Genomic DNA, 42,749 nt, shown 5'->3' with positions numbered 1-42,749 from the left:
AGAATGCGGATGTTGTCCGCTGCTTTGTTTAATAATTTGATTGGTGTCATCGGTTATATTGTATATGATTATTATAATTAATTCGGATTGAAAAAGTAACAAAAGTAACAGATATATCAGTTAGCAGTCAACAGTAAACCAACTTGTAACTCGTAACTTTCTTAAAAAGTAACAAAGGTAACACTTTTTTCAGTGAACAATAAACAGTATTAACAGTAAACAGTCATCAGTATCGTGGTCTGTCATGCTGAGAGAAACGAAGCATCTCGTCAGGGAGTAGTTAACTCCCGCTGGCGCGGACTTCCAGTCCGTGTCTTGTTGATGTTTGCTACGCAACACACAGACGAGACGTCTGCGCGAGCGGGTGAGAGAAACGAAGCATCCCGTCAGAGAGTAGTTAACAACCTGTCTCTCGTATCTTTCTCCCAAAAGGTAACAAAGGTAACAGTATTTACAGTCATCAGTCAACAACTCGTAAGATGTAGAACTTTGCGCCTTTGCGTCTTTGCGTGAAACAAAACAAAACGTCAGCCAACTTGTAACTCGTAACTACCCGAAGGGCGAAGAAATAACATTCGCCGAAGCGAAGGCGAGGCAAACTCGTAACCGCTTTAATCAGTCTTTCAAAGAACTATCAGCTAACAGCTAAAGGCTATTGGCTTATTATATAGATAAAATTATTGAAAAAGAATCTATCCCAAATTTAGTATAAATAAAAAGAATCCAAATACTATTTTCCGTCAAAGCAGAGAATATATCCGGATTCTTCCAAAATAATCTGATTGTTGATTTACAGTTTTACCTTATATACACCGAATGACTGACCCTGAGTCTGTATATTCAATATATTTCCATCTATTGAGGCTGTTGCTTTCTCAGGAATAATATTCGTTGGTGTGTCGAGTGTATTTATTGCTTTCAAGTTATTATTCTTTATGACTATACAGTCACCGACTGTGAATGCCGCATTCTTTTTAGTTCCTGTCAATGTTACTTTTACATTCTTTGCTTCGGTACCTGTATTTGCCACTTTCACAATGTAACAGTTCTGGTCTTTATCATAAACAGCAGAAGCATAAAGGTTATCCTGCCCTGTCACAGCCTTTTTATCCGGCCACAACAAAGTCATTGTATTTGTCCCTTTATTTTGCGCATAAAGTTGCTGCACATAATAGTTCGGAGTTTTCATCATCCGCAGATTATCGAACCAGATCATATCCGGACACCATTGCCATGCATCCACATGTGCAAAAAGAGGCGCATAAGTACACATATGAACAATATCGGCATTACGTTCCAATCCGGTCATAAATGCAGCTTCGGACAGAGCCGACAGAAAATTGTTCTGTTTCCCTGTAGAATGGTCGTGTGAAGCATATTCTCCGGCAAACACAGCCGGACCTTTACGGTCATAATTATCGTAACGTGCAGCGTTTTTGAAGAACCAATCCGGCTCTTTATAGTAATGTTCGTCCACTAAATCCACCTTCAGACGTTTCATTTCGGGCCACAGATAGTCGAATTGCTTTCCGTCAGCCGAAGGTCCCGAACTGCCTACTATCTTCATATCAGGATATTTTGCACGAATTTCTTTCACGAATGGAGCCAGATGTTCAGGATATTCTTCTCCCCATTGTTCGTTACCGATACCTATAAATTTGAGATTGAAAGGTTCGGGATGCCCCATATCGGCACGTACTTTTCCCCAGGTGGAAGTTACAGGGCCGTTTGCAAACTCAATCAGGTCCAGAGCATCCTGAATGTATGGCGCTAAATCGCTTACAGGCACATGCGCATGCCGGTCTTCGTTCTGAAACTGACACGCCAGCCCGCAGCTTAATACAGGAAGCGGCTCTGCCCCCATATCTTCCGACAAAAGGAAGTATTCATAAAAACCTAAGCCGTAACTCTGATAATAATCTGGAAAGAAACGGTTAGTAAATGTATAGTGCCATCGGTTTTCATTCACAGGACGGTTTTCAACCGGACCAATGGTCTTTTTCCAGTCATAACGGGTATCGAGGTCTGTGCCCTCAACGATGCATCCTCCCGGAAAGCGGAATATACCCGGAGTAATGTCTGTCAGCGCCTGAGCCAGATCTTTTCTCAATCCGTTCTCACGGCCTTTATACGTGTCGGTAGGAAATAATGAGACATGGTCTACGGCAATCGCACCCCTGGATGCAAGGAATATGCGTAAGCGTCCCTTTTCCTCTGTTGCCTTAGCTGTTATTACTACCTGATGCTTTTGCCAGTCCGGTGAGTTTATAATCAATTCCTGACTGCCTATTACTTCATCTTTGGGATTGATAAATTCGACACGGATTTTCTGGTCTTCCGTTGTATTCACTTTCTTCGCCCAAACAGAAAAACGGTAAGTCGCATCTTTCTTAAAGCCCATCCCGCGGAAGCCTTCGTTCTCTATCCCTGTATGCTTATGTGCATGTCCGGGATTGGAAAGGACCAGATAATTCGGGTTTTTATCGAAAGGAGGATTATCTTTCCGCACTTCCACTTTACCGAAAGTGTACCAGCCCATGAGCTCCTGCGGAAAATCAAAAGACCTGTTCTTCACCAGCTCGGCATACAATCCGCCATCGGCCCCGAAGTTTATATCTTCGAAAAAAAGGCCGTACATGGTAGACTGAACAGGCGCTCCCACTTTCTTTGTGTCTAATGTAAATTCATAGGTCTGCTGTGCAACAGCCGACTGACCGAAAGCCAGTAATGAGGCCAGGCCTACAATTTTATATAAATTCTTTTTCATCATACTATATGGTTAAAGATTAAAATACTATTACAAATCCGCCATTCGGCTGAATTTCGACGCTTAGTTTCCCATTATTCAACAAAACCTGTTTTTGGCTGAACGTACGGTTAGTATCACCGTCGGTAATCATTGTACCTTCTTTTGAGATATTCAGTTTCGACAAATCCAGTTCCAACGTCTTCACTGCGGTTTCGGCATTAATTCCGGCCACATACCATTTTTCTCCCGACTTACGAGCAAACACGGCATATTTGGCAGGGAAGCCATCTATTAACTTCACATCATCCCAGCTTCTTGGAACATTCTTCATATACTCCTGTACATAGTCAGGTTGTTTTTCCATACTTTCAGGAATTTCCACATAATGCTGAATTCCGGATTGGAAAAGAACGGTCAATGCAATTTCGAATCCGTTGGACGTACGACGCCGGATATTCGGTATCTCGCCAAAACAAACCGGAGTAAAGTCCATAGGGCCGACTACATTACGGGCAAAAACAGCCGTAGCACAATGTTGCGGAGCCAGATCAGCGGTCTCCTGAGCAAAGGTGATAAACTCAAATCCTTTGATAGATTCCAGTGTCATCAGGTTAGGGAATGTGCGGCTCCAGCCACGGGGAACAGTAGTTCCGTGGAAGTTGAGCATCAACTTATAATCAGCAGCGTCCTGCATCATATCATAATAATACTGAATGGCCGAAGGCCCGTCTCCCGGCCAGAAATCGACTTTAAGACCGGCGATCCCCATCTTGCTCACCCGTTCAAATTCAGCTCTGCGAGCGTCCCTTGTTAATAGTGCATTCTTCGGGGTTTGATAAGTTGTATTCCAATCTCCCGCGGAATTATACCACAGAAGAAGTTTAACATTCTTGGTCTTAGCGTAATCTATCAGCTCCTGTATTTTTTCATAACCTATTACCGTATCCCAAAGTCCATCTACCAGAACATATTCCCATGTCATTTTAGCGGCATAGTCGATATATTGTTTCTGGCGGTCGTAATTAACGGACGGGTCTTTTTCCACACCCCAGCTCCATGCTACGATTCCGGGTTTTATAAAACCTGCGTCTTTCACCCGGCTTGGTTCGGAAACATCTGTTACCATCGAGCTTTCTACTATATCGTTTAATCCTCCCAGCATAATCACACGCCATGGAGAACGTAATGGCAATTTCGATATCGGAGTAACAGGATCGGTAGGTTTTACAGTTTCCCCCTGTTGCGGAAACTCAATAAAATATTCACCATCAGGACTATGCTGAGCCAGACGTGTGCCGCAATAAGGCGGTTCTAATCCCGCTTCTGTAAGTAACACCCATGTTTCTCCGTTATTGAATAAAGCCGGAAAACTCCATCCTGCTTTTTTAGGGGCTTCCGTTCCTACAGGAATGTCTGTAATATAATTATCTTCATAGCTCGGACATGTCTGTGCCCAGCAGTTTTTCACATCATCGTGCGGATGCAACCACGCTTTAGTTGTAGTCGCAAAGCGGAACGATGTATTTTCTTTCTCTATGGTCTTTTCATCTGTAGAAGTTTCATCAAAGGCATAACGGAAAGCAACACCGTTGTCTCCGATATGGAAAGTAATTGTCATTTCTTTTCCTTCCGGATTTTTTACTTTCACATCCCATTCATTTGCCTTAAAACTATTGTTCAGCCTTTTTTCGGCAGGAGTGACATAAGTACCCTGTACATCGCGCCTGGCTCCGATACTTACAACTTCAAGAGAAGAGAAATCAGCATCGTTTCTCATCAGGCCTAAAACTGAAGGCTCGATAACAGTTACACCATTCTTTTTAATGGTATATTTCAATACTTTTGCAGAATCCCGGCTCAATTCGACCGTTATTTTCCCATCAGGACTGGTTAAGGCATCTTGCTTTGGAGAGCATGACGCCAATAATCCGATAATAAAGAGAGATAAAAATCCTCCCAATAATTTTTTCATGGTAATTAATTTATTTTGATTGATTTAGCTTTTTCACTACTCTCGCAGGATTACCAACCGCAAGGCTGTCGGCCGGAATATTTTTTATCACCACTGCCCCTGCCCCGATAACAGAACGGTCACCGATAGTCACACCGGGACAAATAGTAGAATGTCCTCCTATCCAGCAGTCTTTTCCTATAACCACGGGTTTACATGCTTCCCATTGTTTGCGGTCTTCAATATCGAGCGGATGACCGGCTGTATATATATGTACGCCGGGTGCAATCAACGTATTGGCACCTATCTTTACTGTTCCGCCATCGAGGATAACCGCTCCGGTATTGATAAAAACATTTTCTTCGGCATATATAAATTCACCATAATCGCAGAAAAAGGGAGGCTCAAGGTGGAGATCCTTTGCCGAATTAGGACATAATTCGTTTATTACATCATGAAATTTATCGGTATAATATTCCGTCACGTTCAATTTATGAAGTATTGGCTTTATCTTTGCCCGATGTCCGATCATCTCTTCTCCATGAGCCCAATAACGCTCTCCGGCAGCCATTTTCTCCTTCTCTGTTTTCATTTTTATATCAGCGATTTATTTAGATCTCCCTGAAACACTATATAAGTGTATCAAATACACTTGCAAGATAACAAATAAGTGTTTCCAAATACACTTATTTAGATATGTTATAAAACATGTTATTTCTCTCAAATCTGGCTATCAGCTATACTTAAAAGGTGAAAACTGTTTTGTTGCCAATTGACAACAAAACAGTTTTTAGTACAAAAATGAAAAATTATTTTATTTTCTTCCCCCAGTAAGTTTTAAAATTACCACCATAAGCAGCATAAACTATAGTATGTGTCCTGGGATTAGCTTCCCAGTCCACCTCACGTTGCAGATATAATTCTACACCATTCACTGTCAGTACTTGCTTACCGGCATCGTAACTCCATGCCGAATTTTTCCATGTACCTTCCGATACGGTATGATCTGCCGCCAATGTCATTACAGACGATTCCTTCTGTTTTCCGTAGCTATATGACAAATCGATATGCTCCCAGTTACCAACCAATTCTTCTTCAGTAATAGCAACTTGTGGTACAGCCCCGTAACGTTCCGGCATCACCAGTGGCCACCCGTCTTTTGTCCAGCGAATGCTGCGGACATGTCCCATCATAATATAATTATCTACACTTTCAGGTAAACGCGCTTGCGAAGAATAGTACCAATTGCCATTACCATCGTTGAATACAGCGCAGTGTGAGATACCTACCCAACCATTACTGTTCGCGAACTTATATGGATGAGTAACCACCGGAAGCATGTCTCCGCCCGCAGTTACATTCGTACCATCAATACCCAGATATGGTCCCGTAATGCTCTTCGAACGGGCTACACGGGTATTATAAGGAACGCCGAGCGCATCATAGGCCACAAACAGATAGTAATATCCTGTTTCAGGATTGTAGACTATTTCCGGGCCTTCACTAGCCTGCCAGCGATTACCTGCCTGACGTGTGTATATCAATTGTCCGTATCCGGCAGGGGCGCTGGTATCAGCCCACGGAACTCCTAAACTTTGTTTCGGCATACCATCTGCAGCATTCAATTCCATAGCAACTATGCCACTGTGCCACGAACCATAAATAAGCCAGTGCGCTCCCTCAGGAGTGACTATATACGAAGGGTCGATAGCATTCCATTTGTAGTAGCAATTTGCCCAGTCGTTTGCCTGCACATTGAAATTAAGACCTTTATCCGAAGCATTGGTGACTACATATCCTTTGTCTACCCAGCCATCATTATTTGCCGGATCGGTGTTTTCCATCATACCGATAAAAGCCCGTTCGCCCCAAGTACCCTCGCCATTAAGCAGCCCCGGACAAACAATCGAGTAATACATACGGTACAAATCGTCATTTACCTTATGAACACCAGGCGCCCAATATCCGAACTCACTTTCACTGGTACTGGTAGTTTCTCCCAGCCCCATCTCTTTCCGTATCTCATTCAGTTTAGGAATAACCCACCCCGGTAGTTCTTTCATAGTTCCACCGAGATATTCCCAATACACAAGGTCTTTGGAACGGCGGGCATGAAAATGTCCATGTCCGGCATGCGCATTTCCGTATGAAGCATCCGTCTGATACATATAATAATAACCGTCTTTAGCCAACACCACCGAAGGATCGTGTACATTGGCCAGATTCCACTGGCTGCGGTTGTCCCAGACAGCAATACTTGCATAATTATCTGCATAAGCAGGAGCCTTATACTGAGACAGTTGTTCATCGAGTGTCCCTTCGCCGGTTGATACCTCTATTTCGGACGAATAAGCTACTCCCCCGTTATAGATGCTTACAAAGGCGCGTACATAATAGGTGGTATTGCCCTGTAAACCTGTAAGCGTAGCTGTAAAAGACTCATTACCCATAGCCACAACCGGTGCATCGTAAATATCCGGGTTGGCTTTAGTGCTATAGCAAAAACCACGTTTCGACAATATCACACCTTTTGCAGAAGACAATGTTGCCTGCAACTGCGCCGATGAATAGGTTATTTCCGCAACAACAGGCGTTTCAATGATTACGCCTAGTTCCCCAAAATCCTTATCATCGTCACTGCACGCCCCAAGAAGGAGCGAGCAGATAACTAATAAGCTAAACCATTTATAATATTTCATACATTTTTCGTTTTTAAAGTTTTTAACCTTTACATATCCTTCTATTCAGATGCCACTGATAATTCCCAGCCCGGATTTTGCCTAAGATTCGGAGCCTTCTTCACTTCTGTATCAGGCAACGGGAAGTAATAGTTTTTCGGGCTGTTGAATGCGCGGGTAGGATGTTTCTGAGCTCCACCGTATGTGTAAACGGTTGAAAGTTCGGGAGTAACAGTTACACCATAAATATTGTACACCTGCTTGTAACGCGGCAGGCTCTTTTCACTGCTGACAGTCTGGCCTTCGAACAATTTCCAGCGACGCTCATCAAAGAAGCGATGGTCTTCGAAACAGAATTCTATGCGGCGTTCGTTACGGATACGCTCACGAAGCTGTTCCTTTGTCATACCCTTATAAGGCGGCATACCTACACGGGCACGCACCTGATTTACATACTGATAAGCCTGATCGGGCCCCGAAGCCTCATTTATCGCTTCCGCCGCATTCAACAAGATTTCTGCATACCGGAAGATAGGACAGGCATGGTTGTATGTAGAAGGGCTTTTGAACGACATATTGTTCAGGAACTTCTTTGTATAATATCCGGTCAGTGTACCGCCATGCAGCTGCTGATAGTCTTTTCCGTCAGGATATGATACATCAACGGCACGTTGTTCTTCCTGCAAAGGATCACCCCAGACGGACCCGTTGTGCAGAATGGTCTGTTCCAGACGCGGGTCGCGGTTCGCATACGGATTCTGGTCGTTATAAGCAGGGTCCTGATCGATAGGCAGACCATTGATGGTTTCATAACTATCTACCAGATTCTGAGTCGGATTGGTACGTCCTGTGGAACTTGCTGTACCACTGAAACCGCAAGGTGCCAGGAACAACTCTATCTGATAGGTATTCCATACCGAACGGGTCAGAATGTATTCGTCATTATAGTACGGAGTGGTCACAAAACATTCGTAATAATTTTTATTCGGATTATTATCACTTGTCGTATATAACTTATAGCGGTTACTGTGTTTCGCATTTTCTGTAATTAAATCCAGTGCCGCCGTAGCAGCTTCCTGCCAGTATTCAGCCTTATTCTCGGGATTATGGAGCGCGGATGCCCTGTACAATAAAGCTCTCGACTTTAAAGCATAAGCAGCGGCCCCATTCACACGACCCCAGTTTTCATCCTCATTGCTATAACGGTACGGCAATTGATTTTTTATGGCGTCACACTCATCGGCAATCCATTTCAATGCGTCCGCACAGTTCGTACGCGCCCTGTTCATAGCCTCTGTGTCGCTCGGATCGAATACGATAGGTATTCCATTCTCATCATTGCCGATAACGGGAACATCACCAAACCAACAGGCTATGTCGAAATGGAAGATAGCGCGAAGCAGACGAGCCTCAGCTATATTGCGATCGTACAGATGATTATCGTCTCCTGTTTTTTCCGAATTACCAATCACTGATGAGCGGGCGTTCTTCATAAACTGGTTTGCCGCGCGGATACCTTTGAAGTTCTTCGGCCAGAAATCCTTGGCAAACGGATGGTCTGCAGCCGAGTAACTGTCGGTAAGCACACTATGATAGTAGTGTACATCCCAGAAAGACAAAGAATTGTCGGTCATACAGTCGCGTGACGCGGCCAGAAATTGTCCATTATTATATCCTGCGAAGGCATCAGGCAAATAAGTATAAATATTTGCAAGGAAACCCCGCGTATTCTCAAAGCTACTGAATACCTGTTCGTCCGACAGGGACAAGTCCACTTCTTTGCCCAGATAATCACTACATGAATGATTACTTAATAGCAACAGCACTGTGGTTATATATATTGCAATCTTTTTCATTTTATATTCCTTGTTTATTCTTGAATTAAGGTCTCAGACCTTTTTATTGCTTTTGTATGTATAATAGCAATAATATACTATGTCTGAAAACAATGCTTTAAATATTTTACCTTACTTAGAAGCCAATGTTTATACCAAATGAGAACGAACGGGTTTTCGGATACCACCAGCAATAGCTCATCGGCTTCTCCGGGTCCAGGCCTTTCGGCAAATGGCTCCAGGTATATAAATTGTATCCGCTGAAATAGATACGGCATTTGGTAAGGTTAGCCTTAGCTATAAGCTTCTTAGGAAGCGAATAGCCAACTTCAATATTCCGCAGCGACAGGTAATCCCCGTTTACGATCCATATATCATTCTGATATGTACCTGTACTGCGGTCACTGTCAATAGCGTTGAATCCGCCATAAGTAGGACGCGGATAAGTAGCGTTGATGTTACGCGGATCGGTAGGATCGTCATTATAATATCCCCATGCCTTGGTCACTTCATGGGTACCCATGTTACTCCAGCCCGAATAGCTGACAGCAGGAGACAGGAATACCGAACGGTTGAGGTAAGCCGTGAGTATGGCGCGGGCATCGAAACCTGCATATTCGAAACCGAAAGTCATAGATGGAATCAGTTCCGGAATGATGGTATAAGTATCGGGAACCATATCATTAGAGTCAATCTGACGGTCGCCGTTCAAATCTTTAAATACGGCAGTACCTAATTGTTGAGAACCATTCGAAGCCGTATTATACGGATATTTCTCCGGATTATCTATAGCATCCTGCTGACTGGAGGCAATCAGGTTCGGATCGCTTGCCCAACCCTCAAATTTGTAAATATTCCAGCCTCCGATACTGTTATTAAAAGGTATTTCGTAAAGTTCCGCAACTGAAGTATAATCACGGATACGGTCACCCGTTTTGCGCTGCCAAGGCACATTCGGCTCTGTCTCATCCATTTCGGTAATCTTATTGGTATTGTAAGACAGCATACCTTCGACAAAATAATTCACCTTACCTATATTACCACGATGGCCGAGGGATAATTCCAGACCTTTGGATTCAACTTTTCCGTAAGAGTCCTGAGCCACTGCCACACCCACTATACTAGGGATAGTAGAGCGGTCTATCAGGATATTCGAACGCCACTCTTTGAACGCATCGAACGAACCGTAAAGCTTCTTATTCCAGAAATCGAAGTCTAAACCGACATTCAGCATTTCAGAGAGTTCCCACTTGTTGTTATTGCTGCCCGCCAGGCTTTCATAAATACCTCCGATGCTCGAACTGGAAGTACCAAAGTTATAACCTGTACCTGAGCCATAAGTGCTTTGATATGGATAACGGTTGGCTCCTGTGGTAGACTGCCCGGAAGTACCATATGATGCGCGGAGCTTCAGCAAATTAATATTCTTGTTCTTCAGCCATGATTCTTCCGAGGCTACCCAACCGATAGATGTTCCCCAGAAAGTACCCCAACGGTCGTCAGGAGCAAAATTGTCACAACCCATATGAGAAAGGTTACCTGAGAAAATATACCTGCTGTCATACACATAAGTAGCCTGTCCGTTGTAGGACATGAAACGGTTGGAAGACTGATTGGCATAGTTGGTACTCTCAATCCGGTTCACCGCATTCTGATAGGTACGGAAGAAAGCCCGGGCTCCGACATTGTGTTTACCAAAAGTCTTATCGTAAGAAAATCCTGCATTGAAATTGAGATTGTAATAGTTACCACGTTCGTTAGCCGTCGGGTCCGACAAGGCCGAGTAAGAGGTCATTTTTGACAGGGTAAATTCTGACGGATCGGTAACCGAAGCATTTGAATAATCGTAGTAGTAAGAATTGATACTATTGGTCTGTGTAGATTCAAATACGTCGTAAGCATCGAAACTCACCATTGCATTTGCTTTCAGGCCGGGAACCAGTTCTCCCAGATCGCCTGTCACATTTACGGTCGAATACAGGTTACGGCGACGGTTCTTTTCCTGACCTGATGAAGCCAGCAATCGTGCCGGGTTATTAGCCGTATTGGATGAATATATCTGTCCGCCCGGAGTATATATCGGTTCCATAGGATTCGCTTCCACCGCACCGAAGGTCACGAGGCTGAATACACCTGTTGTAGGTTGTGTAATATTATCGATACGTCCCCCTAAATCCAATGATACGTTCAAATACTTATTCACATCTATGTCCAGATTCGAGCGAAGGTTATAGCGGTTCAGCGTATGGGAAGTATTATAACCTTCGTTATAGTTCGTCCATTTATCATTCCACATACCCTCCTGACGAAGATAAGAGAACGACACATAATAACGTGCACGGGCATTACCGCCACTTATCTGCATATTGGTCTTATATAACGGGGCTGTTTCGCGATACAGTTCTTCAAACCAGTTTGTATTAAAATACTTATACTGGTCGATACCTGTCAGCTTCTCACCTGATGATACACGGCGGTACATCTCTACCTGAGCATTTGTGTACATAGGGTCAAGGCCATCGAGATATCTCACCTGATTGCGGGTAAGCGCCATATTGTAGGAGTTCTGTGTTTCAAACTTATTGCTCAGCATCTGAAAACCTATTTCCTGTGTAAAGTCTATCTTCGTTTTTCCTGCTAAACCACGTTTGGTAGTCACCATAATCACACCATTAGCTCCACGCATACCGTAAATAGCTGTCGCTGCCGCATCTTTCAGAACAGTGATATTCTCGATAGGAAATGCATCCAGAAACGAAAGGTCACGTTCTACATTATCCACAATTATCAGCGGACTACGGGCATTCTTATTCATTGTACGCAAGCCGCGGACATACATAGTCGTTTCTGTCCATCCGGGCTCACTTGACCATTCGTAGGTTTCCACTCCGGAAAGAGTAGAAGTGAAAGCATTCTGAAGCACCGAAATAGGGTGCTTTTGCAATTCTTCACCGGTTACTACCGAAGTGGCTTCCGTCATAAATTTCTTCGGCTTGCGGCCGAAAGGAACAGGCATGGTATGTAAATATTCATCTAAATCCGGTTCCATTACTATTTGGAAAGCGCCGCTAAATTCGGCTGTACCGGTAGCATTTTTATAACCAATACTGCTGACACACAATTCATCGTCCGGCTTTACATTCTTCAGACTGAAATACCCATCTTCACCGGACAGTGCTATGCGGCTCTGCTCCGCCACATTTACCACAGCTCCGGCAATAGGTTTGCCTTCGGAATCCACGATACGGCCTCTCAACACCTGTTCTTCTTGTGCCCAAGTATTGCAGGTTACGAATATCAGTACCCCCATCAACAGGAATTTACTTATTCCTGCCAACTTGTTTTTTATATTATTTATGCTTGTATACATATGTATTCAATTTAAGGATTACCAACCCGGATTATTTTCAATTCCTGTTTTCCAAACTTCCCCTTCAGGTATCGGATAGAGATACATCTTGTTCTCGAACACCCGGCTCTGGGCCACCTTACGCGTAATGGTTCCGTCTGCACTTACATTTACGCCATAGATAGGACGCGACAATGCTTCTACAGCAACATTCCAGCGGCGGACATCCCATGCGCGATGTTCCTCGAAAGCAAGTTCCACAGTACGTTCTTTATGAATGAAGTTGCGCATATTATCCTTAGAAGACGTCAAATCGCTACGGTCTGCTATCTTACCGCTGATGCCTGCGCGGTGACGGATTTTATCGAGCATATTATATACTTCCGTTCCCGGGCCTTGCGCCTCGTTCAACGCTTCGGCATAGTTGAGCAGGATTTCAGCGTAACGCATGATAGTCCACAGGCGGTAAGCGCTCTGAGAATGTTCTGCGCTCAGGATAGTTTCAGGAATATACTTACGCACATAGTAACCTGTCGGAGTTGCATTCGTATTACCGATAGGATTGTCCCTCTGGCCCAGTACCACATTGATAGTACCATTACCCCACTTCACTCCATTGCAGAGAACGGTTGCAGCCAGACGCGGGTCACGGTTCGTCCAAGGTTTGGCTTCATCATATCCGCTGGCGGTATTTATAGCCGGAGTATTATTAGTATATACCGGAGCACCTGTTTTATCATACTGAGCAAAAGGAGAAGAGCCATCTGCCATATCGTACATATCCACTAAGTTTTGCGACGGACAAAGTCCTCCATTACCCCCCTCGCCTACAGGAGTATCATTCTTGATCGCATCCCACCTTATAACTACATCATTGCGATAAAAAATCACTTCCTTGTTATTTCCCGAATAGGCAGTCCTCAACAGTGCATTGGTATAAGCCTCCACACCCAAAGCATTCCCATCGGCATCAGTAGTTGAAAACAGACTGAAATTCGCGCCGTAATCATCAATAAAACTTTTGGCTGCATCAGCGGCCTGCTGCCATGTGATACCCGATTCGGCACTGAAACGCGGACTAGCCATATAAAGCATTATGCGTGAATACAGGGCCCGTGCCATAGGCTGGCCGATGCGTCCGGCCTGACTCGAATCCCAAGCTTCGTCATAGACCAGCAATCCGGCTTCGCATTCTTTCAGTTCTTTCAGGATAAAGTCTACAACATATTCCTTCGCTGTCGGGCGATTAATATAATTACTCAGCAAATCACCATCCGGATCGAGAACTTCGGTTACAATTGGAATAGCCCCATAACGCAGAAATAACTCCCAATAAAAATAGGCACGCAGGAAACGGGCTTCCGATGTATAGTTCAATTTATCCTGCTTGTATTGAGTATCGCTCAGAGAAGGCTCCTTCGGGACACTTTCGATACGGGTAATAATCATGTTACATTTACGGATAGCACGATAATAATGTTCCCATGTACCTGTAAGTTCCGCTTCGCCAGCCGAACCATAATAGTTTCCAATATTAAAAGTAGTTCTCACACCACCTGCAGAATAACTGGTTTCTGCTAAATCCGTAGCCGAATCCAACCAGGAATCTTTAATACGACTAGCTCCGTGGCGTAAAAAATTATAAGTATCATAGTGGAATTTCACCATCATCTCCCAGTCGCTAAACACTTCCTCTTCCGTCAGTTCGTTACTGGGCTGCTTGTCCAGAAAATCACCGAAGGCGTCCTCGCATGAAGTCAGTGTGAAAGCAGCGATGCACACAGCAAATAAGCTATATATAATTGTTTTCTTCATGTTCTATCAGAATTTAATATTTACACCAAAATTCAGAGTCTTCATAATCGGGTAGCGGTTAGATCCATTGCTTTCGGGGTCGGTCAGGCCATCCAGATCATCCCATGTTATCAGGTTGTTGGCATTAAAGAACAGCCGGCAGTCGCTCATTCCTACTTTCCGCGCCCAGTTGGTTGGCAGAGTATAACTTAACTCGATATTCTTCAAGCGGACAAACGCTCCGTTTTTCAAGAAGAATGAGTTTTGACGCTGATTATGGTCACCATAATTATTATAGTGCAATAATGGATATTTGGCATTTGCCAGATTATAGGCTTCACTTTGTGACGGATTCCAGCGATCGAGGTGATGCTCCTTCACCTTACCTCCGTTTACAAAAGCGAACATGGCCTCAGCATCATAATAACGGCTCACATTATCAACCCCCTGGAACATAACATTGAAGCCCCAGTTTTTCCAGTTGATACCCAATGTCAGCGCATATATATTTTCAGGAATATCGCTTCTGCCGATAAAGGTTTCATCCCTCTCGTCAATAAAGCCGTCTCCATTCATATCACGATATTTCAAATCACCGACCTGCACATTGCCAAAGGTCGAAACCGGAAGATCGCCACTGTCAATATCGGCTTGTGTAACGAATCCGTCACACATCAGTCCGAAGTATTGGTTGATAGGATGACCTTCCCGTTTACGGTATTCGGTTTTCAGGCTGGGTTCATCCATATCAAGAATTTCATTACGGGCATGAGAGTATGTCAGGCCGACAGAATAATGAATATCTTTACCTATACGGTCGTTATATTTCAGTTCAAGCTCGTAACCGCTATTCTTTGTTTTACCTAAATTCCCGGCAGCCATTGCAACACCTACCCACTGCGGACGGGTGAGGTATTCTGTCAATATATCGTTACGTTTTTCATAGAAAACATCTATATTGCCGTTCAGCCTGCTGCCAAACAAGCCAAACTCAAGTCCAAGGTTGTATTTGTGCGCGCGTTCCCAAGTAACGCCGTAGTTAGGATACTGAGATTCGTAGACACCACTTTTCCCGGTGGTTCCGAAGTAATAGTCATTCGCGATCTGCGACCACTTTTGTTCATATAAGAAACGCTGTCTTACACCGTTGATCTGATATATATCATTACCTACCTGCCCGTAAGAAGCACGAAGCTTCAGGTTATCCAACCAATTCTCTGTACCCTTCATAAATTCTTCGTTGGCAATGCGCCATCCTAATGAAAAAGACGGGAAAAAGCCAAAGCGTTTGCCACGCATAAAGTTTTCGGAACCGTTGTATCCGGCATTAAATTCGGCAAGATAACGATCGTCATAACCATAGGTGACACGACCCACCAAACCCTGGTAACGCTGTGCCAGATCCGACTTATAACGATAGTCATTCTGCATATAGAGCATCATGGCAGTCACATCATGCTTGCCGAACTTGCGGGCATAATTCAACTGAGCCTCCATGTAGAGTTTATAGATAGATTTAAACTTTTGCGAGTCTCTCAAACTCCCTTCCTCTGTAAACGCCAATTCGGTATCTTTATTAAACTGATTATAAGCATCGATAGATGTATAGTTATCGCGGTCATTCAGCTCGTAAGTAGCAAACCCTGCGGAATAAAGATTCGTATGGTAATTTTCATAGTCGAACGAAAGCATTGCTTTGGCGCTCAATCCTTCGGTCAGCCAGCCCAGTTTATAGTCGACAATAAAATTGGTTTCGTTGATGGTATTTACCGCACGGTAGTAACCACCCTCGGCCAGTGCGGCAACTATGTTGTTCTGGTACTGTGAGCTTCCTCCATAAAGGGTTTTGGTATCTTCACCGTTCTGTACCGTATATGATACAGGGAAGAGCCAGCCCGGAGTATGATTCAGTTCGTAAAATGTTTCGCTATAATCATTCCGTTCTTCGGTATTGGAACCTTTACGTTCTTCGAAACGGGTACCGAAATTTACCGAGAAAGTCAAATCCCTGGTCAGAAAGAAGTCGGTATTGGCCCGGAAAGAGTAACGGCGGTAATGAGGGCTTGAGCTATTACCATATACATTGTTACTTAAATTCTTAACCAAAGACGACTGATCGTAAAACTCGCCTGACGCGTAATAACGCATACGCTTGGTACCTCCACGTACACTTACATTGTAACGCTGTGCGGGAGCTGTACTTTTCAACACTTCGTCATACCAGTCTACATTTGGATAAAGCATCGCATCCAATCCGTTCAATTGACCGGCACTCGATTTACGGTACATTTCAATATCGCTGGCAGAGAACTGAGAGGGTAGCCCGTCATTGGCCAACGCTTCTTCGAGTAATGTCACCGACTCATAAGAGTTCAGATAAGTATTTTTGCGTGTAGGGCTTTGTATCTGCCAGTTAGCAGTCAAACTTACTTCCGGTTTTTGCTCCTTACCTCTTTTGGTAGTAATCAACATAACACCATTTGCACCGCGCACACCGTATACGGCTGTAGCAGAGGCATCTTTCAGCACGGAAATAGTTTCGATATCATCCGGTGCAATTTGTGAGAACGGACGTTCAATACCATCCACAAGGATAAGCGGCTGTGCATCGCCCGCAAAGGTAGCACGTCCGCGGATATAGATTTGCGTATCATCCGCACCCGGCGCACCCGAAGTCTGCGAAGTGACAACACCGCTAATCTTACCGGCAATGGCTTGTGAAACGTTAGCAGAAGGCGACTGAAGTATATCTTTAGTATTTAACTGCGAAATAGCACCTATAACACTCTCTTTTTTCTGTGAGCCATAGCCGACTACGACAACTTCACTCAACAATTCGGAGTCTTCCCTCATTGTCACATTTATTATCGTCTTGCCTTTTACACTAATCTCCTGAGCCTGAAAGCCGATGAATGATATCACCAATATAGCATTATCACTGCTTACTCTCAGGCTAAAGCTGCCATCATCATCCGTAATTGTACCATTAGTAGTTCCTTTTTCAACGACACTGGCGCCGATAACAGTCTCTCCGGTAATATCTTTTACGATACCTGTCACCTGCCTGGACTGCGCCCATGCATTTTGTCCAACCAGCATCAAAACAAGTATTGGCAGCAACCGCAGGAGCAAATTGCTCCACGGTGCTTTTCCATTTGTCCGTTTATTTTTCATATACAGTATTTTATTGATTTATTATTCAGCAGCATTCAAGAACGGATAGTATCCTACCGTACGCATATTCAGGCTGGCTCCCTCTACAGTAAGGAATGCGCCGACATCGGTAGTTGTAATTCCCTCATAGAAGAATGTGTAGTCACCCAGTTTCACGCCATCAGCCGTGGTTACCTTAGCTGTCATATCCAGACGGTTGCCACTGCGTCTCAGTATTATCATACAATATGCTCCTTTCATTTGCGTGGTAAAACTATCCCAATCATAACTTGCGGAGATATTCGCTGCATTGTAGCCAGAGCCTTCAGGCCCCCATCCGAAAGCATCGGCACGTAATACGAAATATTCCGCATAGCCGGCTTCACCTCTGTCTTTACCATTGGTAACAACCAGTAGCCAGTTGTTCCAGTTTGCGGCACCGCTGGTGTTGTTGATAAATGTATAAACAAAAGGATTAGTCTTAATCAGGGAGAAATTGGAGAAATACGACCACCAGCCTGCGCTTAAATCTGCCGGACCAACCAGATAGGTATCCGGTGCATATTGCTGGCCTACATATACCGTTTCCGGATCGATTGCCAGATAAGCTCCCTCGCAAGTAAGGAATGAACCGATACTGCTTGCCAAAGTTCCTTCATAGAAGTAGTTCATTGTGTATACGGTACCACTTGTAGTAGTTGTTATTGCTGTAACGTCTATCCGGTTACTTGTCCGTTTGATAGTTAAGTCTACATATGCACCCTTCATATCAGTCGTAAAGGTATCCCAATTGTAATCTGACGTTATATTGGTACCTGAAAAACTAATATTTTCCCAAGCATCAGCACGTAGTACAAAGTATTCGGCATAACCTGCTTCATCTCTGTTTTTACCGTTGGTGAGCACCAGCGCCCAGTTATGCCAGTTATTGACACCGTTGGTATAATTATAGAAACCGAAATGCATAGTCTGGTCACCCTGCATTGTTACAAGATCGGAGAAAGCCGACCACCAAGGGGTAGACATATCTTCGTTACCAACAATGATGTAATTATTTTCTTCCTCTTCACCACCTGTTCCCGGCACTTTTATCTGACTGTCGGTAATCTGATTACGGTAGATAGTGAGGTCGTCCAGCATCCATTCCTGAGTTTCAGCGCCTGAGCCATAACCCAGATATAAAGAAGGTACGGAAGCCATGAACTGAACGATTTTAGAGAAATCAAATCCGGTAACTTCCTTATCTATTTTCTTTTGTCCGTCTACATATACAACATATCCGTTGTCACGGATTGTCATAGCCACGTAATGCCATTCTCCGGCTGTCAGCAATCCGGTTTTATACCCTGAAGGATTGTTGTCCTCGTATTTTCCGTCAACGCCATCATAACTTAACCAACCATTGGCTGTGAAAAAGAATTTCTGCGTGCCATTTTCGTTTTGAAAAGAGAAAAGCGCCCCTTCCAAATCCTGCCCGGAATTTTCACCTGTCTGAACAACTTGTTTCATCCAGAAAGTGAGTGAAACTCCATTTTGAACTTTCACGCTGTTGAGTGGATTATTAATATGTGCATATCCACCATTCAGATGGAGCACACTACTCTTGCGTTCTTCATCGTTTGCCAGCGCGGGCGTGTTTCCATCACTATAAGCATAGAGTTGAATAATTGCAGGGTCAATTTCCTCCTCGAAGGAATAAGTAACTATCTTTTCCAGTTTAGGATAAACCTGATTGCCTGAAGGGGGATCTGTTTCACCCCAATCCTGACATGAAGCACACAAAAGGATTGTAAATGCTGCCATAATCAACGGCGCCCATTTTTTTACTTTTTGCATATAACTTAGATTAATGATTAATAATTCTTTTTTGCGCAGTATGTACTGCTTGGAAAAATATTTCGGTTAACTCAGTATATTACTGTTTTTCAATAGATTTAGAGTCACAAAGGCGTGAGATTATTTTTCTATTTTTTATTCTTATTTTATTCTTTTTCCCCAAATGGTATATCCTTTGGAATTGAGTCCGGTAAACAAAATAGTCTGAGTCTGGTTTTCCCAGTCCTGCCCCATAAACACCTGTAAATTGCTGACAGAACCCGATATATTCAGACTCAATACACCACTCCTGTCGAAAGACCACTTTCCTGACAAGCCGCCACTCAGTGACAAATCTTTATTTAACGTAATTACATCGGATTTGTTTTCTTCCCCTTCTTTAAGATGGTTTTCTCCCCACAATATTTGTCCGGCAAACAAGTCACGGGCAGGAGCATCGCCTTGTATAACAAGTATCTCCCAGTCGCCGGCAAGATCGCCTTCCTGTATTTTCTGCTGTGGGATAGCCGCATATCTTTCCGGAGATACTACCGGCCAGCCGTCGGCAGTCCAGTACATATCCCTGACATGAAGATCCATCATATGGTTTTCGGGACGCAGGCGTGCCTGATGAGCCATATAATATTGTCCGTTTTTATCCATGAATACACAGCAATGAGCTGTACCGGCCCAGCCTATATGATTGCGGAACTGATAAGGATAAGTCAGTATAGGGAAGTTATCTGTCTCTTCGCGCATATCAACTCCGAAGAAATCTGTGAAAGGGCCTTCGGGCTTATCGGAGCGGCCTACACGCACATTATAAGTCGTCATTAACGGGTCATAGGAAACAAACAGGAAGTATTTCTTCAGCCCGGGGTTATAGATTATTTCCGGCGCTTCTATATTGTTCTTCTTACCGTCGAAACGGCGGGCGGTAAGATGTCCCTGATCCCCGTCGTTAAGCGTAAGTCCTGTTTCGGGATTCAGTTGCACGCAATGCAGCCCGCCGAAATAAGAGCCGTAATGCATCCATTGCTCCCCATTTTCAGGATTGCTAACAATACTCGGATCGATGGCATTCATTACATCGCCTGTCTTCGTTTTCACCACACAGCCTTTTAGTTCCCAGGGGCCTTCGGGCGATACGGATTCAGCCATACCTATATAAGACACCTGTTTGGCAAAAGCCGAAACGCTGTAATATAAGCGGTATTTCCCTTTATATTCTACAATGTAGGGTGCCCATATATTGGTTGCGCCTTTACCGTTGTTATTATCCAAAACCCAGTCCTTGGCTTCCTGTGGAATTTCCTTAAAGGCCCATCCGGAAAATTCCCAGTTGACAAGATCTTTCGATTTACGGACTTGTATATAACCAAAAGGCAGATTATCTTTCTTCATTGCCGCGCTGTCTTCTTTATAAATAGCGTCGGTAGAATACATATAATATGTATCCCCTATCAGCAGGCACGACGGATCGTGTACATTGTAGGTACCCCATTGTTTATAATCCTTCATTTCAGAAATGCCCGAATAATCGTCAGCCCACGGATTTACGTTAGCTTTCGGCTCAAACGGTTTCTGAGCGCAAGATACAAGGAAAGTACAGCATCCTAAAAGCAGAATATTGAAAATTGTTTTCATAGTCAATTTAACCGCAAGTTTGTGAGTTAATTCAATTCTATTGTTACCACCGACTTAGCCGGAATCTTCACCGTTAATACATCATTCTTCACCGCTGCATCTTTGAAATCCTTCAACTCTACTTCGTTTGGCTTTTCGAATGTATTGTGAGAATCTGTTTTGGGCGCAGTAATTATATTACCGGAAACGAAACGGCCGTTTTTCAGGTCTTTAATAGTACATGTTATATCCACCGATTGGTTAGGATCGATATTCACAATTGATACATGTATTTTTCCGTTGCTGTCTTTCGATGCCGAAGCCGATACCGAATTGATTTCCTTACCCAGACGACTGTATGAAGGACTTATAATATCGAGCGGTAGCATGGTTGCATCCTGATGTACTTTATACATATCAAATACATGGTAAGTAGGAGTCAGCAACATTTTATCACCTTCTGTAAGGAACAAAGCCTGCAGCACGTTGACCAACTGTGCAATATTAGCAATACGCACCCTGTCGGCATGCTTGTGGAAAATATTCAGAATAGTTCCCGCCAGTAAAGCGTCGCGCAGGGTATTTTGCTGATACAGGAATCCCGGATTTGTTCCCGGCTCCACATTGTACCATGCACCCCATTCGTCTACTATCATGGCTATTTTCTTCTCAGGATCGTATTTATCCATTATGGCAGCATGTTTTGTCACTATCTCGTCCATACGCATACCATGCTCCAGTAACGAGAAGTACTCATCTTCATTGAAGCCAAGCGCGTTTCCTTTATCCTCCCATCTGTAGGTAAATGTATAATTGTGAACCGATACACCCGACATCATGTGATGCGGTATGTTTTTCATCATCACTTCCATCCAGCGGTAATCGTCTACATTAGGGCCTCCGGCAACTTTGTACAATCTGTTTTCACCGTAGTTGCGGCAATAAGTAGCATACCTGCGGTAATTTTCGGCATAGCCTTCCGGAGTCATATTTCCTCCGCAGCCCCAGTTTTCATTACCAACACCCCACAGAGTTACTTTCCACGGTTTTTCGCGTCCGTTCTTCTTACGGAGGTTCGACATCGGGCTCTCCCCGTCAAAAGTGATATACTCCACCCATTTCGACATTTCTTCTACCGTACCGCTTCCCATATTCCCACAGATATATGGTTCTGTTCCCAGTGCTTCACAGAGATTAAGGAATTCGTGCGTACCAAAACTATTGTCTTCTACTACCCCACCCCAGTGAGTATTCACCATTTTAGGACGGTCTGCTCTTGCACCTATTCCGTCCATCCAGTGATACTCGTCGGCAAAGCATCCTCCCGGCCAGCGAAGATTCGGTATTTTAATATGTTTTAACGCATCGATAATATCCTTGCGCACACCGTTCACATTAGGTATATGAGAATCCTCGCCAACCCAAAGCCCGTCATAGATGCAACGTCCGAGATGTTCGGAAAAATGACCGTAAATATGTTTGTCGATCTTGTATTTTCCGGAATTCGTTTTAACGACTATCTCCGCCTTTTGCTGTGAGAATACCGTTATACAAACAAAAAGAGATAAATAAAACAGTAGATTTTTTTTCATGATAAGTTATAAGTTGTGATTTATTAGTTTTTTAGAAAGGAGAGGTATCCAAAAGTGAGGACAAGCCCATACGGGCTTTATCCTCACTACCTTATTTAAAGCCTAAAACCCCTTCTGATGTCATTTGTATCCGTTTTATAGTATTATCTTCATTATAATACAGGCGGTCGATACAGACCGAACGGCGGAAACTCCCACCTTGTGTCGGTATTGCCCCGTTGTGATATATGAAATACCACTGCCCTTTAAATTCGGTTATTGCCTGATGATTCGTATTGGAATTGCCTGCTATCTCGTTCAGTATGCCTTTATACTCCCAAGGTCCGTTTATACTCCGGCTCATAGCATATCCCAGTTTTTCGGGAAAGTACTGTGCGTATGACAGGTAATACCATCCATTATATTTGTGTATCCACGGTGCTTCTGTAAAGTTTGGCAAATCGACAGTCATTACCGGGCCATCCAGTTCAATCATATTTTCCTTCAGTTTTGCATAGTAGCATTGTGTGTTTCCCCAGAACAAGTATGCCTGGCCATCATCGTCTATCCATACCGTAGGGTCTATATCGTCCCATCCTATCGAGGTGTAGGCTGTAGTCATATCGTTAGTTATCAGCGCTGAACCTCTGGCATCCTTAAACGGGCCAAGCGGATTATCAGCCACTGCCACACCTATAGACTTGCCGGGTTTGGTACCATGTTCTACAGTTACATACCAATAGAATTTACCATCACGTTCGATAACCTGCGAAGCCCATGCTTCACCCTTTGCCCATGTAAAATCTTTTGCCCGCAGCGGGACTGCGTGTTCTGTCCAGTTTACCATATCATCCGACGAGAATACAAGCCACTCGTTCAGTTCATAATGATTCTGGGGAGGGAGACATTCATCATGGCCCGCATATATGTATAGTCTGTCGTTATGTACCAGCACTGCAGGATCGGCTGTATATTTATGTGTAAAAACAGGGTTGCCGGTTATCTGGAAAATCGAGTCCTGTACCGATCCATGTAAATTACACACAATAATGCAAAAAAGAAAAATAAGTTTCAATATTTTCATGGTTTTAAATATTTTTCAAGAAAGAAAGATTCTTTGGCCGGAATGAGGTTAACCTTTAATCACTCGTCTTTAATTTCTTTGACAAATATATATATGTGCAAGGCTTAGTATGGTGGACAAAAAAATATTAAAGGTGGACAAAACAGTATTTAAGTGTAAAAAATACATTTTTAATTTTTTATTACTAACTTTACTCAACCAAAAATCAGTTAACATGAAAAATACACTTATAGTTATAAGCAGTATCATTCTATCGTTATTATTCATACCGACAGCTAACGGACAAAATAATATATCATCAAAGTACATATTCAGCAGCATCAGTATCAATGAAGGACTCCCTGTGAATTTTGTAGACGATATATTCAAGGACAGTCATGGATTTATCTGGGTGGCGACCCAGGGAGGAGGCCTGTCGCGATACGATGGTTATGAATTTATAAATTTCAACGTAAACAGTTATCCTCTCTTTCTTAAAAGTAATTTTATACGGAAGGTAGTGGAAGACAATTTCAACCGATTATGGACAACATCCAATAATGGTATAGACATTATAGATCTCAAAACCATGAAGAAGGCGACTATTTCGCACAAAGATAATTTACTCGATACTGTATTAGATACCCCGGCTATTACAATATTTAAAGACAGGAAAGGTGGTATATGGGTGGTTTCGACGGAAAACATGTACAAACTGGAATTCGATGCCAAAGGAAATATACAGCGCATATACACAACCGTGCAAAAAGGCTCTCCTTATAGATTTACCTGCATCAGCGAAATTGACAATGAAATATGGGTAGGCAACGACGGCGCTGTTTATAAAATAATAGAAAGCCAAAAGGGAAACCTGAATCTGGAAATCATTTCTACACATTTCAACATATCCTCCAATCTATTCATCTCAAGTATTCTGAAAAAGAATAACACAATATGGATGGCTACCGAAGACGGACTGTTCAGATACGATGATATAAACCAGCCTCCGGCACATTACCTTCACAATACCCTGAACCAATATTCTATTTCTCAGAATATGGTTACAGACCTAAACATTGTAAACGGATCTATCATAGCGGGAACGCTACGCGGGCTGAACATTTACAATCCCGTTACTGACGAATTCGAACATATCACCCACAATAGTGGAGAGGAATCGCTGAACAGTGACTTTATCAACTGCATGCTTGCTGACGGTGATAACCTCTGGATAGGAACTGAATCGGGAGGTATCAATAAAATGACTTTACGCAAACTGGCCGTTAAGAATTACACTCATAACAACTCTGATAAGGGTAGCATATCGCCGAACCCCGTAAATGCCATTCTGGAGAGCCGCAACGGGAACTTATGGGTAGGAAGCGTGGAAGGTGGTTTGAACCTGATGAAAAAAGGGGAGTCATCTTTTACTCACTATATGGCCGGCCCGGGGTTACTCAGTCATAATACTATAAGTGTACTGGAGGAGGATAATGCGGGGAATTTGTGGATAGGAACCTGGGGCGGGGCGATAAGTATCCTGAACGAGAACAAACTCCCTGCCGTTTCCTATAAATATATAAGCCCTAACTTCAGTTTTATAGGAATTCTCAAATATGACCCGGTGAATAACGGGATGTGGATAGGTACCAACAGGGCTATTTATTGGTACGATATACAGAATAACAGCCTCGAAAGTCCTTTACCCGAGAATATGAACCAAAACATATGGGGAACACTGGGCAGTACCATAGACAAAAAGAACAGGTTATGGCTGGGATGCTCCGAAGGTCTGATACAGATAGACCTCAACTCCTATGATGAGCACGCTAAAAAATTCGCGGCACGCTTTGTTTCTCTGAACGAACAGGATGTTAACAAATTGTTTTTGAAAAATATCACATGCATCTTTCAGACACGCGACAATACAATATGGGTGGGCAGCAACGGGTATGGAATCTGCAAAATAGAAGAGACAGGCGGCAAATATATATCCCGTACATATACCACAGTACAGGGATTAGTTAACAATGCCGTATTCGGAATCCTGGAAGACGAACAGGGACTTCTCTGGATCAGTACGGGACGAGGCATGTCATCGTTCAATCCGCAGACAGAAAGATTTGTAAACTATACCAAAGAAGACGGACTCGCCAATCATCAGTTTTACTGGAATGCCTCTTTCAAATCGCCTGTCAGCAAGAACCTGTATTTCGGGAGTATGGCGGGGCTTACCGAGCTGAAAGGCAATTCCCAATATATATCGGGAGAACAGAAAGGTGTAACATTTACCAAACTGCAAATATTAAATCAGACTGTATGGTACAATAAAGGCAATTATATAAAGGAAGATATCAGCTATGCGAAAAAGCTTGACCTGCACGAACAGGATAAATCTTTCTCTATCGAATTTTCGGCACTCGACTACGACAATCCGTCGACTGTAGCCTATTCATACAGGCTTTTAGGTTTCGACGACAGATGGGTTGATGTTCCCGCAAACCGCCGCTTTGTAAGTTATACAAATCTCAGCCCCGGCACTTACAGGCTTCAGGTAAGGTGCATGGCTAAAGCCTCGGACTGGTCCGAAAAAATAACCGAGCTGGAGATAGATATCCACCCGTTTTTCTATAAAACAGTATGGTTCGTCAGCTTATGTATTATATTGCTTCTGGTACTGGGCATTCAGTTATACAAGTGGCGTATAAATTCATTGAAAAAACAACGCGAGATACTGCATATAAAGGTAGAGGAACGGACACATGCCCTCAATGAGCAAAAAAAACTGCTGGAAGAACAGGCGGTAGAACTAAAATTACAGAACACCATGCTTGTAGACCAGAATGAGAAAATCTCTTATCAGCGAAAACAATTGATAGAGATGTCTAAAAAGGTACAGGAAGCCATGGCTGACAGAATATCTTTCTTTACGAACATCACCCATGAATTCCGCACACCTATCACTCTTATTATAGGACCTATAGAAAGGGCTTTGAAACTGAGTACCAATCCTAAGGTTGTGGAACAATTGCAATATGTGGCCCGCAACTCGAAACACCTGTTATCATTGGTCAACCAACTGATGGATTTCAGAAAAGTAGAATCGGACAATATGAGCGTAAATCCGCTTGCCGGAAATCTTATAAATTTCCTGGATGAACTCCTCATTCCATTCGAATCCTTTGCGAACGAACGCGGCATAAAAATAAGGAGGGTGTACCGGATGCCGCAACCCCGGATAATGTTTGATGAAGAAGCTATCCGGAGACTGGTTACCAATCTTTTGGCCAACTCCATCAAATTTACGCCCGACAACGGTAGTGTAACTTTATATGTAAGTTCCATTAGCGGAAATAAAGGAGAAGATAAGCTATATATCTGCGTACAGGACTCGGGCATAGGAATAAGGGAGGAAGATCTTAACCGGATCTTCAACCGCTTTTTCCAGTCGGATACACGCACCAGATACCCAGTTTACGGACAAAGCGGCACAGGTATAGGACTCTATCTGTGCAAAAATATCGTCAACTTGCTCGAAGGCAGCATTGTAGCCAAGAATAACCATACAAAGGGAGCATCGTTCCGGATACTATTACCATTTACCCCTGCAACAGCGAGCGAACAACAGCCCGTCAGTGAAAGTTACATACCGTCCATAACCGGTGATATAGAATATGCCCCTGTTACAGAACAAAACGGACAACAGCTGGCAATACTCGTCGTGGAAGACAACATGGATATGCGTAAATATATCTGTTCCATATTGTCGGATTATTACAAAGTAATAGAGGCCGAAAACGGAGCAGAAGCTTTAAGAATACTGAAAACAGAACCCATCGACTTTATTATCAGCGACCTGATGATGCCCGTTATGGACGGACTCGAATTGTCTCAGAAAGTTAAATCCGACCTGTCTACTTCCCATATCCCATTCTTGATGTTAACAGCGAAAACATCGATTGAAACCCGGATCGGCAGTTATAAAATGGGCGCGGACGAGTTCCTTACCAAGCCTTTTGACGAAGAATTACTGCTTACAAGAATCAACAACATTCTGGAAATCCGCAAACTATATCAACGAAAATTCAGCTTGTACATGAATGTGGATGAACTGAATATTATAGAAGACTCGAACGACGAAAAGTTTCTCAAGAAAGCGATGGAAATCATAAAAGAGAATTATACAAATACAGAGTATGACGTGAGCGACTTTGTCAACGATATGGGGGTAAGTAAAAGCCTGCTCAATAAAAAGATGCAGATACTTACGGGGCAGCCCCCGAGCCACTTTATCCGTGATTTCCGACTATCCATTGCCAGAGAATTGATACTGAAAAGTAAAGGCAACAAAACCATTTCGGAAATAGCTTACGAAGTAGGCTTCAACGATCCGAAGTATTTCACACGTTGTTTTACCAAACATTTTGGTATTGCTCCCAGCGTTATGTCGAAAGATACGGACTAAGATGTGATTATTTACAGGAAATTTTATCTCCATAATAGCTGATAGTTTTTAGACATTCGCTGACAGTTCCTTGAAATCTTATGATAAAATTTAAAGATTCAATATTTATTAACTATATATATCTTTCTTTCCCGCCTGTAATGTATTCCGCATCAATGAGATGATAGTCATAGGGCCTACCCCCCCCGGAACAGGAGTAATATAAGATGCTTTAGGTGCGACTTCATCGAAAGCTACATCACCTTTCAGCCTGAAGCCCGATTTTGTCTCGGTAGATGGCACGCGGGTTGTACCTACGTCTATAACAACAACACCGTCTTTGACCATATCGCCTTTCAGGAACCCGGGAACACCAAGGGCGGCAATGATAATATCGGCGCTCAAACATACTTCCTTGATGTTTGGCGTACGGCTGTGGCAGACCGTTACGGTGGCATCGCCCGGATAACCCTTCTGCATCATCAGACTGGCTACAGGCTTACCTACTATATTACTACGGCCAAGAACAACGCAATGTTTCCCTTGGGTCGGTATTTCATATCTTTTCAGCAGTTCCAATATGCCTGCCGGAGTAGCCGAAACAAAGCAAGGCAGGCCGATGGACATGCGCCCTACATTGATAGGGTGGAAACCATCCACATCTTTACGGTAATCTATCGATTCAATCACTTTCTGCTCCGAAATATGCTTTGGGAGAGGCAGTTGGACTATAAAGCCATCTACGTCAGCATCATTGTTCAATTTATCGACGCAAGCTAATAACTCCTCTTCACTGACATTGTCTTCGAAGCGGATAAGGGACGATTTAAATCCGACTTCTTCACATGTCCGTACTTTACTGGCTACATAGGTTTCGCTGCCGCCATCGTGTCCGACTAGCACTGCTGCCAGATGTGGAGTTTTTCCTCCTGCGGCTTTTATTTGCGCTACTTCTTGAGCTATTTCCTTTTTTATCTGCGCCGAAATGGCTTTTCCGTCGATTAGTTGCATAGATATTGATTTAGTAATGTATTATAGTGCTTCCTGAGTGCAAATATACAAATATGAATGTAATAGAATTAATGATCCAAATGAAAAGAGGACATCCCTGTGCCCTCTTTTCCTGTTATTTGTTACTTACCTCTACTTTCTGCGTAGGGGCAAATTGACTATTCCGTTTGTCTACCGAAGCTATAAAGTTTTCAGCCAGATGAGCAAATGCCATACCTGTTATCGTATTCTCATTCAGGGCTACCGGCACACCTTTGTCACCTCCTTCGCAAATGCTCTGGACGATAGGTATTTGCCCGAGTAAAGGCACATTCATATCTTCCGCCAGATTTTTAGCTCCTTCTTTACCAAAGATGTAATACTTGTTTTCCGGTAGTTCGGCAGGAGTGAACCATGCCATGTTTTCTACCAGTCCTAATATCGGCACATTGACCTTATCATTGGTAAACATATTGATTCCCTTGCGCGCATCGGCCAGAGCCACCTCCTGAGGCGTACTTACCACTACCGCTCCCGTAATAGCCAGTGTCTGCACCAATGTAAGGTGTATATCACTTGTGCCGGGAGGAAAGTCGATAAGGAAATAATCGAGGTCTCCCCAATTTGCATCGGCTATAAGTTGCTTCAAAGCATTTCCCGCCATTGCGCCACGCCATACCACAGCATCGTTCTTGTTTACGAAGAAGCCTATGGAAAGCATCTTTACACCGTATTTTTCAACGGGAATAATATATTCCTTACCGTCTATAGGCTCTAAGTATGGCTGAGACTCTTCTTCATTAAACATTTTGGGAAGCGACGGGCCGAATATATCGGCATCCAGTAGGCCTACCTTATAGCCTTTTTTAGCTAATGATACAGCCAGATTTACAGATACGGTACTTTTTCCCACACCACCTTTGCCTGATGATATGGCAATGATATTTTTCACCTGAGGAAGAAGTGTCGCAGGCTTTGGTTGCTCTGCCTGTTTGGTTCTTACTTCTATATTACCTTTAATTTCAATGTCAGGATCTGCATATGTAAGTATAGCTGTCTCGGCTGCTTTTACAACCGATTTGATAAATGGATCGTTCGGTTTGTCAAACATCATGGAGAAACTAACCTTCATACCGTCGATATGTATATCGTCGGATACGAACCCCATTTCCACAATATCTTTCCCTGTACCGGGATAACGCACGTTGCGTAGTGCGTCGATAATCAGTTTAGGATATATATTAGCCATTTTTAGTTGATTGATTTAATTCGTTACTGCGTCCGTAACTGCGATACAGGTCTTTTTTGATTTCAATATCCGGTTCAGTCCAGTTATCACGTCCGGCGCACTCAAATTTTATATACTTGATATTTAAACCACGCGAAAGCCATTGTTGTTCATAGAATGTCTGTATTTTAAGAATATCATCTACGAGTCCCGAATGGTATAAGTCAGCAGACTGGAACAATACAGGCAGCGAATTAGCCTTCACCATTTCACAGGTATATGTAAACATGAAATTACTATCGGTCTTCAGGTGTATGATACCATTGTCGGACAGAATCTGACGATATAGTTTCATAAAACGGGTCGAAGTCATCCGCTTGTTTACCTTACCCATTTGCGGGTCGGGGAATGTTATCCAGATCTCGGAAATTTCCCCTTTGGCAAAGAAATGGATAACCAGTTCTATGTGCGTACGCAGGAAAGCTACATTGGCCAACTTTTCTTCGAATGACTGTTTCGCACCTGTCCACATCCTTGCTCCTTTTATATCTATTCCGATGAAATTTTTATCAGGGAACAGCTTGGCCAGGCCTACTGTGTATTCGCCTTTGCCGCAACCGAGTTCAAGAACAATCGGGTTGTCATTTCTGAAAAACAACTCGTTCCATTTGCCTTTCATCGCAAACCCTTTTTCTTGCAGAACTGCAAACGGATACTGGAATACGTGCGGGTATTCCTCCATGTTGGCAAATTTGGCAAGTTTATTCTTTCCCATTACTTTATATTAGCAAATTAGTATATTGACAAATCAGCACATTAGAACTGTTGCATATCACACAGTTTCCGGTAATATCCGTTCATCTCATACAATTCGTCGTGATGTCCGCGTTCTACAACGATGCCTTCGCTCATAACACATATTTCATCCGCGTTCTTGATTGTAGATAAGCGGTGAGCGATAACCAGCGTTGTACGGTTTTTCATCAGTTTTTCCAAAGCATCCTGCACAAGGCGCTCCGATTCCGTATCCAAAGCCGATGTTGCTTCATCCAGAATCAATATCTGAGGGTTTTTCAGTATGGCGCGGGCAATGCTGACGCGCTGGCGTTGCCCTCCCGACAGTTTGCTGCCACGGTCTCCTATACTGGTTTCATATCCTTTCTCTGTGGCGGTAATGAAGTCATGTGCATTAGCTACCTTAGCGGCCTCAATAACCTGTTCTATTGTAGCATTTTCTACCCCAAACGATATATTATTGAAAAATGTATCGTTAAACAGGATGGCTTCCTGATTCACGTTGCCCATCAGCGCCCGTAAATCGTGTACATCAGCATCTTTAATGTTGGTGTCGTCAATGTAGATACCTCCTTCATTTACATCATAGAAACGGGGCAGGAGATCGGCCATTGTTGATTTTCCTGAACCGGATTGCCCTACAAGCGCCACGGTCTTCCCCTTTGGTATTGTGATGCTGACGTCTTTTATTACCCAGTTTGTTTCGTATCTGAACAATACATTCCGGTAAGTGATCTCCCTGTTGAAAAGGATTGGTTTCGGGTTAGCGGGGTTCTTGATGTTGTTCTCTGCTTTTAGTATTTTGTCTATACGTTCTACCGAAGCCATACCTTTTTGGATAGCATATGCCGATCTGGACAGGTCTTTTGCCGGGTTGATGATCAGGTAGAAAATAGTCAGGTAATATATAAATCTCGAGGCATCCATATAGCCGCTTCCTTCCAGAATAAGTGAACCTCCGTACCATAACACCAGAACAATGGTCACCGTCCCCAACAGTTCGCTCATCGGATGTGCCAATTGTTGCCTGCGAGCAATACGGTTCGACATGTTACGGAATACATTGCTCGTTTTATCGAAGCGTTCGGTCATCTTTTCTTCGGCATTAAATGCTTTAATAATGCGCAGTCCGCCAAGGGTTTCTTCTATCTGCGACATCATGCTGCCCCATTGGCTTTGGGCTTCTACCGATTGCTTTTTAAGGCTCTTACCCACTTTACCCATGATGTATCCGGAAACAGGCAGCAGAATGAATACGAATATAGAAAGCTTCCAACTGATGAACAGTAATGTGCCCAGATATATTATAATCATAATCGGATTTTTACTAATCATATCCAGGGAACTCATCACAGAGTTTTCTACCTCACCCACGTCTCCGGTCATACGTGCCATGATATCCCCTTTGCGTTCATTGGAAAAGAAGCCAAGGGGTAAAGACAAGACCTTGTCGTTTATCTGTTTGCGTATATCCCTTACAACTCCGGTACGCACATCCGTAATGAAATAAGCGCTGAGATAGGTCGTTCCTGTTTTTAAGATAGTCATTACCACTAGTATCAGACCCAAAATGATCAGGACAGCAGCTCCCGAATGAGTATCCATAGTTTGGGAAAGATAGTAGTATGCATTGTTCTCCAAAATCTTAAAGTTGAATATACTTGAAGAATTCATAGGTATATATTCATAAACTTTATCGTTCACCTTAAATAGTATCTGGAGGATGGGAACAATTAGCGCGAATGAGAATATGTTAAGGAATGCGCTCAATATATTGAAGAATATATTAAGTGCGACTTGCCTTTTGTATGGCGGTACAAACCGCCTGATCAGTGAAATAAAATCTTTCATCCAAAGATGTTTAGTTAATAATAAGTATAGCCTCAGGAGAGGCTATTGCAAAAACGGCTGCAAGTTAGCTATAATTCTTTTCTTAATGAATATCTTTTATTTATTTTCACGAATACGGCTAACAATTCCAGAGAAAATTAGCAACCTTTTCATCCTGAAAAAATAATCAGGTCTTCTATATTTGATATATAAAAAGTAACAGATATATCAGTTAGCAGTAAACAGTAAACAGTATTTCATGCCCCGCTGGCGCGGACTTCCAGTCCGTGTCTTGTTGACAGTGCAAAAATGTTTGCTACGCAACACACAGACGGGACGTCTGCGCGAGCGGGGGGGAGTGGCTACACCTTTATTCTGTACTGCATCGTTGGTTAAACTCCTCCTGCTTTTAATGCAGGAGGAGGAATAGATAAATAGACAAATAAACCGGATTTATTCTGCTATACACCGGACAGAAAAGCCGTATGCGCGGACTAGGTTTTGGTAAGTTGTTGTTAAGTAATTGGTCAGGTACAAGAAGTACGCGAAGGAAGAACGGTCTTCCGTACTACTCCAGTAGTAGCCGTAGCCGCCCCGGCGGTCCAACAGCGAACTACCGTAGCTGCGGTAGCCGGCAGCCGGCAAATACAGAGCAGACCCAAAATTCAGCCCATTACTAAAGTTTGTCTCGCTTGTGTTCAATGTAGCTCCGGGGGGCATTGTCCGTGGATTCAGGGAGGTATCGACAACACCGTCCCATTCTGACCGTGTTGGCACACGATAATTTTGAGGACAAGGGTCATTAGCCGTTTTTGAAGCGTCTGACCATGAGCCGTTAGGTGCGTATGAAGTATTCCAACCGGCGATTGCGCCGGCCGGTGTGTCGACGGTAGCTACGACTGTAGGGCGACCCCACTGGAAGTAGTCTCCATTCAAATATTTAGCAGGAGTGAAAGGCTCGAGCATAAAATTAGCCCCTAGGTTATAGCAGAGGAAGTTCTGCCAGCCGCCTGCTGAGGTGAATGCCCCGCAGCAATTGCAATCCTGAAGGCTGACAGTCAGCTCGAATTTACGGTTTGTCCCCGCTCCGTCCGGCTGGTCGTTGAATACGGCGTACAATTTGGGATGGACAGCATTGTCGCGGATCACATTTAACAGGTCTGTCATCAGGGACGGTTTGTAAACCACTACGGCTTTACAAGGGTCGCCGGACGATATGTTCCCGCTATAGTCGTCATTCGGCGTCATACTTACGATAGCCTCCAGGGAAGCATCCTCCGCATAGAAGAACCGCACATTCGATACGTCGACCGACGGGGTAAAGGTGTACACCTGTGTGCCGGAGTAAAGCCAGGTACCACTCGCACTAGGATTTATCGCCGCTGGCGTCCCGTCTGTGGCGTCCTGTTCTTCTGTCTGTGTAAAATCGGTGCTGAAAGGCGCGCGGGCGGCCAGGTCACCGCAAGCTCCGCCGTCGTTACCCTGTGCTATATCGAAGATGGTTCTTCCGCTAAGCGTACCCGAAGCCGAACCGTCAGGCAGTGATGCCAGGTCGATCACCTCTACTATGGCCGGAGCCGGGCTGGTCGCCTCCGAGCAGGCATTTATCGCCTTTACGGTATAGGCGTAGGTACCAGCTACATCTTTGACGTTTTGCGGTACAGTGTATGTATTGGCAGTTGTTGTCCCGACCGGCGAACCACCCAGGTACCATTCATATGAGCTTGCCGTTCCTCCCGTCGCAGTGGCCGTCAGGGTAACAGCAGTGGTTGCCCCCTGGAGGATGGTTGTACCGCCACTGATTGAAACGCCTGTTATCCCGTCGGCACAAGGCTGGTCACAGAAGGAAACCCATTTCAGGGTGTTCCAGTATTCCACACAGTTGTTCGTTGTATTGTAAATCATAAGCCCGGGAGCATTAATCAATTCGTCGGCGGTAACTCCGCTTCCCGACGGATTTACAGGGTTTCCCGTATTAGTTCCTAAAAAGTAATCACGCCAGGCGTTACGCTCGGCGGTGGTCAGGTGCGGCAGGCGCAAGCCCGCTTTTGTACTGGCGGTGGAAACCTCCAGTACGGAAAAATCATGCGGAGGTACACCGTCGCCGACAGTCACCTGCGCATAGGATGGCATTGACAATAGCGCAAATAGCGCCGCCAGCAAACAGGCCGGCAGGAGGGTTTTCATTTTTTTTGGTTTCATAAAGCATGATTTTGGGTAAATTGTGTTGCATATATTTGTTGTAAAGAAGATTGTTACCCTGAGTTTCCCTGAGAAGGCACCGGGAGTATATACCCCCATGTAGCTCAGCAGGTACTCATAGTTTCCCAGTGTAAGCAAAAACTTAGGGAACCTGACAACCCCGGGAATACAGGGATGTAAAGTAACGGGATGACGTGTGGGAAAATACAATGCAGAACCACCCTGCCTGGCAGCACGGGATAAATCTGACGGTTCGGGATTTGATTGTGTGTTTTTATATATATTCAGCGATGCATTGAATGCGCGCGCGTATAGAATGTGTAGGATAACCGGAAAGGTAATACTAAGGCTTAGTCTCTCTCTCTCTCTCTCTCTCTCTCTCTCTCTCTCTCTCTCTCTCTCTCTCTCTCTCTCTCTAGTAAAATATAATTAAGCGCCAAATTTTCAGGAAGAAAAATGGCGTGTGATATTGTGTTTTTTCTATATGTTTCCGTCGTTATATGCATAGCGGAAAACGGCTTTTATTGTTCATTCAGGAAGTGGATGATATATGATTTTGACAAAGTTATGTAAAATTTTTGAATTATAAAGTAACAGAAGTAACAGTTTTTTCAGTCAACAGTCAACAGTTAGCAGTAAACAGTGAACTAACTTGTAACTCGTAACTGCCCTGGGGCGAAGTAACTTGTAACTATTAAAAAAGGTAACAGTATTTACAGTCATCAGTTAACAGTCATCAGTCAACAACTCGTAAGATGTAAAACTTTGCGCCTTTGCGTCTTTGCGTGAAACAAAACAAAACGCCAGCCAACTTGTAACCCGTAACTGCCCACAGGGCGAAGAAATAACATTCGCCGAAGCGAAGGCGAGGCAAATTTGTAACTGCTTTAATCAATCTTTCAATTATCTAATAAGCAAGGCGGGACGATTTTTGTCATAAAAAAAGAAGCCTTTTCTTCAAAGGCTTCCATACTTCATTATTAAATCTATTTATCACCGCGAAGCTGTACCGAGAAATATTGCGGCAATGGTTCCCCAGAAAATAACAACAAGTATAATACCTATTACCATCCATACCAATTGAGCTTTTGCCCAGTTGGCTTTACTTTCCGGAGTATTACTTCCGAAAGCCCATACGAACAGCATTATGAAATTTACTACGGGAATGATCATTATAAGCATAGTTATAAGCCATTCTCCTACACTAACCACAGATTTGTTGCTTTTGTCATACTGTTCCTGATTTTCCATAATAATGATTTTATAATTAAAAATAATAGAACGAAAACTTCACTAATGAATTGATTTATAGTCTGAGTTTCCGGTGCACTAAGATAAAAATAAAAATATTCTTTTCTTTTATATAAGTGTTTTTTTTAATTACCCGGATAATCTTTCGGCAATACCCCAAACTGCGCCTTGAAGCACTTCGCGAAATAAGAGGAGGAGCTAAATGCTACTTTCTCACATATCTCAGAGATAGGTAATTCTCCGTCACGCAGCAGTTCTGCCGCTTTATTCAGGCGGAACGTCTTCAGGTAATCGTTCGGAGACAAGCCTGTGATACCTTTCATTTTGCGGTAGAAGCTGGAACGGCTCATAAACATGGTTTCAGCAATCGTATCGATAGAAAAATCCGGCTCGGTAATGTGTTTTTCTATTTCGGCATGAAGCCTCTCGATAAACTCCTTGTCCTTCTTGGGCATAGCTATGTCTATAGCCGGTGTGGAAGGAGATGTTGTTATTATTTTCCGGAGGGATAGTTTCAGTTTCAGCAGATTTTCGATCTGCTTATGCAATTGCCTGATTGAGAAAGGTTTTTCGAGATACACATCGGCACCGTATTCCATACCTTCTATCTTTGCATCCAGTGTCACTTTTGCCGTTAGCAAGACAACGGGTATATGGCTATAGTTAATGTCGGATTTAACGGTTTTGCACAATTCGAACCCGTCCATTTCAGGCATCATCACATCACTCACAATAAGATCGACACTGTTTTCGGATAATATTTCCAAGGCCTCTTTGCCGTTGCCCGATTTCAATATGGAGAAGAAAGGCGCCAGCGAATCCGCAACCATATTAAGCAATTCCATATTATCTTCTACCAATAGTACCCTGAAATCTTTGAATGAAGCAGCCGTGTCATTTCCGGTATTCAGTATATCGGACGATTCAACGATGTCCTCTGCACGGGCAGCCTCATTGAATTTTTCCTCACTATACAACTTGGGGATAGACAGCACAAATGATGCCCCTCCCCAATCATTATCACCCAGGGACAAACTGCCTTTGTGGTTTTCGGTCAGCATTTTTGAAAAGGCCAACCCTATGCCTGTTCCTGTACTGGTATTGCTTTTTGCTTCCGATTGATAAAATGCATCGAATATCTTGACTTTCTCTTCATCGCGGATACCCGGCCCGTCGTCTGTTACGCTTATTTCGAAATGCCCGTCAAATGATTCTAACCGGAGTTCTATCTTCGATTCTGTGAATTTAATGGCGTTGCTTAGAAGATTAATGATAATCTTGGTAATTTTTTCTTTGTCTACCTGGGCCAGGAGCTCATTCTGTGGCAACAAAATGGTTAAGCTGATATGCTTCAGTTCTGCCGAATGGATAAATTGTGTATATATTTCCAGCAAGAGGCTGTTTATATTTTCTTCTTTAAGAATAAGTTGCATGTTCTGATTCTCTATTTTTTGAAAATCGAGAAGCTGGTTGACGATGTCGAGTAAATAATTTACGTTCTTGTTGATAACCGTCAGGTAATTAGATGATTTTGCATCTTCCTGCTGTTTTTCACTCAATTTATCCAGTGGCAGCTTTATCAGGCTCAAAGGGGTTCTTATTTCGTGTATCAGGTTGATAAAGAAGCCGATCTTGGACTGATATACCTCTTTCTCTTTTTCTATGCGGTATTCTTCCATCTGCCGTCCCAGTTTTCTGTTCGACCGGGTAATGAAATACCTGATCAGAAAGAAAACAGAGCCTGCGACACATAATGCGTAAATGATATATGCAGGTATAGATCTCCACCAGGGAGGCGAAATCCTAATTTTTATACTTGTACCCTGTTCATTCCATTTGTTATCATTGTTTGCGCCTTTTACCCTGAATGTGTATTGTCCGGGAGGTAAGTTGGTATAAGACGCGGTATTTGAGTTTTCGCTATTCACCCAATCTTTATCAAAGCCTTCCAGCATATACATATACCTGTTCCTGTTGGGTTCTTCGTAACTGAGGGCGCTGAACTCAAGTACAATGCTGTTATTGTCGTAGGGCAGAACTATTTGTTTGGCCATATATATGGGTTCGGATAAGTTGAGCAGTTCTTTGCTCCTGCTTTCGTCGGTGTTGTACAACCTGATATCGACAATATAGACAGGTGGTATATAGCTGTTTTCTTTAAACTCGTGAGGATAAAAAGCATTGAACCCGTTTATGCCGCCAAAATATAGTTTACCTGTACTGGCTTTCAGGGAAGCTTTATAGTTGAACTGGTTGCTTTGCAGTCCGTCTTCTTGTGTGAAAAGTTTTCTTATTGCCTTCTCTTTTGGATTCACTCTCAGCAGCCCGGCGTTGCTCGATATCCAGAAGTCCCCATGGTTATCTTCTTCGATGGAGTAAATGACATTGTTTGGCAAGGCTTGATTATGCGGGTCAAAGTCGGTAAACGACCCGGTTGCCGTATCAAAATAGCATAAGCCTCCGCCATTGGAGCCGAACCATATTCTGCCTCCCGAATCTTTGAAAAGAGTTATTATAGCATTGCTGGTTATCGAGCTGGATATTTTTTCGTCATGAGTATAATGCTTCCACTGATTGTTTTGAGGATCAAATCGGAATACGCCGGAGTTGTATGTCGCTACCCACAATTGGTTCTCATTATCTTCCAGTATATCAGAGACGGAAGTCATAGTCCCGACAAAATTGAGCGTTTCGAAATTGTCTTTTGTCCGGTTATACTTGCAGAGTCCCCAGCTGGTACCGATGTAGATATCGTCCCTGCTGTCTTTGTAAAGCGACAGGACATCGTTGCTGCAGATTGTAACAGACGATTCCCTGGCATGATAATACTCCGTCATTTTGTTTGTTTCGGGATTATATACTTTCAGCCCTTCGGCATAGGTTCCTATCCAGAGATTCTCTCCATCGAGGAGTAACGAACGGATATCCAGTTTTTGTATTTTTCCGGGAATAATATGTGTTTCCAGCTTTTGGGTGCTGTGATTAAGAAATTTCAACCCGTCTTGTGAACCAATCCAGATGTTCCTGTCCTTATCTTCGCAAAAACGGCTGATGACTTTACCCGTACTCAGGAGCGGGGCATAAGTGGGGCTATAATATTCGAATACTTTTGTCTGTTGCGGAAGATAATTTACTCCCCCCAGATAAGTCGAAATCCAGAAGCCGCCTTCAATGTCCTTTAATATGCTGTAGATAGACTGGTCGCTCAGGCTGCGCGGGTCTAAAGGATTGTCGATGCGTATGAACTCATTGTGCTGTATATTAAATATATATAAACCATTGTCGGAACCTACAAGAAGCTCCCATTCCGAAAATTGGGAAATAGCCCGTATAGTGCCTATATTCTGGCTGCTGCTGAAATATGATACCTGCTTTGTGGTATTATTGAGCATACCCAGATTATTTGTTCCCACACTGAACCATACTTTGTCGCCAAAAGCTTGTATGCAGTTGATTTTTAGATTTCCGAAATCTCTTTTATCCGGAAACAGTGTGAATGATTCTATATATTTACCGTCTTTATCATAGCATATAAGCCCTTCCTGCAATGAGGAAGAATAGATACGCGAAGAGTTATCTTCGCATATATCCCATACAAATGAGGAATATTGGCTGTTCTGGCTTAGGGTATCTGTTTCGGGATTGTAAACGAAAAGGCCCTGTCCCAGGGTCGCTATCCAGATAAGCCCTTTGCTTGTTTTTATTATCTTCTTTACTTCTCCGCTAATGGAAACTCCATATTGTGTTTTTTTATCGAAATGCCTGAACTTGTCTTCTTTCCGGTCATATACATACATGCCACTGCCTGTACCTACCCAGATATTCCTGTTTTTATCTTCGAATAAGGACTGGACGGAATTGTTGCCCAGCGAGAAACTATCCTGTATGTCATTTCTGTATACTTTAAATTTTCTGCCGTCGAACCGGTTAAGCCCGTCGCTCGTCCCGAACCACATGAAACCATAACTGTCCTGCAATATGCACCATGCCGAATTGTGCGACAGCCCGTCCTCTACCTGATACTTTTTGAAAAAGAACTGCTGTGCGGTCAGGGTGTCCGCAAAAAGATATATCAACAGAAAAAATAGCCAAAGTCTCTTCATTGTTTTTTCCAGATGGTATGCATTATAAGTAAAAGATAGCATTTAATGTAATATTGTCCCATTGTAACCAGCTATTGCTGCCGCAGATACAAAAGCAGTGGATAAGCCTGCGGTCTCGTTACTTTGTACCCGATGGTTTCTTTATCTTATCCGCCTCGGATAATGCTTCCCCAAAAACAGGGAAACCATCATCTCCCCATTCCATCTTTTGCAATCGGGGCGAACGCGTATCCATATCCCCGGAAGGGAGGGAGCCGTAAGGCTCTTTGTCTATGGCGCGCGCCTGATAAAGAAAATATATCTCCTTTTGGTCGGGAGATGGTATAAAGCAGGGGCTGCCCGTGCCAAACACCTGGTTTTCGGGATTCTGGACAAAAACAGGCTTGTCCGATTTTGTCCATGACGAAGGATTCAGCAAGTCGCTGTTTGTATCGGCGTATAGCATCCCTACAGAATAATATGGTGTCCATGTGCCGCTGGCCGAATAATAGATTAGTACCTTACCCTTATCTTTGGTATAGAAATAGTGCGGATCTTCATTCACATAGATAGGATAGCCGGTTTTGCTTCCGTCCGGATTTATCCATTGCCGTTCCCATTCATATTCAGGCCTGGAGATGAGTATCCTGTCCGAAGCCAAAGTCCACGGATTCTCCATCCTGGCAATATAAATGCATTGGGTTTCGGCTTCTATCCTGCGCTTTTGCCAACCTGACCAGATCATGTACAGCTTATCATTATGAGTGAATACACTCGGAAGAATAGCCCAATTGTCATCTTTATCCGTTTTTATGCGCCCTTTCATTGTAAATTCACCATCAAAGGGGCTCTTTGATGTGTTTTCAATGACATAAATCTGATGGTTATCCGTATTCCCGTCATCTGCTGCAAAATAGATATACCACTTATTATCTATGCGGTGCAGTTCCGGACCCCAGATATGAAACGAATTATTCTTATCTTTGGGTATCCAGACCTCTTTACTTGGCGCATTTTTCAGGTCGGTAATATCTTCTGTCTGCCATAGGATAATCTTATCATCGGCATCCTGCAGATAATAATAATGGCCGTTATTATACGTGGCCCAGGGGCGTGCTCCTGTTTGTAATAGCGGATTGGTATATGTTTCGGCCGGGGCATCGCCGGATTGTTTGGAGTTTGCTTCCTTTTTCTTGCAGGAAGATATCAGTGTGAGTAATATAATAAGGATGAGCGGAAACTTTAACGTCAGGTTCATGATAATGATATATTAAACGAATATACTTAGGCTAAACAATAAGCATTTTTTTGAAATCAGGCTTAAAGTTAAACTTTTTTACCAGATAAACCTGATTGTGAAACGAATTCATCAGAGTTTTCAGGAAACTTTTGTATATTACGATCCGATTCACGACTATAATTTCGCTATTTAAAATGTTGTGAAAAGAAAAAATATACTATATTTGCTGGTTGAAAAATAAAACGTATTTAGTACACTTAATAAACTTGAATTATGCATCTTTTTGCATAAATATAAAAACACATACATGACTCCATTATTTTATAGAGAACAGGAAAAGTTCTACGTCTCAGTCGATTGTATAATCCTCGGTTTTAAGGATGGTAAATTGTATTTGCTCATATCGAAGCGGAAATTTGAACCGCAGGAAGGCCAGGATACGCTGATGGGAGGATTTTTGCGATCGGATGAAAGCCTGTCGGAAACTGTTTCCCGTGTCGTTCTCGAATATACGGGTATCCAGGATGTATATATGGAGCAGGTCGGTACTTATGGTGAAATCGGTCGTGACGAAGGTGAGCGGGTTGTATCCATAGCTTATTATGCCCTGATAGACCTGGAAATGTTCGACGAAAATGTATGTGAGATACATAATGCCAGATGGGAAGAAGTGGAAAAAGTGGGTAAACTCGTATTCGACCACAACCAGATGCTGCGCGATACGATCGAAATATTGAGAAGGAAAACGGCAACACAGCCAATTGGTTTTAACCTGTTGCCCGAAAAATTCACTTTGCCCCAACTGCAGGCGCTTTATGAAGCCATTTACCAGACAACGCTGGATAAACGTAATTTTCGTAAAAAGATTCTGGAAATGGAGATACTCGAAAAACAAGATGAAAAAGATAAGTCGAGTTCGAAGAGAGGTGCATTCTATTATACTTTTAATAAAGAGAAGTATGATCAGTTGCTCCAAAAAGGATATTACTTTTCATTGTAAAAATAAAATAGTATTTAAACAAGGACTTAAAAGAGAGTATTTTACCAGGAGTGGTCGGAAGAAATTCCGATCACTTTTTGTTTTCTACGTTTTGAAGAAAATA

Annotated in this window: 22 protein-coding genes; 2 read left to right on the top strand and 20 right to left on the bottom strand. The window is 43.2% G+C overall.

The genetic code is table 11. The features are described 5' to 3' along the window. Window positions 1-790 precede the first annotated feature (790 nt). The 12 genes from ACFO6W_RS05140 to ACFO6W_RS05085 form a co-directional block, all read right to left on the bottom strand. Entirely contained in the window at window positions 791-2,767 is a 1,977-nt protein-coding gene (locus tag ACFO6W_RS05140; RefSeq protein WP_379994300.1) for an alpha-L-arabinofuranosidase C-terminal domain-containing protein, read from the bottom strand. Between the two features lie 19 nt (window positions 2,768-2,786). Further along, window positions 2,787-4,721: a glycoside hydrolase family 97 protein gene (locus tag ACFO6W_RS05135; protein ID WP_379994298.1), complete on the bottom strand. Its 1,935-nt coding sequence runs from the start codon at window positions 4,719-4,721 to the stop codon at window positions 2,787-2,789. A gap of 10 nt (window positions 4,722-4,731) precedes the next feature. Further along, window positions 4,732-5,292 carry a sugar O-acetyltransferase gene (locus ACFO6W_RS05130; RefSeq protein WP_379994297.1) on the bottom strand — a complete coding sequence of 187 codons (561 nt, stop codon included), beginning with the start codon at window positions 5,290-5,292 and terminating at the stop codon, window positions 4,732-4,734. A gap of 217 nt (window positions 5,293-5,509) precedes the next feature. Further along, window positions 5,510-7,399: an arabinan endo-1,5-alpha-L-arabinosidase gene (locus ACFO6W_RS05125; protein ID WP_379994295.1), complete on the bottom strand. Its 1,890-nt coding sequence runs from the start codon at window positions 7,397-7,399 to the stop codon at window positions 5,510-5,512. A 41-nt stretch (window positions 7,400-7,440) separates the two neighbouring features. Then, the gene (locus ACFO6W_RS05120; protein ID WP_379994294.1) at window positions 7,441-9,234 is read right to left on the bottom strand and encodes a RagB/SusD family nutrient uptake outer membrane protein; all 1,794 of its coding nucleotides are present in this window, start codon (window positions 9,232-9,234) and stop codon (window positions 7,441-7,443) included. A 115-nt stretch (window positions 9,235-9,349) separates the two neighbouring features. Continuing rightward, entirely contained in the window at window positions 9,350-12,583 is a 3,234-nt protein-coding gene (locus tag ACFO6W_RS05115; protein ID WP_379994293.1) for a SusC/RagA family TonB-linked outer membrane protein, read from the bottom strand. An 18-nt stretch (window positions 12,584-12,601) separates the two neighbouring features. Beyond that, a complete protein-coding gene (locus ACFO6W_RS05110; RefSeq protein ID WP_379994292.1) occupies window positions 12,602-14,377 on the bottom strand; it encodes a RagB/SusD family nutrient uptake outer membrane protein in 1,776 nt (591 codons plus the stop codon). A 6-nt stretch (window positions 14,378-14,383) separates the two neighbouring features. Beyond that, window positions 14,384-17,530: a SusC/RagA family TonB-linked outer membrane protein gene (locus ACFO6W_RS05105; RefSeq protein ID WP_379994291.1), complete on the bottom strand. Its 3,147-nt coding sequence runs from the start codon at window positions 17,528-17,530 to the stop codon at window positions 14,384-14,386. A gap of 21 nt (window positions 17,531-17,551) precedes the next feature. Beyond that, on the bottom strand, window positions 17,552-19,345 hold the full coding sequence (locus ACFO6W_RS05100; protein WP_379994290.1) for a LamG-like jellyroll fold domain-containing protein: 1,794 nt from the start codon (window positions 19,343-19,345) through the stop codon (window positions 17,552-17,554). Window positions 19,346-19,486: 141 nt separating this feature from the next. Next, window positions 19,487-20,971, bottom strand: coding sequence for an arabinan endo-1,5-alpha-L-arabinosidase (locus tag ACFO6W_RS05095; RefSeq protein ID WP_379994289.1), 1,485 nt, complete (start codon window positions 20,969-20,971; stop codon window positions 19,487-19,489). Window positions 20,972-20,997: 26 nt separating this feature from the next. After that, window positions 20,998-22,542: an alpha-N-arabinofuranosidase gene (locus ACFO6W_RS05090; protein ID WP_379994288.1), complete on the bottom strand. Its 1,545-nt coding sequence runs from the start codon at window positions 22,540-22,542 to the stop codon at window positions 20,998-21,000. 91 nt (window positions 22,543-22,633) lie between these two features. Continuing rightward, window positions 22,634-23,605 carry a glycoside hydrolase family 43 protein gene (locus tag ACFO6W_RS05085; RefSeq protein WP_379994287.1) on the bottom strand — a complete coding sequence of 324 codons (972 nt, stop codon included), beginning with the start codon at window positions 23,603-23,605 and terminating at the stop codon, window positions 22,634-22,636. 214 nt (window positions 23,606-23,819) lie between these two features. Here ACFO6W_RS05085 and ACFO6W_RS05080 point away from each other — a divergent pair, with 214 nt between their 5' ends. Beyond that, complete coding sequence (locus ACFO6W_RS05080) at window positions 23,820-28,049, top strand: hybrid sensor histidine kinase/response regulator transcription factor (protein WP_379994286.1); 4,230 nt, start codon at window positions 23,820-23,822, stop codon at window positions 28,047-28,049. Between the two features lie 108 nt (window positions 28,050-28,157). On the opposite strand, the gene folD is transcribed toward ACFO6W_RS05080, so the two are convergent. From folD to ACFO6W_RS05040, 8 genes are all read right to left on the bottom strand, one after another. After that, complete coding sequence (folD, locus tag ACFO6W_RS05075) at window positions 28,158-29,039, bottom strand: bifunctional methylenetetrahydrofolate dehydrogenase/methenyltetrahydrofolate cyclohydrolase FolD (protein ID WP_379994285.1); 882 nt, start codon at window positions 29,037-29,039, stop codon at window positions 28,158-28,160. 115 nt (window positions 29,040-29,154) lie between these two features. Beyond that, window positions 29,155-30,267 carry an Mrp/NBP35 family ATP-binding protein gene (locus tag ACFO6W_RS05070; protein WP_379994284.1) on the bottom strand — a complete coding sequence of 371 codons (1,113 nt, stop codon included), beginning with the start codon at window positions 30,265-30,267 and terminating at the stop codon, window positions 29,155-29,157. Beyond that, window positions 30,260-31,021: a tRNA (guanosine(46)-N7)-methyltransferase TrmB gene (trmB, locus tag ACFO6W_RS05065; protein WP_379994283.1), complete on the bottom strand. Its 762-nt coding sequence runs from the start codon at window positions 31,019-31,021 to the stop codon at window positions 30,260-30,262. Before trmB ends, ACFO6W_RS05070 begins: the two co-directional genes overlap by 8 nt. Window positions 31,022-31,062: 41 nt before the next feature. Beyond that, complete coding sequence (locus ACFO6W_RS05060) at window positions 31,063-32,892, bottom strand: ABC transporter ATP-binding protein (protein ID WP_379994282.1); 1,830 nt, start codon at window positions 32,890-32,892, stop codon at window positions 31,063-31,065. A gap of 432 nt (window positions 32,893-33,324) precedes the next feature. Next, on the bottom strand, window positions 33,325-35,073 hold the full coding sequence (locus ACFO6W_RS05055) for a fibrobacter succinogenes major paralogous domain-containing protein (RefSeq protein ID WP_379994281.1): 1,749 nt from the start codon (window positions 35,071-35,073) through the stop codon (window positions 33,325-33,327). A 993-nt stretch (window positions 35,074-36,066) separates the two neighbouring features. Then, the gene (locus tag ACFO6W_RS05050; RefSeq protein ID WP_379994280.1) at window positions 36,067-36,324 is read right to left on the bottom strand and encodes a hypothetical protein; all 258 of its coding nucleotides are present in this window, start codon (window positions 36,322-36,324) and stop codon (window positions 36,067-36,069) included. A gap of 125 nt (window positions 36,325-36,449) precedes the next feature. Beyond that, window positions 36,450-40,427 (bottom strand): hybrid sensor histidine kinase/response regulator transcription factor, encoded by a 3,978-nt coding sequence (locus ACFO6W_RS05045; RefSeq protein WP_379994279.1) that lies wholly within the window; start codon window positions 40,425-40,427, stop codon window positions 36,450-36,452. A 118-nt stretch (window positions 40,428-40,545) separates the two neighbouring features. Further along, on the bottom strand, window positions 40,546-41,658 hold the full coding sequence (locus ACFO6W_RS05040) for a glycoside hydrolase family 43 protein (protein WP_379994299.1): 1,113 nt from the start codon (window positions 41,656-41,658) through the stop codon (window positions 40,546-40,548). Window positions 41,659-41,953: 295 nt separating this feature from the next. On the opposite strand from ACFO6W_RS05040, the gene ACFO6W_RS05035 reads away from it, so the two are divergent. Continuing rightward, entirely contained in the window at window positions 41,954-42,646 is a 693-nt protein-coding gene (locus ACFO6W_RS05035) for an NUDIX hydrolase (RefSeq protein WP_379994278.1), read from the top strand. Window positions 42,647-42,749 lie beyond the last annotated feature (103 nt).

The organism is Dysgonomonas termitidis, from assembly GCF_042654545.1.
GTDB lineage: Bacteria > Bacteroidota > Bacteroidia > Bacteroidales > Dysgonomonadaceae > Dysgonomonas > Dysgonomonas termitidis.
Note: the sequence above shows the minus strand (reverse complement) of the source record. Positions and strands in the feature narration are given on the sequence as shown.

Bases quoted from the DNA above. Each gene is read 5' to 3' on its own strand.
- ACFO6W_RS05090 (WP_379994288.1), bottom strand. From the start codon at position 22,542: ATGAAAAAAAATCTACTGTTTTATTTATCTCTTTTTGTTTGTATAACG.
- ACFO6W_RS05035 (WP_379994278.1), top strand. From the start codon at position 41,954: ATGACTCCATTATTTTATAGAGAACAGGAAAAGTTCTACGTCTCAGTC.
- ACFO6W_RS05045 (WP_379994279.1), bottom strand. From the start codon at position 40,427: ATGAAGAGACTTTGGCTATTTTTTCTGTTGATATATCTTTTTGCGGAC.
- trmB (WP_379994283.1), bottom strand. From the start codon at position 31,021: ATGGGAAAGAATAAACTTGCCAAATTTGCCAACATGGAGGAATACCCG.
- ACFO6W_RS05140 (WP_379994300.1), bottom strand. From the start codon at position 2,767: ATGAAAAAGAATTTATATAAAATTGTAGGCCTGGCCTCATTACTGGCT.
- ACFO6W_RS05060 (WP_379994282.1), bottom strand. From the start codon at position 32,892: ATGAAAGATTTTATTTCACTGATCAGGCGGTTTGTACCGCCATACAAA.
- ACFO6W_RS05135 (WP_379994298.1), bottom strand. From the start codon at position 4,721: ATGAAAAAATTATTGGGAGGATTTTTATCTCTCTTTATTATCGGATTA.
- ACFO6W_RS05080 (WP_379994286.1), top strand. From the start codon at position 23,820: ATGAAAAATACACTTATAGTTATAAGCAGTATCATTCTATCGTTATTA.
- ACFO6W_RS05085 (WP_379994287.1), bottom strand. From the start codon at position 23,605: ATGAAAATATTGAAACTTATTTTTCTTTTTTGCATTATTGTGTGTAAT.
- ACFO6W_RS05125 (WP_379994295.1), bottom strand. From the start codon at position 7,399: ATGAAATATTATAAATGGTTTAGCTTATTAGTTATCTGCTCGCTCCTT.
- ACFO6W_RS05120 (WP_379994294.1), bottom strand. From the start codon at position 9,234: ATGAAAAAGATTGCAATATATATAACCACAGTGCTGTTGCTATTAAGT.
- folD (WP_379994285.1), bottom strand. From the start codon at position 29,039: ATGCAACTAATCGACGGAAAAGCCATTTCGGCGCAGATAAAAAAGGAA.
- ACFO6W_RS05110 (WP_379994292.1), bottom strand. From the start codon at position 14,377: ATGAAGAAAACAATTATATATAGCTTATTTGCTGTGTGCATCGCTGCT.
- ACFO6W_RS05095 (WP_379994289.1), bottom strand. From the start codon at position 20,971: ATGAAAACAATTTTCAATATTCTGCTTTTAGGATGCTGTACTTTCCTT.
- ACFO6W_RS05050 (WP_379994280.1), bottom strand. From the start codon at position 36,324: ATGGAAAATCAGGAACAGTATGACAAAAGCAACAAATCTGTGGTTAGT.
- ACFO6W_RS05070 (WP_379994284.1), bottom strand. From the start codon at position 30,267: ATGGCTAATATATATCCTAAACTGATTATCGACGCACTACGCAACGTG.
- ACFO6W_RS05130 (WP_379994297.1), bottom strand. From the start codon at position 5,292: ATGAAAACAGAGAAGGAGAAAATGGCTGCCGGAGAGCGTTATTGGGCT.
- ACFO6W_RS05100 (WP_379994290.1), bottom strand. From the start codon at position 19,345: ATGCAAAAAGTAAAAAAATGGGCGCCGTTGATTATGGCAGCATTTACA.
- ACFO6W_RS05115 (WP_379994293.1), bottom strand. From the start codon at position 12,583: ATGTATACAAGCATAAATAATATAAAAAACAAGTTGGCAGGAATAAGT.
- ACFO6W_RS05055 (WP_379994281.1), bottom strand. From the start codon at position 35,073: ATGAAACCAAAAAAAATGAAAACCCTCCTGCCGGCCTGTTTGCTGGCG.
- ACFO6W_RS05105 (WP_379994291.1), bottom strand. From the start codon at position 17,530: ATGAAAAATAAACGGACAAATGGAAAAGCACCGTGGAGCAATTTGCTC.